This window comes from Haloarcula sp. HT12, from assembly GCF_055271655.1.
Genome location: NZ_JBUXKW010000003.1, coordinates 53963 through 109006, shown reverse-complemented (window position 1 = coordinate 109006; position 55044 = coordinate 53963). Strand labels below are relative to the sequence as shown.

The 55044-nt window shown below is 65.0% G+C and carries 58 protein-coding genes (2 of these 58 only partly in view); 27 read left to right on the top strand and 31 right to left on the bottom strand.

Translation table 11 applies throughout. The annotated features are described in order from the left end of the window. Positions 1 to 311, bottom strand: the beginning of a protein-coding gene (gene purD / locus ACY9XZ_RS10260) for a phosphoribosylamine--glycine ligase (RefSeq protein WP_463456950.1). It extends 1042 nt beyond the left edge of the window; only the first 311 of its 1353 coding nucleotides appear in the window; it begins with the start codon at positions 309 to 311; the stop codon falls past the left edge of the window. 152 nt (positions 312 to 463) lie between these two features. On the opposite strand from purD, the gene ACY9XZ_RS10255 reads away from it, so the two are divergent. Beyond that, positions 464 to 727: a hypothetical protein gene (locus tag ACY9XZ_RS10255; protein ID WP_463456949.1), complete on the top strand. Its 264-nt coding sequence runs from the start codon at positions 464 to 466 to the stop codon at positions 725 to 727. Positions 728 to 771: 44 nt separating this feature from the next. Beyond that, the gene (locus tag ACY9XZ_RS10250; RefSeq protein ID WP_463456948.1) at positions 772 to 2925 is read left to right on the top strand and encodes a thioredoxin domain-containing protein; all 2154 of its coding nucleotides are present in this window, start codon (positions 772 to 774) and stop codon (positions 2923 to 2925) included. 2 nt (positions 2926 to 2927) lie between these two features. Here ACY9XZ_RS10250 and ACY9XZ_RS10245 read toward each other — a convergent pair whose 3' ends face one another. The 3 genes from ACY9XZ_RS10245 to ACY9XZ_RS10235 all read right to left on the bottom strand — a co-directional run bounded on the left by ACY9XZ_RS10245 (position 2928) and on the right by ACY9XZ_RS10235 (position 7344). Next, positions 2928 to 3317: a thioredoxin family protein gene (locus tag ACY9XZ_RS10245; protein ID WP_463456947.1), complete on the bottom strand. Its 390-nt coding sequence runs from the start codon at positions 3315 to 3317 to the stop codon at positions 2928 to 2930. A gap of 110 nt (positions 3318 to 3427) precedes the next feature. Further along, positions 3428 to 5584 carry a beta-glucosidase gene (locus ACY9XZ_RS10240; protein ID WP_463456946.1) on the bottom strand — a complete coding sequence of 719 codons (2157 nt, stop codon included), beginning with the start codon at positions 5582 to 5584 and terminating at the stop codon, positions 3428 to 3430. A gap of 41 nt (positions 5585 to 5625) precedes the next feature. Then, positions 5626 to 7344 carry a histidine kinase N-terminal 7TM domain-containing protein gene (locus tag ACY9XZ_RS10235; protein ID WP_463456945.1) on the bottom strand — a complete coding sequence of 573 codons (1719 nt, stop codon included), beginning with the start codon at positions 7342 to 7344 and terminating at the stop codon, positions 5626 to 5628. Positions 7345 to 7371: 27 nt separating this feature from the next. On the opposite strand from ACY9XZ_RS10235, the gene ACY9XZ_RS10230 reads away from it, so the two are divergent. Then, positions 7372 to 7695: a DUF5827 family protein gene (locus ACY9XZ_RS10230; protein WP_463456944.1), complete on the top strand. Its 324-nt coding sequence runs from the start codon at positions 7372 to 7374 to the stop codon at positions 7693 to 7695. Beyond that, positions 7692 to 8516: an ATPase gene (locus ACY9XZ_RS10225; RefSeq protein WP_463456943.1), complete on the top strand. Its 825-nt coding sequence runs from the start codon at positions 7692 to 7694 to the stop codon at positions 8514 to 8516. The genes ACY9XZ_RS10230 and ACY9XZ_RS10225 overlap by 4 nt, the downstream gene beginning before the upstream one ends. 23 nt (positions 8517 to 8539) lie before the next feature. Here the strand turns inward: ACY9XZ_RS10225 and ACY9XZ_RS10220 are convergent, their stop codons facing one another. Then, complete coding sequence (locus ACY9XZ_RS10220) at positions 8540 to 9115, bottom strand: MBL fold metallo-hydrolase (RefSeq protein ID WP_463456942.1); 576 nt, start codon at positions 9113 to 9115, stop codon at positions 8540 to 8542. Positions 9116 to 9226: 111 nt separating this feature from the next. Between ACY9XZ_RS10220 and ACY9XZ_RS10215 the strand changes: the two genes are divergently transcribed. From ACY9XZ_RS10215 to ACY9XZ_RS10195, 5 genes are all read left to right on the top strand, one after another. After that, positions 9227 to 9811 (top strand): response regulator, encoded by a 585-nt coding sequence (locus ACY9XZ_RS10215; protein WP_463456941.1) that lies wholly within the window; start codon positions 9227 to 9229, stop codon positions 9809 to 9811. A gap of 10 nt (positions 9812 to 9821) precedes the next feature. Beyond that, positions 9822 to 10481 (top strand): RAD55 family ATPase, encoded by a 660-nt coding sequence (locus tag ACY9XZ_RS10210; RefSeq protein WP_463456940.1) that lies wholly within the window; start codon positions 9822 to 9824, stop codon positions 10479 to 10481. A 78-nt stretch (positions 10482 to 10559) separates the two neighbouring features. Next, positions 10560 to 11303, top strand: coding sequence for an FAD-dependent thymidylate synthase (gene thyX / locus ACY9XZ_RS10205; RefSeq protein WP_463456939.1), 744 nt, complete (start codon positions 10560 to 10562; stop codon positions 11301 to 11303). A gap of 197 nt (positions 11304 to 11500) precedes the next feature. Then, positions 11501 to 11674 carry a DUF7556 family protein gene (locus tag ACY9XZ_RS10200; RefSeq protein ID WP_463456938.1) on the top strand — a complete coding sequence of 58 codons (174 nt, stop codon included), beginning with the start codon at positions 11501 to 11503 and terminating at the stop codon, positions 11672 to 11674. Positions 11675 to 11809: 135 nt separating this feature from the next. Then, positions 11810 to 12214, top strand: coding sequence for a translation initiation factor IF-2 subunit beta (locus ACY9XZ_RS10195; RefSeq protein WP_463456937.1), 405 nt, complete (start codon positions 11810 to 11812; stop codon positions 12212 to 12214). Here the strand turns inward: ACY9XZ_RS10195 and ACY9XZ_RS10190 are convergent, their stop codons facing one another. The 6 genes from ACY9XZ_RS10190 to ACY9XZ_RS10165 form a co-directional block, all read right to left on the bottom strand. Next, positions 12215 to 12394 (bottom strand): DUF7836 family putative zinc-binding protein, encoded by a 180-nt coding sequence (locus tag ACY9XZ_RS10190; RefSeq protein ID WP_004515550.1) that lies wholly within the window; start codon positions 12392 to 12394, stop codon positions 12215 to 12217. It lies immediately after the preceding gene. A gap of 73 nt (positions 12395 to 12467) precedes the next feature. Then, complete coding sequence (locus tag ACY9XZ_RS10185; protein ID WP_463456936.1) at positions 12468 to 13439, bottom strand: transcription initiation factor IIB; 972 nt, start codon at positions 13437 to 13439, stop codon at positions 12468 to 12470. A gap of 479 nt (positions 13440 to 13918) precedes the next feature. After that, positions 13919 to 14221, bottom strand: coding sequence for a hypothetical protein (locus ACY9XZ_RS10180; protein WP_463456935.1), 303 nt, complete (start codon positions 14219 to 14221; stop codon positions 13919 to 13921). Between the two features lie 55 nt (positions 14222 to 14276). Continuing rightward, on the bottom strand, positions 14277 to 14552 hold the full coding sequence (locus ACY9XZ_RS10175) for a winged helix-turn-helix domain-containing protein (RefSeq protein WP_463456934.1): 276 nt from the start codon (positions 14550 to 14552) through the stop codon (positions 14277 to 14279). A gap of 204 nt (positions 14553 to 14756) precedes the next feature. Beyond that, positions 14757 to 15251, bottom strand: coding sequence for a fasciclin domain-containing protein (locus tag ACY9XZ_RS10170; protein WP_463456933.1), 495 nt, complete (start codon positions 15249 to 15251; stop codon positions 14757 to 14759). Positions 15252 to 15325: 74 nt separating this feature from the next. Then, positions 15326 to 15610: a DUF357 domain-containing protein gene (locus ACY9XZ_RS10165; protein WP_463456932.1), complete on the bottom strand. Its 285-nt coding sequence runs from the start codon at positions 15608 to 15610 to the stop codon at positions 15326 to 15328. 101 nt (positions 15611 to 15711) lie between these two features. On the opposite strand from ACY9XZ_RS10165, the gene ACY9XZ_RS10160 reads away from it, so the two are divergent. The 4 genes from ACY9XZ_RS10160 (at position 15712) to ACY9XZ_RS10145 (ending at position 20594) form a co-directional block, all read left to right on the top strand. Then, positions 15712 to 16761: an NAD(P)/FAD-dependent oxidoreductase gene (locus ACY9XZ_RS10160; protein WP_463456931.1), complete on the top strand. Its 1050-nt coding sequence runs from the start codon at positions 15712 to 15714 to the stop codon at positions 16759 to 16761. Between the two features lie 400 nt (positions 16762 to 17161). Beyond that, positions 17162 to 19081: an Ig-like domain-containing protein gene (locus ACY9XZ_RS10155; protein ID WP_463456930.1), complete on the top strand. Its 1920-nt coding sequence runs from the start codon at positions 17162 to 17164 to the stop codon at positions 19079 to 19081. A 63-nt stretch (positions 19082 to 19144) separates the two neighbouring features. After that, the gene (locus tag ACY9XZ_RS10150) at positions 19145 to 20248 is read left to right on the top strand and encodes a CARDB domain-containing protein (protein WP_463456929.1); all 1104 of its coding nucleotides are present in this window, start codon (positions 19145 to 19147) and stop codon (positions 20246 to 20248) included. A gap of 58 nt (positions 20249 to 20306) precedes the next feature. Beyond that, positions 20307 to 20594, top strand: coding sequence for a DUF7545 family protein (locus ACY9XZ_RS10145; RefSeq protein WP_463456928.1), 288 nt, complete (start codon positions 20307 to 20309; stop codon positions 20592 to 20594). 19 nt (positions 20595 to 20613) lie between these two features. Here the strand turns inward: ACY9XZ_RS10145 and ACY9XZ_RS10140 are convergent, their stop codons facing one another. Both ACY9XZ_RS10140 and ACY9XZ_RS10135 read right to left on the bottom strand, forming a co-directional pair. Further along, on the bottom strand, positions 20614 to 21273 hold the full coding sequence (locus ACY9XZ_RS10140; RefSeq protein WP_463457483.1) for a 2,5-diamino-6-(ribosylamino)-4(3H)-pyrimidinone 5'-phosphate reductase: 660 nt from the start codon (positions 21271 to 21273) through the stop codon (positions 20614 to 20616). A gap of 44 nt (positions 21274 to 21317) precedes the next feature. Beyond that, the gene (locus ACY9XZ_RS10135) at positions 21318 to 21776 is read right to left on the bottom strand and encodes a hypothetical protein (protein ID WP_463456927.1); all 459 of its coding nucleotides are present in this window, start codon (positions 21774 to 21776) and stop codon (positions 21318 to 21320) included. A gap of 241 nt (positions 21777 to 22017) precedes the next feature. Here ACY9XZ_RS10135 and ACY9XZ_RS10130 point away from each other — a divergent pair, with 241 nt between their 5' ends. The 3 genes from ACY9XZ_RS10130 (at position 22018) to ACY9XZ_RS10120 (ending at position 25835) form a co-directional block, all read left to right on the top strand. Beyond that, positions 22018 to 23298: a Single-stranded DNA binding protein gene (locus ACY9XZ_RS10130; RefSeq protein ID WP_463456926.1), complete on the top strand. Its 1281-nt coding sequence runs from the start codon at positions 22018 to 22020 to the stop codon at positions 23296 to 23298. Then, positions 23295 to 25019, top strand: coding sequence for an RPA family protein (locus tag ACY9XZ_RS10125; protein WP_463456925.1), 1725 nt, complete (start codon positions 23295 to 23297; stop codon positions 25017 to 25019). The genes ACY9XZ_RS10130 and ACY9XZ_RS10125 overlap by 4 nt, the downstream gene beginning before the upstream one ends. Positions 25020 to 25085: 66 nt before the next feature. Beyond that, the gene (locus tag ACY9XZ_RS10120) at positions 25086 to 25835 is read left to right on the top strand and encodes a metallophosphoesterase (RefSeq protein WP_463456924.1); all 750 of its coding nucleotides are present in this window, start codon (positions 25086 to 25088) and stop codon (positions 25833 to 25835) included. A 19-nt stretch (positions 25836 to 25854) separates the two neighbouring features. Here ACY9XZ_RS10120 and ACY9XZ_RS10115 read toward each other — a convergent pair whose 3' ends face one another. Continuing rightward, the gene (locus ACY9XZ_RS10115) at positions 25855 to 26703 is read right to left on the bottom strand and encodes a class 1 fructose-bisphosphatase (RefSeq protein WP_463456923.1); all 849 of its coding nucleotides are present in this window, start codon (positions 26701 to 26703) and stop codon (positions 25855 to 25857) included. 177 nt (positions 26704 to 26880) lie between these two features. Here ACY9XZ_RS10115 and ACY9XZ_RS10110 point away from each other — a divergent pair, with 177 nt between their 5' ends. Continuing rightward, positions 26881 to 29715, top strand: coding sequence for a DEAD/DEAH box helicase (locus ACY9XZ_RS10110; protein WP_463456922.1), 2835 nt, complete (start codon positions 26881 to 26883; stop codon positions 29713 to 29715). Between the two features lie 36 nt (positions 29716 to 29751). Here the strand turns inward: ACY9XZ_RS10110 and ACY9XZ_RS10105 are convergent, their stop codons facing one another. Continuing rightward, complete coding sequence (locus tag ACY9XZ_RS10105; protein ID WP_463456921.1) at positions 29752 to 30495, bottom strand: sporulation protein; 744 nt, start codon at positions 30493 to 30495, stop codon at positions 29752 to 29754. Positions 30496 to 30602: 107 nt separating this feature from the next. Between ACY9XZ_RS10105 and ACY9XZ_RS10100 the strand changes: the two genes are divergently transcribed. Further along, the gene (locus ACY9XZ_RS10100; RefSeq protein ID WP_463456920.1) at positions 30603 to 31211 is read left to right on the top strand and encodes a zinc ribbon domain-containing protein; all 609 of its coding nucleotides are present in this window, start codon (positions 30603 to 30605) and stop codon (positions 31209 to 31211) included. Between the two features lie 35 nt (positions 31212 to 31246). Next, the gene (locus ACY9XZ_RS10095; protein ID WP_463456919.1) at positions 31247 to 33004 is read left to right on the top strand and encodes a MutS-related protein; all 1758 of its coding nucleotides are present in this window, start codon (positions 31247 to 31249) and stop codon (positions 33002 to 33004) included. 2 nt (positions 33005 to 33006) lie between these two features. On the opposite strand, the gene ACY9XZ_RS10090 is transcribed toward ACY9XZ_RS10095, so the two are convergent. From ACY9XZ_RS10090 to ACY9XZ_RS10065, 6 genes are all read right to left on the bottom strand, one after another. After that, positions 33007 to 33468: an SRPBCC family protein gene (locus ACY9XZ_RS10090; protein ID WP_463456918.1), complete on the bottom strand. Its 462-nt coding sequence runs from the start codon at positions 33466 to 33468 to the stop codon at positions 33007 to 33009. Positions 33469 to 33750: 282 nt separating this feature from the next. Beyond that, positions 33751 to 34062 (bottom strand): hypothetical protein, encoded by a 312-nt coding sequence (locus ACY9XZ_RS10085; RefSeq protein ID WP_463457482.1) that lies wholly within the window; start codon positions 34060 to 34062, stop codon positions 33751 to 33753. A gap of 347 nt (positions 34063 to 34409) precedes the next feature. Next, positions 34410 to 34580, bottom strand: a complete 171-nt coding sequence (locus ACY9XZ_RS10080; protein ID WP_463456917.1) for a hypothetical protein — start codon at positions 34578 to 34580, stop codon at positions 34410 to 34412. Between the two features lie 214 nt (positions 34581 to 34794). Then, positions 34795 to 37176 (bottom strand): heavy metal translocating P-type ATPase, encoded by a 2382-nt coding sequence (locus ACY9XZ_RS10075; RefSeq protein WP_463456916.1) that lies wholly within the window; start codon positions 37174 to 37176, stop codon positions 34795 to 34797. Next, positions 37173 to 37946, bottom strand: a complete 774-nt coding sequence (locus tag ACY9XZ_RS10070; RefSeq protein WP_463456915.1) for a sulfite exporter TauE/SafE family protein — start codon at positions 37944 to 37946, stop codon at positions 37173 to 37175. Before ACY9XZ_RS10070 ends, ACY9XZ_RS10075 begins: the two co-directional genes overlap by 4 nt. A gap of 1 nt (position 37947) precedes the next feature. Further along, entirely contained in the window at positions 37948 to 38124 is a 177-nt protein-coding gene (locus ACY9XZ_RS10065) for a hypothetical protein (RefSeq protein ID WP_463456914.1), read from the bottom strand. Between the two features lie 166 nt (positions 38125 to 38290). Between ACY9XZ_RS10065 and ACY9XZ_RS10060 the strand changes: the two genes are divergently transcribed. Genes ACY9XZ_RS10060 through ACY9XZ_RS10045 form a run of 4 tightly spaced genes read left to right on the top strand, consistent with a single transcriptional unit; the run spans position 38291 to position 42360 of the window. Further along, positions 38291 to 39523, top strand: coding sequence for a halocyanin domain-containing protein (locus ACY9XZ_RS10060; protein ID WP_463457481.1), 1233 nt, complete (start codon positions 38291 to 38293; stop codon positions 39521 to 39523). Between the two features lie 4 nt (positions 39524 to 39527). Further along, the gene (locus ACY9XZ_RS10055) at positions 39528 to 40100 is read left to right on the top strand and encodes a cytochrome c oxidase subunit II (protein ID WP_463456913.1); all 573 of its coding nucleotides are present in this window, start codon (positions 39528 to 39530) and stop codon (positions 40098 to 40100) included. After that, positions 40100 to 41788 (top strand): b(o/a)3-type cytochrome-c oxidase subunit 1, encoded by a 1689-nt coding sequence (locus tag ACY9XZ_RS10050; RefSeq protein ID WP_463456912.1) that lies wholly within the window; start codon positions 40100 to 40102, stop codon positions 41786 to 41788. Before ACY9XZ_RS10055 ends, ACY9XZ_RS10050 begins: the two co-directional genes overlap by 1 nt. 23 nt (positions 41789 to 41811) lie before the next feature. Further along, complete coding sequence (locus ACY9XZ_RS10045) at positions 41812 to 42360, top strand: hypothetical protein (protein ID WP_463456911.1); 549 nt, start codon at positions 41812 to 41814, stop codon at positions 42358 to 42360. Positions 42361 to 42365: 5 nt separating this feature from the next. Here the strand turns inward: ACY9XZ_RS10045 and ACY9XZ_RS10040 are convergent, their stop codons facing one another. The 9 genes from ACY9XZ_RS10040 to ACY9XZ_RS10000 form a co-directional block, all read right to left on the bottom strand. Then, positions 42366 to 43622 carry a zinc ribbon domain-containing protein gene (locus ACY9XZ_RS10040; protein WP_463456910.1) on the bottom strand — a complete coding sequence of 419 codons (1257 nt, stop codon included), beginning with the start codon at positions 43620 to 43622 and terminating at the stop codon, positions 42366 to 42368. Between the two features lie 40 nt (positions 43623 to 43662). Continuing rightward, positions 43663 to 44793, bottom strand: coding sequence for a double zinc ribbon domain-containing protein (locus ACY9XZ_RS10035; protein WP_463456909.1), 1131 nt, complete (start codon positions 44791 to 44793; stop codon positions 43663 to 43665). Between the two features lie 60 nt (positions 44794 to 44853). Next, positions 44854 to 46053, bottom strand: a complete 1200-nt coding sequence (locus ACY9XZ_RS10030; RefSeq protein ID WP_463456908.1) for a PP2C family protein-serine/threonine phosphatase — start codon at positions 46051 to 46053, stop codon at positions 44854 to 44856. Next, entirely contained in the window at positions 46050 to 47288 is a 1239-nt protein-coding gene (locus ACY9XZ_RS10025) for a serine/threonine protein kinase (protein ID WP_463456907.1), read from the bottom strand. Before ACY9XZ_RS10025 ends, ACY9XZ_RS10030 begins: the two co-directional genes overlap by 4 nt. A gap of 56 nt (positions 47289 to 47344) precedes the next feature. Beyond that, positions 47345 to 48529, bottom strand: a complete 1185-nt coding sequence (locus ACY9XZ_RS10020; RefSeq protein WP_463456906.1) for a vWA domain-containing protein — start codon at positions 48527 to 48529, stop codon at positions 47345 to 47347. Positions 48530 to 48661: 132 nt separating this feature from the next. Continuing rightward, positions 48662 to 49264, bottom strand: a complete 603-nt coding sequence (locus ACY9XZ_RS10015) for a hypothetical protein (protein ID WP_463456905.1) — start codon at positions 49262 to 49264, stop codon at positions 48662 to 48664. Continuing rightward, positions 49254 to 50363, bottom strand: a complete 1110-nt coding sequence (locus ACY9XZ_RS10010; protein ID WP_463456904.1) for a DUF3179 domain-containing protein — start codon at positions 50361 to 50363, stop codon at positions 49254 to 49256. Before ACY9XZ_RS10010 ends, ACY9XZ_RS10015 begins: the two co-directional genes overlap by 11 nt. A 108-nt stretch (positions 50364 to 50471) precedes the next feature. After that, positions 50472 to 51110 carry an alpha/beta hydrolase gene (locus tag ACY9XZ_RS10005; protein ID WP_463456903.1) on the bottom strand — a complete coding sequence of 213 codons (639 nt, stop codon included), beginning with the start codon at positions 51108 to 51110 and terminating at the stop codon, positions 50472 to 50474. Between the two features lie 166 nt (positions 51111 to 51276). Continuing rightward, entirely contained in the window at positions 51277 to 52110 is an 834-nt protein-coding gene (locus ACY9XZ_RS10000) for a VOC family protein (protein WP_463456902.1), read from the bottom strand. Between the two features lie 285 nt (positions 52111 to 52395). Here ACY9XZ_RS10000 and ACY9XZ_RS09995 point away from each other — a divergent pair, with 285 nt between their 5' ends. Further along, positions 52396 to 52632, top strand: coding sequence for a UPF0058 family protein (locus tag ACY9XZ_RS09995; protein ID WP_137685002.1), 237 nt, complete (start codon positions 52396 to 52398; stop codon positions 52630 to 52632). 136 nt (positions 52633 to 52768) lie between these two features. On the opposite strand, the gene ACY9XZ_RS09990 is transcribed toward ACY9XZ_RS09995, so the two are convergent. Then, positions 52769 to 53242, bottom strand: coding sequence for a DUF555 domain-containing protein (locus tag ACY9XZ_RS09990; RefSeq protein ID WP_463456901.1), 474 nt, complete (start codon positions 53240 to 53242; stop codon positions 52769 to 52771). Between the two features lie 241 nt (positions 53243 to 53483). Between ACY9XZ_RS09990 and ACY9XZ_RS09985 the strand changes: the two genes are divergently transcribed. The 3 genes in view from ACY9XZ_RS09985 to ACY9XZ_RS09975 are tightly spaced (at most 46 nt apart) and all read left to right on the top strand, a layout consistent with a single transcriptional unit that may run on beyond the window. After that, positions 53484 to 54392 (top strand): DNA-3-methyladenine glycosylase family protein, encoded by a 909-nt coding sequence (locus ACY9XZ_RS09985; RefSeq protein WP_463456900.1) that lies wholly within the window; start codon positions 53484 to 53486, stop codon positions 54390 to 54392. A 6-nt stretch (positions 54393 to 54398) separates the two neighbouring features. Beyond that, positions 54399 to 54722: an acylphosphatase gene (locus ACY9XZ_RS09980; RefSeq protein WP_463456899.1), complete on the top strand. Its 324-nt coding sequence runs from the start codon at positions 54399 to 54401 to the stop codon at positions 54720 to 54722. 46 nt (positions 54723 to 54768) lie between these two features. Continuing rightward, positions 54769 to 55044: the beginning of an NAD(P)H-hydrate dehydratase gene (locus tag ACY9XZ_RS09975; protein WP_463456898.1), read on the top strand. The gene runs 1167 nt beyond the window's last position; 276 of the gene's 1443 nt are visible here — the first part of the coding sequence; it begins with the start codon at positions 54769 to 54771; its stop codon lies beyond the right edge, outside the window.

Here is a 55044-nt window from a genome sequence, read left to right as displayed (position 1 = left end):
GTCTCGATGCGGGCCTCCTGCTCCTGTGGCCCGAACGTGTAGACGCCGGCGTCGTCCAGGGCGTCGGCGACCCCAGCAGCGAGGGCCGCCTCGGGACCGATGACGGCCAGCGTGGCGTCGACCTCCCGAGCGTACGTCGTCACGGCCTTCGGGTTCGTCGTGTCGAGTGCCTCGAAGCCGTCGGCGAGGGCGACGATGCCCGGGTTCCGGTTCCCCGCACAGGCGTACAGCTCCCCAGGCGAGTCCGCGAGCGAGCGCGCAATCGCGTGTTCCCGGCCGCCGCCACCCACGAGCAGCACTGTCTCTGTCATACTCGAAGGCCGGATTGGCTCTCACCTAAGTATTGTCTTTTCGCCGGTTTTCACTGACTGCAACGGTCGTCTCCGTGCCGGGAAGTCACTCGTGGCGGGCCGCTGGAGGGATACCGAGAGCTACTTTTCCCCACCCCAGGACATACGGTTGCATGCCCTCTACCCGCCCGTTCATCGACCCCGCGACAGGAGAACTAAACACGGCCATGATTCTCTCCGAAGCCGTTCCGCTTGCGAAGCTCATCGGCGTGTTCGTCGCCGGGAGCCTCGTCCCCTACACTATCGTGTTCTTCGGTTCGGAAAGCTCCGTACTGGGTGCGTTGCTGGCCCTCATCGGCGATTTCATCCTCGCGGTGGGAGCCGGAATCGTCCTGCTGTATGTCGTCGCTCACGGTATCCAACTGTCGAGCGAGTAAGTCCCGTCGGGCCCCTTTTCACCGCGGCGCTCCCAGCCACGGGTATGAGCGACGCCACGGACCCGACATCTCGCAACCGACTCGACGAGGCGGAGAGCCCGTATCTCCGCCAGCACGCGGACAACCCCGTCAACTGGCAGCCCTGGGACGAGACGGCCCTGGAAGCCGCCAAGGAACGGGAGGTGCCGATCTTCCTCTCGATCGGCTACGCGGCGTGTCACTGGTGTCACGTCATGGAAGAGGAGAGCTTCGAGAACGAGGCCATCGCCGAGCAGCTCAACGAGCACTTCGTCCCGATAAAGGTCGACCGCGAGGAGCGCCCGGATCTCGATTCGGTGTACATGAGCATCTGCCAGCAGGTGACCGGCGGCGGTGGCTGGCCGCTGTCGGCCTGGCTCACGCCGGAGGGCGAGCCGTTCTACGTCGGGACGTACTTCCCGCCCGAGGAGAAGCGCGGCCAGCCGGGCTTTGGCGACCTGCTCCAGCGGCTCGCTGACTCCTGGTCGGACCCCGAACAGCGCGAGGAGATGGAGAACCGCGCCCGGCAGTGGACCGAGGCCATCGAGAGCGACCTCGAAGCGACGCCGGCCGATCCCGAAGACCCCGCCGAGGACATCATTCAGACCGCCGGAACTATCGCCCACCGCGGCGCGGACCGGCAGGACGGTGGCTGGGGCTCCGGCGGACCGAAGTTCCCCCAGAACGGACGGCTGCACGCGCTGTTGCGAGCCAATGCTGATGGCGGCCAGGAAGACTACCTGAACGTCGTCGAGGAGACGCTGGACGTGATGGCAGACCGGGGATTGTACGACCACGTCGGCGGCGGCTTCCACCGTTACGCGACGGACCAGCAATGGGCCGTCCCGCACTTCGAGAAGATGCTCTACGACAACGCGGAGATCCCGCGAGCCTTCCTCGCCGGTTATCAGGCCATCGGCTCGGAGCGCTACGCCTCCGTCGTCAGGGAGACCTTCGAGTTCGTCCAGCGCGAACTCCAGCACCCCGACGGCGGCTTTTTCAGCACGCTGGACGCCGAGAGTGCCCCTCCTAACGACCCCAACGGCGAGACGGAGGAAGGACTGTTCTATGTCTGGACGCCCGAGCAGGTCCACGAGGCCGTCGACGACAAGACCGACGCGGGGGTTTTCTGTGACTACTTCGGCGTCACGGAGCAAGGCAACTTCGAGGGGGGGACGGTGCTCGCCGTCCGGAAGCCGGTGTCAGTGCTGGCCGAGGAGTACGAGCAAAGCGAGGACGAAATCACGGCGAGCCTCCAGCGCGCCCTGAACGAGACGTTCGAGGCCCGCGAAGGGCGTCCGCGACCGGCCCGCGACGAGAAGATTCTGGCCGGCTGGAACGGCCTGATGATCCGGGCGCTGGCCGAGGGCGCTATCGTGCTGGACGACGCCTACGCCGACGTGGCCGCCGACGCCCTCTCGTTCGTCCGGAAGCACCTGTGGGACGACGAATCGAAGCGGCTCAGCCGCCGGTACAAGGACGGCGACGTGGCCATCGACGGGTATCTGGAGGACTATGCGTTCCTCGGCCGTGGTGCGCTAACGCTGTTCGAGGCGACCGGCGCCGTCGAGCACCTCGCGTTCGCGATGGACCTCGGACAGGCCATCACGGAGGCGTTCTGGGACGACGAGGCTGGGACGCTCTTTTTCACGCCGACCGGCGGTGAGTCACTGGTCGCGCGGCCCCAGGAACTCACTGACCAGTCGACCCCCTCCAGCACCGGCGTCGCGGTCGATCTCCTCCTGTCGCTGTCCCATTTCAGCGCCGACGACCGCTTCGAGACGGTCGCCGAGGGAGTCATCCGGACCCACGCCGACCGCGTCGCCTCGAACCCGCTCCAGCACGCCTCGCTCACGCTGGCGACGGACACCTACGAGCAGGGCGCGCTGGAACTGACGCTGGTCGGCGACCAGTCCGAGTACCCGAGCGAGTGGACTGAGACCCTCGCCGGACGCTACGTCCCACGGCGCCTGCTAGCCCATCGGCCGGCAGACGACACCGAGTTCGAGAAGTGGCTCGGCGCGCTGGGACTGGACGAGTCGCCGCCGATCTGGGCCGGCCGCGGCCAGGTCGACGACGAGCCGACGGTGTACGCCTGCCGGAACTTCGCTTGTTCGCCACCGAAACACGACCTCGGGGCGGCGTTAGACTGGGGCACAGCGACAGACGGATCGGCGTAAGCTCACGCCATCGCGTCTTCGATCCGGTCGGCCAGATACACAGCGATGGGGACCGGCTCTTCTTCGACAAAGCGGGCGATCTCTTCGCCGTCGTGTTCGACGACGACGGTCGGGATGAGTTCGATGTCGTACTCCTCGACCTGTGGCCCGGTCTTCGAACCGTCGTCTTCCTTCTCGACGGGGAAGTGGTGTACCTGGGCGTCCGGCACGCCGGCGGCTTTCAGGGCCGCACCGAAGTCGGGGAGTTGGGCCCGGCAGTCCTTGCACCAGTCACCGCCCCAGATCTTGTACTCGAACTCGTCAGCGTAGCGTGTGAGAACGTCGACAGTGTCGGAGTAGGCGTCTTCGACCCACACCGGATTCGGCTCCATTGTTTCGAGCGTCTGACTCATACCTGGCTATATGTATTCGGGGGGCTTGAAATCCCCGGCCGCGAATTTTCCGATGCAGACGCGTTTCGGCCGATAAATCGGCGTTTCAGTCGATATAACCGGTCGACAGACTATCGGTCGACCGCCACGGTCGTCCGGATGTCCCGCGATGACCGCCCGATTTCCACGGTGTAGGTCCCGGTGTCGACCGTCCAGCCGGAATCTCGGTCGTACCGCGAGAACGCGAGGTCATCGAGTGTCAGTTCAACCGTCCGGCGCTCGCCGGCGTCGAACTGCATGGCCGCGAACCCGGCGAGTTCGCGCTCCGGGCGGTCGACCCCTTCGACGGACGGCGGTCGGACGTAGGCCTGAACGACCTCCCGGCCCGGCCTGTCAGCGACGTTTTCGACGGTGACTGCGACAGTCTGCTCGCCTGTGGTCTCCGCGGAACCGTACTCGAAGGTGGCGTACGAGCCACCGTGGCCGAACGGATATGTCGGGTCCGTCTCGGCGTCGTCAAAGTGCCGGTAGCCGACGAACACGCCCTCGTCGTAGTGGACCCGGTCGTCGACGCCGGGGTAGCGGCGTTCGGCCTCCGCGGCCGGGTACTCGCTCTCGGGCGCGAACGTCACCGGGAGCCGGCCGCTCGGATCGCGGTCGCCGTAGAGGACGGCGGCCGCCGCGTCGCCGTCGGCCTGCCCGGGGTACCACTGTTCGAGGACCGCGGCCACGTCCTCGCGCCACGGGAGTTCCACAGGGCCGCCCGACCGGACGACGACCACGGTGTTCTCGTTGGCCGCGGCGACCGCCGAGACGAGTTCGTCCTGCTGGCCCGGCAGCGCCAGTGAATCGCGGTCGCGCGCCTCTGTCGTCGCGTCGCGGACGAACACGACGGCGACATCGGCGGACTCGGCGGTCGCGACGGCGGCGTCCAGCGACGGGTCCCGGTCGGCGGCGTCCCCAGCCCCGTCCTCGGTTTCGTCGTCCCTGTCGACGAACGGCAGGAGGTCGAACAGCGAGACGGATTCGACCCGTGGGATACCAAAGGCCGTCGTGACCGTTCCCTCGGCGCGGGCTTCTACTCCTTCGACCGGGGTGACCGAGTGAATCGGCGTCGTTTCCGAAGAGCCGCCGCCGCCCAGTTTCGGCTCGTCGACGTTCGGCCCGATGACGGCCACGTCCGCCTCGTCGTCCAGCGGGAGGACGCCGTCGTTGTCGAGCAGCACCGTTCCGCGGGCCGCAACATCCGCGGCGATGTCCCGGTGTCGCTGGCTGTCGAGTTCGCCCGCGTCGCCGTGCTCACCCCCGTTTTCCGCGGTCGCCTCGTCGCCGTCCAGCTGCCCGAAGCGGTCCATCTGGCCGAGAATCCGACGGACCATGTCGTCCAGTCGCTCGGCCGGAACCTCGCCGCTGTCGATGGCCTCGGCCAGCGGTTCGCCGAACAGGCCCGCACGCGTCGCGTCCGGGATGCCGTCGGGCCACTCGAAGGAATCGCCATCGCCGGAATCGTCGGCAGCGGCGTCCTCGGCTCCGGGGGCCGCCACCCCGGGCATCTCCATATCCAGCCCCGCGTTCGCCGCGCCGACGGTGCTCTCCAGCCCGTACCAGTCCGAGACGACGTAGCCGTCGAACCCCCACTCGCCCTTGAGCACGTCGCCGACGAGGCGCTCGTGGTCGCTCATGTGCGTGCCGTTGACCCGGTTGTACGCCGTCATCACCGATCCGACGCCGGCGTCGACGGCCGCGCGGAACGGCGGGAGATACAGCTCCCGGAGCGTCCGCTCGTCCACTTCGGCGCTGACGGTCGTGCGGTGTGTCTCCTGGTTGTTGGCGACGAAGTGTTTCGCCGTCGCGACGACGTCCGCGGACTGGATACCGTCGATGAGGCCGGCACCGACAGCGCCGGCGTGAACGGGGTCCTCGGAGAGGTACTCGAAGTTGCGGCCACACTGCGGGACTCTGATGATGTTCACACCGGGCGCGAGCAGCGCGTCCTGTCCGAGCGCCGTCGCCTCGCGTCCCATCGCCGCCCCCTGCCGCCGTGCCAGGTCAGGGTCGAACGTCGCCGCGGTCGCAATCGACGCCGGAAACGCGGTCGCACGCCGCCCCTCGGCGCGGATTCCCAGCGGCCCGTCGACGAGACGAAACGGCGGAATCCCGGCCTCCTCGACGCCAGAGATGTATCCCGTCGCTGTGCCCTTCGGGTCAGCTGCGCCACGAACGAGCGCAAGTTTCTGTGTGCGGGACAGCCGGGCGAGCAACGCTCCAATGTGGTCGTCGTCAGCCATACCGAAGTTCACGGTCGGGCGGGCCTTAGACTGTCGACTGATCAGGACGCTGTCTCGGACGGCCTCGCCGACTGCGTTTCGAGCCCGGAAATAACGAGCTTCGCGCCGCCCGAGTGGCTTTCCGTCATCTCGACGCCCCAGCCGTGGGACTCGACGACGTGCTGGACGATGGCCAGTCCGAGGCCGGTCCCCGAGTCCGAGCTGGTAACGCCGTGCGTGAATATCTCCTCCCGTTTCTCGGGTGCCACGCCGGGGCCGTCGTCGCTGACCGTGAATCCGTCCGGGGTGGCATCGACGCGTATCGTCACGCCTGAGCCGCCACGCTCCGCGCTGTCGTCGGCCCCCTGCCGACTGCCCGTGGAGCCGTGCTCCACGGCGTTCCGAAACACGTTCTCGAACAGCTGGAGGAGTTGGTCGCGGTCGCCCAGAAGCTCGCGGTCGCCGTCGATCTGCAGCGTCGCCGCACCGGTGTCGACATGGCCCCAGGCCGCCTGCGCCAGCGTCGAAAGCTGTAGCTCGACCCGGTCGGTCGTCTTCTCGTCGCGGGCGAAGGCGAGCACCTCGTCGATAAGGCTACTCATCCGGTCGTGAGCTTCCTCGACACGGTCGAATTCTTCCGGGTCGTTCCGTTCCCGTGCCAGCGCCAGTCGGCCCGAGGCCACGTTCAGCGGGTTCCGCAAGTCATGCGAGAGGACGGCGGCGAACTGGTCGAGCTGTTGGTTCCGGCGTTCCAGTTCCCGCTCGCGCTCTTTCTGTTCGGTTATCTCGTGGACGAGAAACACGCGTCCGACCAGCGCGTCGCGGGAGTCATACAGCGGGGTGAGTTGGACATCGAAAAACCGGTCGCGCTGCTCGATGACAGCCTGCGTTTCTTCGGTGTCGTCGTTCAGGCCGCGGTACTTTTCGAGGAGGCCAGGCGACGTTTCGAGCGCGTCGTCGACGGACTGCCCGACGATGATTTCGTCCCCGAGCAGTCGGCGGCCGGCGTCGTTGGCCTCGATTATCGTATCGTTCGTATCGACGACGAAGACGGCGCTGTTGAGCGATTCGACGACTTCCCGGTAGGCGACCGGGGAGATGTCCAGCAGCCGCTCTTTGAAAAATGCCCACGAGAGGACGATACCGGTCCCGCCGACCAGCAAGGGAGTGAGCGCGATTTCGGTGTCCGCGAACGTACTTACGACGCTGCCGAACCACGGGAGGAAGACGGAGAGCAAGACGGCGTACACCTGCTTCTTGTACAGGCTCCCGGAGACAAGCGCGTAGTGGATAATGATGACGCTCGAAACCGCAATGAGCGCGTACGAGTAAACCAGATGGCCCCAGAAAACCGGTCCGAGATCGAGATGCCAGCCGTACATGCCCACATCCGCGGGACCGGAGACGCGGTATATCAGGCCATCGGGGCCAGCGAGGAGCACGGTAAAGAACACTACAGGCTCGATAGTCAGGAGCGCGTACGTCCGGGCCCCGAGGAACCGCTCCTTACCAGTGTAGGCAAGCGCGAACACGAACAGGCCGCCCACGGAGAGAACCACGCCAACGAAGACGGTGTGGGCCCAGACGAGAGCTAGCTCACTGCCTCGGGCGAGGATGCCGACCGCGACAGAGGTGGTCCAGATCACGAGGCCGGCGAGCAGAACAGAGAGCGCGGTCCCGCCAGTGTAGTCGCGCCGACCCCACGCGTACGCCGACAGCGCCCCGATGACGACGGCCACGACAAGCAGGAGAAAGGCGTACCCGACGAGCAGCGTGGCCATTGCCGTATAATCCGGCCCGGCGAGTAAATGGGTTCCGACCAGTTCGAGGGATTTACCCCCTCGCTCGGCATACCGCCGGGTATGCCTGTCGACAGAAGCGAGTTCGACGAGATCCTGTCGTTCGAACTCCACGAACCCGGTGACATCCTCGACCCCGACAAACTGTACACCATCCCGGAAATCGCTCGCCTCCTGCAGGGCCTCCCGGCGGACGCCGAACTCAGCGAGGCCAACGAGTCGGTGTTCATCGACTGGGCCATCCCGTGGATGATCTTCAACCAGGACGATCTGGTGATAGCCGACCCGCAGGACGACGACGTCGTCGGGCTGTACGGTCTCGCTGAGTCATGAAACTGCTCGTCGCCGGCAGCGACCGCGTCGACGCTGGCAAGACCACGTTCAGTGTCGGCCTGCTCGAGCGGACCAGCGCCCAGGGATTCAAACCCAGAGCGGGCAACAACTACTGGTTCGACCACGACGACTACGGGCGGGCGACCAGCGAGGGGCGGCTGTACGGCAAGGACGCAAAGCGCCTCGCCGCTGCGGCTCCGGGCGACGTGGCTCCGGAAGAGATCAATCCCATCCATCGGCTGTGGCACCCCTCGCCGGGGGCCGAGGCGGGACTGCTCGGGAAGGAGAATCAGCAGTTCGTCGTCGACCGGGTCGGCCGCCCGAGTTCCGAAACCGGCGTCGAGTACGTCGTCAACGGGACCGTCGATCTGCCCGACACTGTCGCCGAGCGGCTCCCGGTTTCCGACGCGCCCCGGGTCACGTCGATCCCGGATTTCAACGACCTGATGCGGGTGATGCACGTCGAAGCACTCGACTCGCTCGCCGCTGACATCGAGTCGACGGACCGGGCGGTCGTCGAGTCCTACGGCGACGTGGCCCGGCCGCTGTCGGGTATCGAACCGGACGCCGTGGCCGTCGTCGAACCGGGCCGAGCGCGCATCTACGACGGCGATCGATACAGCAAGGCCTGTCAGATCGCCACCGGCGGTCCCGGTGACGGGCAACTGGAGGAACGGGTGCCGAACGTCGTCGATCTCATCGAGCAGGCCGCCGCAGTGCGCCTGCCCGCTCTCGACAGCGAGCAGCGCAGTGACCCGGCGGCTGTGGCCGATGCGTACGACCACGCCTACGACGCCTTACTGGCCTGTGCGTTCGACTGAAAACTGTGCGCTTGGCCGCGCCCTCAGAACTTCGCGGCCTGCAGGGCCAGTTCGATGTCCTGGTACGGTGCGTCGGTGACACTCGGCCCGTGGCCGGTGTGCATCTCTTCTAGATCCTCGTCGACGACATCCAAGACGTGGCCGATGCTGTCGACGAGCAGGTCGCGGTCGCCTTCTTCGAGGTCAGTCCGCCCGAAACTCCCGTTAGCGAAAACGAGATCACCGGCGAACAGGACGCCCGCGGCCTCCGAGTAGAAGCAGAGATGGTCGTTCTTGTGGCCCGGCGTGTGCAGCGCCCGGTAATCGTGATCGCCCAACTGTATCGTCTCGTCGTCGGCGATAGCGTGCTCGACGCCGTCCTGATCGGTGTCGTAGCCGTACACCGGCACGTCGAAAGCGTCGACGACGCTGTCGAGGTTCTCGACGTGGTCGTAGTGCGTGTGGGTGACGGCGACAGCGTCGATATCGTCGACGTGTTCTTCGACGGCCGACACCACGTCGAACTCGTTGCCGACATCGACCAGCACGGTTCGGTCCCCGGTGACGAGGAACACGTTACTCGTGAAGGCCTGTTGCCCACGGGCGAGATTTCGGATCATTACCCGCCCATTGGCCGTCGTCCCGGATGTGGGTATCGTTCTGTCACGGCCGCAATCGCGCACCCACAGGGCTATGTATATGGATATGCAAACGAGGGATAGTAGAACATTATGTCAGATTCGGACCTACCTGTGGTGCTTATCGTCGAAGACGAACCAGATGTTGCCGAGACGTACAAACTGTGGCTGCAACAGGAGTACGAGGTCCGCATGGCACAGAACGGCGACGAGGGCCTGGAGCAACTGGACGCGGACGTCGACGTGGTGCTGCTCGACCGGATGATGCCGGGGCTGTCCGGCGACGAAGTACTGGAGCGCATCCGTGAGCGGGACCTGGGCTGTCGGGTGGCGATGGTCACCGCGGTCGAGCCGGACTTCGATATCCTGGAGATGGGCTTTGACGCCTACCTCTCGAAGCCCATCCGGAGCGAACAGCTCCACGAGACGGTCGACAATCTGCTCGACCGCTCGGAGTACGACTCGCTGCTACAGGAGTACTACGCGCTCGTCGAGAAGCAGGCGACGCTCGAAGCGACGAAATCGAGCGCGGAACTGGCGGAAAGCGACCAATATGACGAACTGAGCCAGAACATCGCGGAGATGCGAGACGACCTCTCGGAGACACTCGGTGGCATCGAAGACGACTCCGATTTCATCGCAACACTTCGCGGACTGAGCGACGATGAAGACAACTGAGCGACAAACAATGTATGATCTCACCTCAGTACTAGAGTTCGATGCGCTCAGTGAGGTCCGGCCAGGGTCCAGCATCCTGATCTCCGGGCCAGCAATGAGCGGGAAGGAACGGCTCGCATACGACGTGCTCGCCGACGGCCTTCGCAAGGGGGACGGCGCGGTGGTCGTGACGACCGGCGACGGCGCGGGCAGTGTCGTCGAGGAGTTCCGGTCGCTCGTTCCCGACCTCGACGACACGCAGCTCGGTGTCATCGACTGTCGTGGCGAGGGTGGTACAGACGAGGACGTAATCGGCAACGCTCACGCCCATCACGTCTCCTCGCCCGGGGACCTCACGGGCATCGGGATCGGCATCACGAAAGCACTGGAGGGACTGCACAACGCCGGCAACGAACAGGGCCGTCTGGCCCTCGTGTCGCTGTCGACGATGCTGACCTACACGGACAAAAAGACCGTATTCAAGTTCTGCCACGTGCTGTCCTCACGGCTGGACTCGGCGGGCTACATCGGCGTGTTCACTATCGATTCGGGAGCCCACGACAACCAGACGCTGCAGGTCATCAAGCAGGCCTTCGACGGAATGATCGACGTGCGCGACGCCGAGGGCGGCGGCCGCGAGGCCCGCGTGCTTGGGCTGGCCGGCGAGCCGACCGACTGGCAGGACATCTGATCACGCAGCCACAAGTAGTCCGAACGCTGTGCCGGCTCGGGAAGGAAGTATTTTGCCGCTCCGGGCCACCCACCCGATATGGACGTAAAGCTGCTCGAAGCGACAGACGACCCCGAGGATCTCATCTGCAAGGCAGCACGCAACGACTACAGCGACACCTCCGTCGGCAGCCAGTCGTTCGAAGCGACGATGGCTGAAGTCGAGGGGGACACCATTGACGATAAGAAGGAGACACTCATCGGGCATCTGCTCGACCACGGCCACTTCGGCCCCTTCGAACACGCGCAGGCGACCTTCGCGGTCGAAGGCGTCTCCCGCTCCTGTATGGCCCAGATCACCCGTCACCGCCACGTCTCCTTCGACGTGCAGTCGATGCGGTACGTCTCATTCGACGACATCGACCCCGAAGCCGTCCGCGAGGGTGAGCTAGTCGTGACACCGCCGTCGGCGACGGACCCGGACTGGGTCGGGCGGAACCAGCAGAAAGCGAGCGTCTCCGAGGCGGAGTTCGAGAAGCGAACGGAGATATTCAAAGACACTATCGAGCAGGCCGTCGAGTCCTACCAGGAACTGCTTGAGCTCGGAATGCCGCCGGAGGACGCTCGGTTCGTACTCCCAATCGGTACCAAAGTGAACATCGTGATGTCGATGAACGCACGGATGCTGATGCACGTCGCGGACATGCGAGCCGCGGCGGACGCACAGTGGGAGATCCGGGAGATGACCGAGGAGATGCTCGACCTGGCCGCGGACTGGTGTCCCAAGACCTTCGATTACTACGAGCGCGAGATGAAGGGACGCAAGAACCGGCTCGCACCCTGACACATCCGCCACGTCTCGCAGCGGTTCGGAATGGCCGTCTCTGGCCGTTCGCCCCGATGGTTGTTGAATCGGCACTGATACTCACAACGGAAATAACAAGACAGGCGTCGTTTCGTCAGGTACACAACCGCTACCGAAATATCAAAAGACGAAACGAGTACGACACATTCATTACAGCACATCCTAAATGAACAATCGTGTCTTACGAGGTTGAACGTCCCACCCGTCGGTCGGGAACTGCGTCTGATGTGATGTGTGCTGTCGACGACGTCGACGGCCAGCAGCGGTTCGTCGTCGCCGATATTGCCCACGACGACACCTGGATCTCGATGGTAGCGGACGAGACCTGTACACTTACCGCCTGGCGGTAGCGGACGACCGCCGGCTGATACGGATTGTCATAGATTATTTCCGGGTAGTGCCGACCCTGGGGTCGATACGGACCGGCAAATCGCCCCGACGATCCGTATGAAAAGTTTTTGTCGACTGCTCCGTGACGTAGGAGTATGGAATACGACGACATGCTTGACCGAGCGATGGAAGAGACACCCGAGATCGACGGCACAAGCGAACGCTTCGAGGTGCCGGATCCGGACGTGCGACAGGAGGGTAACGTCACCGTCTACGAGAACTTCCAGTCGACGTGTTCCCGGCTCGGACGCGAGGACGACCACGTGATGAAGTTCCTCCAGAACGACCTCGGGACGAGCGGTCACATCGACGAGAGCGGGCGGGCGCGCCTGACCGGCGAGTTCGACGCCGGCCGTATCGAGGCGTCTATCGACGACTACGTCGAGGAGTTCGTGCTCTGCTCGGAGTGTGGCCTGCCGGACACGCAGCTAGAACGGGAACAGGGGGCGCTGCTGCTCCGCTGTGAGGCGTGTGGCGCACGCTCGGCGACGAGCGAGTAGTTACTGCAGCCCTTTCAGCGTCTGCAGGTCGTTTTCCGTGCGGGTGAAAACGGCGAGCCGGTGGCTCGCGTGACAGTTCGGACAGTGAAACGTGGTGTCGTGTCGCGGCAAGTCTGTCGGCGTCGACTCCCAGTCTTTCTTACACTCAGGACAGAGCAATCGCACGTACGCTTCCTCCATGTATGTTACTCACACACATGGCCAATGATAAAAAGCCTTGGCGTCTCCCCATCGGTCTGCCTGCATCCGGACGTCAGGCCGGAAGGTCGTCGGCTTCGAGGAGTTCTTTGTACCGGTTTCGGATCGTCACTTCGGAGATGTCAGCCACGTCGCTGACCTGGCTCTGGGTGACCTTCTCGTTTGTCAGCAACGCGGCGGCGTAGACGGCCGCGGCGGCGATGCCGACCGGCGACTTGCCGGAGAGCATGCCCGACTGGCGTGCGCCCTCGACGAGGTCACGGGCCTGTCGCTGCGTTTCCTCGCTGAGATCGAGGTCGGAGATGAACCGCGGGAGGTAGTGTTCCGGGTCCGCCGGCTGGACTTCGAGGCTGAGCTCCCGGACGATGTACCGGTAGGTCCGTGTGAGCTCCATCTTCTCGACGCGGGAGACGCGGGCCATCTCGTCGAGCGACCGGGGGTTCCCGGCCATGCGAGCGGCCGCGTACAGCGCGGAGGTCGCGACGCCCTCGATGGACCGGCCCGGGAGCAGGTCGTCACCGAGCGCGCGGCGGTAGATGACGCTGGCCGTCTCGCGGACGTTCTGGGGAAGCCCCAGTGCGGAGGCCATCCGGTCGATTTCGCCCAGCGCCTGCTTGAGATTGCGCTCCTTGGAGTCGCGGGTGCGGAACCGCTCGTTCCAGGTCCGGAGCCGCTGCATCTTCTGGCGCTGCTCGCTGGAGAGCGAGCGCCCGTAGGCGTCCTTGTTCTGCCACCCGATGTTCGTCGAGAGGCCCTTGTCGTGCATCATGTTCGTCGTCGGCGCGCCGACGCGGGACTTGCGGTCCTTCTCGGCGGAGTTGAACGCCCGCCATTCCGGCCCGTGGTCGATCTCGTCCTCTTCGACGACCAGACCACAGTCCTCACAGACGGTTTCGCCGTGTTCGGTGTCCGTAACGACGTTACCGCTACATTCCGGACAGGTCTCTACAGCCTCTTGTTCGCTCGACTGTTCGGTTATCTGCTCGTCTCGTTCTCGCGTGCTCGTTCGCGTTGTTGATTCACTCATGATTGGGAGTTCCGTTCTGCCGGGTGCAGAAATTTTAAGACCGTTTGGGGAAACTGTCTTACCCTATAGTTAGTCCGTAAAGTATATAAATCTTTCGCCGATTTTCCACTGGAATCGCCAGACAGCGCTGTGATAAGAGATGGCATGCCTCGAAGTTCCGCTATATAACCTTGGTGGTCGTCGCCACCCTTCGTGCGCAACGCATATATGGGGGATTGCAGCGCCGTGTGACTCCGTTGATGCGCCGACGAACGACCAGCCCTCGCCTCGATACGACCGCTCTGGAGCGGCCGGGAACGTCGAGTGTGTCCCGGAGTTACCGGGTCAGCGGGAGTCACCGTATGGTTCCGCACATCGTGGGGGAGTGATGAGATATAAAAAACGATGTTACCAGTCGAGACAATTTGCCTTCAATTACCTACCAGATACGTACATCGGCGCGATGACAGCTCCTGTTCGAGGGGTATCGCGGTGACCGCTCAATCGAGTGAAATCCACGCCAAAAATACCAGCCCGCCGAGTTCCAGTACGGCGACGAGCGTCATCGCGCGGCCGGCAACAGGGGCGGCGCTTCGCAACAACACGGCGACCTGCGGGTCGAGCACGTAGTAGTAGACGGACAGACAGTTCTCCGCGAGCAACAGGAGCCCGAAGACAGTCAGTCCGAGCGCGTGTTTCGAACGCACCGCCAGGTAGTTCCGGGCCCAGACCGACAGCAGCACGAGCAACACGACGACGTTGAGCGCAGAGGCCACACTCGCCGCGGTCATCCAGACTGCCATCTGTGCCCCCCTATGCCGGCCCGTTGTAAGATTCCGTTGCCGTTTTCAGCCATTGTCACTCTATCTCCGCGATGATTTCCTCGATGGTGTCCCAGTACTGTTCGGTCCTGTCCGTCAGCGTGTAGACGGAGCCGTAGTCGCCGCCGGTGTTGTCGATCACACCGTTGTCCATCAGCACGTCGAGGTGATGGCGAACCGTCTTGTAGTCGAGGTCGAGGTCCTCCGCCAGTTGGTTGGCGTTCCGGGGCCGCTGCTTGAGGGCCGTGAGGATACGGGCTCTGTTCGGCCCCCCGCGGGTCCCGGAGAGAACGTACCAGAGGACACCCTCCATCAATCCCTCAGACTCTCCGGGCGTACGTATATCCACTGGCCGATAGCATGATAACTGCCTACGAACGCAACTGCGGTAGCTATCCGTCAGCGGAGAGCATTGGGGACCCGAGTCGACCCGGCCGCGGTCGGACAAGGTACTCTTCGGAGGGCGGCAGTTCTGGCCGGCCGTCACGCACGAACGCAGGGTGTGGTGTGCGCCGGGTTAGGGCAGCAACACGCCGTCGATGGCGTGGACGAAGCCGTTGGAGGCCTCGATATCCGTGGTGACGATGTCGGCCTGATCGCCGTTGAGGTCGGTCCCGGCTACGTCGATTTTCGCCCCGTTGAGTGTCGGGAGCTCTGCCGAGGTAGTGATTGATTCCGCGTCGCGACGACCCGGTATCACGTGATACGTGAGGACGTTGAGGAGGAACTCGTCGTCGACCTCGTCGACGTTGTCGACAGTGATTCCTGCAGCGTTGAACGCATCATCAGTCGGCGCAAACACCGTCAACTGTCGGTTCCCGCTCAGCGTATCGACAAGCCCCGCTTCCTGCACTGCGGCCACCAGCACGTCGAATCCATCGGCGTCGATGGCGACGTCGACAATCGTGTCGCCCTTACTCGGCGGCTTGGCACTCGCGGCACCGACGCCACCGACCGCGACTGCTGTTCCGGCACCGATACTCCGCAGGACACTGCGTCTGGTCTCTTTCATGGAAACCCAGCAGATTCGGAGGACTGTTGACACTTAACCGATTGCCGAACTGAGACCCAAATTAGGCCATAGTTTCAGACAGTGAACAGGTGCCCCTCGGTCGGCACGTCGAAGAGGCCGATGCGTGCGCCCGCGTCCAGCCACGCGTGCCCGTAGGAGAACGACGCCAGGGCGTTGACCGGATCGTCGTCGGCCCTGAAGTGACGCCCGTCCTCCAAGTACGACGCCGCCATCTCCTCACATTCCAGGGCGGCGTCGTGCATCGGCGTCCCGTCTGGCGGTGCGATCGTTGCCGCGTCGAGCGCCTCCGCGAGCAGTCCCTCGTAGCGATCTGTCTTCTCTTCGAGGTCGGCGGCCATACCCCCAGCCAGCGCCGGCAGCGGCCTAAGCGTGTCGTCCCGGTGCGAGTTCGGCGCACGACAACACAAGCTAAATACGGGCCGATAGTCTAATTTGACCAATGACCGAATCCGTCGAACACCGACGACTCATCGTCGCTGGCACGGGCGCAGCGGGACTGACAGCGGCCATCTACGCTGCCAGAAGCAACAACGACCCACTCGTTCTGGAAGGCGACGAACCGGGCGGGCAGCTCACGCTGACCAGCGAGGTCGAGAACTTCCCCGGCTTCCCGGAGGGGCTCTCCGGACCGGACCTCATCAACAACATGAAAGAGCAGGCCGAACGGTTCGGGACGGAAATCGAACACGGTATCGTCGCCGAAATCGACGACAGCGAGCGGCCGTTCCGCGTGGAACTGTCAAACGGCGACGTCTACACCTGCGACGCCTTCATCGCCGCCTCCGGGGCCAGCGCCCGGACGCTGGGCGTGCCCGGCGAGGACGACCTGATGGGCTACGGCGTCTCGACGTGTGCGACCTGCGACGGCGCGTTCTTCCGCGACGAGGACATGCTCGTCGTCGGCGGCGGCGACGCGGCCATGGAGGAGGCCCACTTCCTCACGAAGTTCGCCGACACCGTCTACATCGCACACCGCCGCGAGGAGTTCCGCGCGGAGGATTACTGGATCGACCGCGTCCAGAAGAAGGTCGAGGCGGGCGAGATCGAGATCATGCGAAACACCGAGTTGCTGGAGATCCACGGCTCCCCCGAAGAGGGCGTCGACCACGTCACGCTCGCACGGAACGAGGAGGGCTATCCCAGCGAGAACCTCGACGACCCCGACACCGAGACGTTCGACTTCGACGTGGGCGCCGTCTTCATGGCCATCGGCCACACGCCCAACACCGGCTACCTCGAAGACACCGGTGTCGAACTCGACGACACCGGCTACATCGTCGCGAAGGGGGGCAAAGGCGGCGGGCAGACCGCCACCGACGTCGACGGCATCTTCGGGGCGGGCGACGTGGTCGACTACCATTACCAGCAGGCCGTAACCGCCGCCGGGATGGGCTGTAAAGCCGCCATCGACGCCGACGAGTACCTCGAATCCGAGGCCGAGGCCGCCGCAGAGGCGGAGTCCGAGGCCGCTGCGGAAGCCGACGACTGACGGCCACCGGACACACCGAAACACCCGCCACTGAGGAGTCACCTTTTGGAGACACGCTCGGGAGCCACCGCAACGACGACTGTTCAGTACCACTGCCAAGCAGCGGGGTTCGAACTGTCGAATCACCGACTCGGCTGTAGAGGCAAAAAGTCGTTTTGGTTATTTAGAATGATAATATCAGCCCAAGGTATTAGTCACATACCTCAGAAAGTGCACTTAGACAAGCCAGCAATCCGGAAGGGGCGGTGTGCGGTGACGAAAATCTCATCGAGGGTCCCGGTGCTGTAAGCCGAGAAAACTGAGGGTTTAGTTGTATTGACTGCGCACACGCGGTCCAGTAGCCGCAACACCTTCCCACAGGTGAAACGCCCACCATTCAGAACTGGCGAATGTAATAAATATGACTGGTTCCACGGCACGCACACGAACACGGGCGATTGGATTATCAGTACTGTTACTGGTCGCAGTGTTTGCGACGACCGTCACGTTCTCCGCGACCGTCAGCGCGGCGGTCAACAGTTCGACGTTCGAAGTCACTGACGACCCGGTGACACCGGACGGCGAGATTACGGTGGAAGGGAACGTCGACTCCACAGGCGATGTCACGTTCCTCATCCAGGACCCGGCAGACGACGATATCGCCACGGTGACGAAGTCGGTATCAGAAGATTTCTCGGTCACTCTCGATCTGAGTACGATGGACTTCGGCGACGGACTCGACGCCGGGGAGGCGACGATCTCCGCTGACAAGGGATCCGGCTTCACATCCGCCGAGGCATCCACTACGTTCACCGTCGACAACGAGTATCCCACGGCCAACATCGACTCGCCCTCCGATGGAGCGAACCTGACCAGTGCCGAGACGATTACAGGAAGCGCTAGCGACGACAACAGCATCGAGAGCGTGGAGATATCGATTAAGAACGACGATGGCGAGTACTACGACGGCTCCGACTGGCAGGAGTCAGAACAGTGGGTCAGCGTCTCCGGAACGGCTGACTGGAGTTATGATACGACTGATAACGGCATCAGCGAGGACGACTCCTACACCGCGACGGTTCGTGTGACGGACGCAGCGGGACAGACCCGGTCGTACTCTGCGGGCCCACCGACGCCGAACGGGAACACGCTGCAGGTTGATTACACGGTTGACACGACGGAGCCGGACGTGTCCAACGTCGTCGTGACTGAGAAAAACGGCGACGATACTGTCAAAGTCGGAGATACCGTCGAAGTATCGGCTGACGTAACTGATAACGAGGCCGGCGTCGAGACGGTGACCGTCGACGCTTCACCCCTTGGTGGCGACGAATCGCTGACGCTGTCGCACGCATCCGGTGACACCTACTACGACTCCTTCACGGTCTCGGACCCCCCAGAGAGCGACGGCGACGTTTCGCTGACTCTGACCGCGACTGATGGCTTCGGCACGACGGCGACCGCAACCGACTCGGTGACACTGGAAACCGAAATCGCGTCTGTCGACACTCTCACCGTTCAGCAGGACTTCGTCGGCGTAGTCGAGGACACGAACACGTCGGTACGGGTGACGGCATCGGGCGTCCGTGACGCACAGGGGAACCTCATCGCCAGTGGCGATGCGAACACCGAGAACGCTGACATCAAAATCGCCGATACGACGTACACAGTCGATGTAGACGACGGCGCTATCGACGGCCGGATTGATCCGACGAAAATCGCGGACGACGCGTCGACTGGCGAAACCACCGTCGAGGTAGTCCAGGCCGACAGCAGTTCGGACACGGATACGCTGACGCTGGTTCACGAAGCCAACGGGCTGGACGAAGGATATCAGGTCGAAGGCACCCCGATGGACGCGGAGGACGTCGTCTTCCAGGACGTCAGTGATGTGACCACGTACGATCCCACCGCTGACAACTCGAAGTGGGTCTCGCCGGCAGAGAAGCAGGCAGGCGAGGGGTACTACGTCTACGGTGAGTCGTCGAGTGCACGCGTGGGCTACACGTACAGCCAGACCGGCCAGTTACGCTCAGGATACCTACACGAAGGGTACAACCTCGTCGCCGCAACGCCAGACATGAACACGGAGTCAGCGGTCGACGTGACTGATGACCTCGGCGACGGCGTCAGTGTCGGCAGCGACGTCACGGTGTACGTCCGCGATGAGAGTGTGGACCTCACGGACCCATCCGGTGACGCTGACACATCGGCGTTTACCGAAGTCACGGATGGCACGAAGGATGTCAGCGAGTACGAGGGATACTTCGTCTACGTGGAGTCCGGAGCAGAGATCCGAACGGTCGAGGAAGCCGGGTACGACCCGAGCGAAGGGAGCTAAGCAGCCAGAAATGCAAACGAACGCAATGCTCTCGTCGCTGGCCAGTTGCTGGTGGACTTCGCTATGACGCTCGGGTGGGGACGGTTCGACCCACGACGAGGGGCCGCCATCGCCCTTTTCGTGGGGTTCGCAGTTGCTACCGGAGCCAGTGTCGGACTCTCGTTCGCTCAGACAGCCGCGCCAAACGCGTACTACGGGACCGTGGAATCTAACACCGGAACGCAAGCGCCGGAGGGAACGACCATCGTGGCTGTCGCGAACGGCGAAGTACAGGACTCGATAACAGTCGAGACTGCTGGCGAGTACGGCGGTTCAGAGCCTACTGCGGACAAATTACGGGTCAGTAGCGATATTGATTCAACAGTCACGTTCCACGTCGACAGCGCGGACGGTCCAGAGGCCGCGGAGACCGATCCCGATCCGGAGGGTGAGGTCGAGCAACTGGACCTTACGTTCCCGGGTGGGACGTTCGGCGGGGCCACACCGACGCCGACACCGACAGAGACGGAAACGCCAACCGAGACGGCGACCGCAACTGCCACAGCAACTGAAACCGCTACGTCGACAGAAACGGCCACTGATACCCCGACGGAAACCGCTGTCGAGACACAGACAGCGGCTCCAACACAGACCGACGCCACTGGAGAGACGACAGCATCCGATCCAGCGCTAACAGCGGATTCGTCCGCTGACGCTACCGAATCAGCAGGCACCCAAGCAACGTCGAGCACGGATACGGAGTCCACAACCGTGACAGCCACTGGTGGGCGTAGCCAGGGCGACCGCTTTCGCGTCACGGACGCCGAACTGAACAGGACAGAGGCACCGCCCGGAGGGACCGTAGCCGTCAACGCAACCGTCAGAAACGACGGGAATAACACTGTGAGCCGACTAGTAGCGCTCTCAGTCGACGGAACCCCGGTTCAGGAGCAGAACATCACGCTGCAGAGTGGTGCCACAGAACAGATCGAGTTTCTGTACCGTCCGAACCAGACCGGCGAGTTCACCCTTACAGTCGGTTTCACCACGGCTGGAACGCTCACCGTCGGCGAAAGCGGCGGTCTGGTTCCGTGGAGACTGCTCAAAACGGTCGCCCTTTACCTCGGTGCGACGGTCGCTGTAATCTATGGCGTTTTGAAGGGGCTCGCGATTTACTTGGGGTACTGAATCCCACTGTCGGCCCCACATCCACAGACCCTTTAGGATAGCCCCCGGAGTCGATAGCATGGCAACTGACACTGTCACGCTGACTATCGACGACGGCGAGGAGACCGACGAACTCACAGTCCCGAGCGAACTCGTCGACATCCTCCGAGAGTCACCGGACGAGACGGACCCGCAGGTCGTCGGAGACATCGCGATGTTCGGCATGACCCAGCGGATTCACAGCGCCGTCCACCACGCCCAGGGCGAACCGGACGAACAGATCGTCGCGCTCGAAGAAGAGACGAGCAAGCTGTTCGAGGAGCGCTTCGGCCAGTCCTTCGCCGAGCTAACGGGCCACGACCACTAATTTCCGGCTGACTCAGTTTCTAGAACTGCCAGTGGAGTACGACGCCGTCGTCGACCCGTTCGACGTCGGCCAGCTCCGGCTCCGGGAAGTCCTCGACGAAGCCGTCGCCGTCGGCCAGCGTCGGCGCGTCCCGGCCGCCGATGACCTTCGGGCCGATGTAGATGAACAGCTCGTCGACCAGCGCCTCCTCTAGCAGGCCGAAGATGAGTTCGCCGCCGCCCTCGACCATCAGTTGGTCGATACCGTCGCCTTCCAGCTTCGCCAGGGTCGTCGTCAGATCGACCTTGTCCTGCCCGGCGGCGATGACGTACGCGCCGGCGTCTTCCATCTCCTCGATGAAGTCCGGTGGCGCGGCTTCGCTGACCAGCAGATAGGTCTGGGCGCGGCCGTCCAACACGGTGGCGTCCGGCGGCGTCCGGATGCGAGAATCGGCGACGACGCGGGCGGGGTTTTCCGGGTCGCCGCGGTCGACCCGGGCGGCGCGGCGGTCAGCGTCGTCGACGGTCAGCGAGGGGTCGTCGGCGAGGATCGTGCCGACGCCGACCATCACGGCGTCGCTGTCGGCTCGGAGCTGGTCGACGCGGTCGAAGTCGTCCGGCCCGGAGATAGCGATCTGTTCGCGGCGGCGGGAGGAGAGCTTCCCGTCGACACTCATCGCGGCGTTGACGACGACGTGCATACTCATTCGTACCGGTGACCGGTCAAACGGCTTTTGGGTTACGGTCAGGAAGGGTTCGTCTCGGGGCGCTTCGAGAGCTTGCGGACGTCGAGTTTCTTCACGGTGCCGTCAGCGGTTTTCAGCTTCAGTACCGTCTTTTTCAGCACCAGTTCGTCGACGTCGAGCGTTGTTTCGGTGGTCCAGCCCCGAAGCCGGACCATGCCTTCCTCGTCGATTTCGAGGAACGTGCGGGGCTTGCGCTGAGAGCCCATCGTCCACTCCTCGTCGCCCACGGAGAGTTCCTGCCCGCCGCTTTTCGCCCAGCGGAACACGCAGGCGAACTGCTCGCGGGGTTCGTCGCCGCGGTCGTGATCGACGCGGGTCCACTGCTCGAAGTCGACGCCGAAATGGGCGGCCCACAGCTCCAGGTACTCGAAATCGAACTTCTTCGTGCCGTCGTTGTTCCGACCGCTCCGCCAGATGACGTGGGCCTCCGAGGGCTTCGATCCGAACATACTGCCCATAGTCAGATCACCGGTAGACCACCTGTATTATTATATTCGATACTACCGTCCCTGGGTAGCCGACCGAGGTCAGAAACAGACGTTATTTCGGTTTGAGACGTTCCGACGGTGTCAGCGCCCATATTCTGAGGGACTACAGTATCATAAATAAGAATTGTGGGCGATCCTGTCAGGGTGTGGCCGGTCGTGTTACACGGCTGGCCGAAAACGCTTTTGAGTGCTCCCACCGAACCCTCGGTCGATGTCTCTCGAAGACCATGCCGAGGAGCTCGCCTCCGACCTCGGTGTTGACAAAGAGGAGGTCACACGCGACCTGGAAAACCTCGTGAACTACTCCGTCCCGATGGACGAGGCCAAGCAGAGCCTCAGGCGGAAGTACGGCGATGGCGGCTCGGGCGGCGACGGCACGCCGTCGAGCAAGGCCATCAGCGAGGTCTCGACCGACGACTCGAACGTGACAGTCACCGCCGTGGTACTCACGTCCGGCCGTCGGTCCATCCAGTACAACGGGGAACAGCACGTCATCCGCGAGGGCGAACTCGCCGACGAGACGGGGAAGATATCCTACACGGCCTGGGACGGCTTCTCGGGCGACCTCCAGCCCGGCCAGACGGTCCGGTTGGGCAACGCCGGCGTCCGCGAGTGGGACGGTAAACCGGAGCTCAATCTGGGCGACAGCACCGACCCCGAGGTCGTCGACGAAACGCTCGACATCGACTACGATGTCGGTGGCCGCGCCACGCTGCAGGACCTCGCGCCGGGCGACCGCGGCATCACCGTCGAGGTGCGAGTAATGGAGTGCGAACAGAAGGTCATCGACGGCCGCGACGGCGAGACGACGATTCTCAGCGGCGTCCTCGGCGACGAGAGCGGCCGGCTCCCCTTCACCGACTGGGAGCCGCACGAGGAAATCGAGGAGGGCGCGTCCGTGCGCCTCGAAGAGACGTTCGTCCGCGAGTTCCGCGGCGCACCCTCGGTGAACGTCTCCGAGTTCTCAGCGGTGACCGCGCTGGACCGTACGGTCGAGGTGGCCGAAGACGCGCCCCGGCTGTCGATCCGCGAGGCCGTCGAGAGCGGCGGCCTGTTCGACGTGGAACTGGCCGGCAACGTCATCGAAGTCCGGGACGGCTCCGGCCTCATCGAGCGCTGTCCGGAGTGTGGCCGCGTCATCCAGAACGGCCAGTGCCGCTCCCACGGCGCTGTCGAGGGCGAGGACGACCTGCGGACGAAGGCCATCCTCGACGACGGCACCGACACCGTCACCGCGGTGCTCGACGACGAACTCACTGCCAGGGTGTACGGCGGCGACCTCGACGACGCCCGCGAGCACGCCCGCGACGCGATGGACAAAGAAGTGGTCGCAGAGCGCATCAGCGACCGCATCGTCGGCCGCGAGTACGTCGTCCGCGGGTCGCTGTCGGTTGATGAGTACGGTGCGAACCTCACCACCTCGACCTTCGTCGAGGCCGACGACGACCCGGCGGCGCGTGCGCAGGCCCTGCTACAGGAGGCAGACATATGAGCGAATCCGGAGACAGCGGCCCCGGCCGCCGGGAGGTCGCCCATCGGCTGTTCGCCGCGGAGTTCGACGACGCCGACTTCTCCTATTCCGAGTCCGACGAGGAGCGAGCGCCGAACTACGTCGTCACGCCGACCGGCGCGCGGGTCAACCGCCTGTTCCTCGTCGGCGTCCTCACCGAACTCGAACAGGTTAACGACGACGTGTTGCGCGCCCGGGTCGTGGACCCGACCGGCCCGTTCGTCATCTACGCCGGCCAGTACCAGCCCGACGAGCTGGCCTTCCTCGAAGCCGCCGACCCGCCGATGTTCGTCGCCGTCACGGGCAAGGCCCGCACGTTCCAGCCCGACGACAGCGACCGGGTGTTCACTTCGGTCCGGCCCGAGAGTATCAGCGAGGTCGACGCGGACACGCGAGACCGCTGGGTCGTTCAGGCCGCCGAGCAGACCGTCTCGCGCATCGGCCGCATGGCCAGCGCGAAACAGGCCGGCCTGGCCGGCGACGAACTCAGGCTCGCGCTGCTCGATCAGGGTATCGACGAGAGCGCCGCGGCCGGCATCACGCTCGCGCTGGACCACTACGGCACGACCGGCGACTACCTCGATGCGCTCCGAACGACGGCGCTAGACGCCGCCCGCGTCGTCGCCGGCGACACCGACGAAGCGGAGGGGCTGTCGCTGTCACCGGGCGACGGGACCGACGACCCGATTCCGCTACTCGCCTCCCTCGACCTCGACACTGACGTGTCCACGCCTGAGACGACGACGGACGAGGCAGGCGGGGACACGCCGGCTGGGGAGCCGGCAACGGAGTCGGAAGTCGGCGAGCCGTCGACGGAGACAGCGGCTGACGAGCCGGTGGCCGAGCCGACAGGGAGCGACGCGGCCACAGACGAACCGGGGGCAGAGCCGGCGACCGAGAACACTGCCACCGACGAGACGGCGGCCGTGTCAGAGTCGCCGTCGGATGCGGAGTCCACGACGGTCGACGCCGAGACGGAATCCCCGACGACGACCGAACCGGAGCCGTCGTCCGACCTCGGTGATGATGTGAGTAGCGAGACGCCGGGAGCGGGCGACACCGCGGCCGACACCACCGAGCCAGAGCCAACTACGTCGACGGCCACGGACAGCGACACGGCGACGGACGCGGACGACGACCTCGGCGAGTTCGATCCGGAGTTCGAACTAGACGAGGACGAGCGCGAGGAGATCGAACAGGAGTACGGCACCGACTTCCAGACGGGCACGGAAGTCGACGAACCCGGCGAGGCCGGCATCGAGACGCCGGATCCCGACGAAGAACTGGCCGCCGAGGCGGACGCGAGCACATCGGTCGACAGCGAGCCGGAGTCCGAATCCGCCTCCGAGCCCGAGTCAGAGCCGGAGCCGGAGCCGGAATCCGACGAAGCGACCGAAACAGCGCCGTCGGCTGATGGAGACACGTCGGAGGACGCGGCGGAAGCGACCGCAGAGCCGGCGGCCGAAAGCGACGGGGCGGACGACGCCGACGCGGAGCCAGCCGAGGACGTGGACCTCGAAGACGCCGTCATGGAGGTCATGGAGGAACTCGACGACGGCAGCGGGGCCGACCGCGAGGAGCTGCAGGCGGCGGTCGTCGACCGTTACGGGGCCGACGCCGATGCGGTCGACGACGCGATTCAGGACGCCCTGATGGGCGGTCGGTGTTACGAGCCCGACGACGGCAAGCTCACGCCGATATAGGACGGCGGTACCAGAGCCGCACCGTCACCGCGGCGCTTTTCTCGCCCGACGGCCAACGGTACAGCGATGCGTGTCGAACCGCTCCCCGGCGTGCCAGCGGCCACAGTCGATACTGACGGGGAGCGACTGCTGGCGGTGGCCGACTACCACGCCGGCATCGAAGCGGGGCTCAGATACGAGGGCGTCGAGCTGCAGTCGGCCGCGGCGGATCGTCGAGAGCGACTGCTGGCGTGTCTGCGCCGCGCCCGTGCCGACCGGCTGGTGGTCGTCGGCGACCTGGGCCACGCCATCGGCGACCCCTTCGAAGACGAGCGGGCAGAACTCCACGCACTGTTCGAGGCAGTGGATGTGCCCGTGACGTTGGTGAAAGGGAACCACGACGGCGGCCTGGAGCCGGTTCTCTCGGAACTCGACGCCCAGGTCGAGGTGACGCCGGGACACGGGACCCGCATCGGTTCGGTCGGGTTCGCCCACGGCCACACCTGGCCAGCGCCGGACGTGCTCGGGGGCGACGTTCTCTGTGTCGGCCACGAACACCCAGTGGTCCGGCTTGAGGACAGCGTCGGCGGGACACAGAAGGAGCGGGCCTGGCTCCGCGGCTCGCTGGTGACTACCCCCTTCTCGGAACAGTTCGACCAGCCAGTCGAGAACGCGCCCGATATCGTCGTCTTCCCGGCGTTTAACGACCGATCCGGTGGCACCTGGGTCAACGTCGACGGTCAGGAGTTCCTGGCCCCGTTCCTGCCTGAGGGAATGGCCGATGTTGAGGCGTTCCTGCTCGATGGGACGCGGTTGGGAGCCTACCAGCAGGTCTGATCGGGGTATCTGGACCTGTTTACGGTTCTGAAAGTTCCGCTTCGAGTTCGTCGACCAGTTCGGTGTTGCCGAGGAACGTCTGTGTTCGGTCGTGGATGCCGTCCGGTTCGACATCGAGTAAGGACTGCGAGCCGTCGCTGGAGGCCCCGCCGGCTGCCTCCACGAGGTACGCGAGCGGCGCTGATTCGAAGTGAACGCGGAGTTTGCCGTCAGGATACGCCGTCGTCGCGGGATAGCCGAACAGCCCGCCGTATTCGAGCACCTGTGCCAGGTCGGCGACGGTCGCGCCGCCGTAGCGGAGCTTCAGGTCCTGCTCGAACGATTGGGCGATGGCGTTGAACGCGTCACTTCGCTCGCCGGTCTTGCCCGCCAGGCCGACCACTGTCGCCTCCGCTGGCAGTTCGAACTGGCCCCAGCGCTCGCTGTGGCCGTCCCGGAGGAGGTGCTCCTGGACGACGTCGCGGTCGGAGCGGGCGATGGTCAGCGTCGTGTAGGGGCCGTACAGGACCATCAGCGATGCGACCATCTTCCGACCCGGAGCGGGCAGTTCGGCGTCGTAGATGCCGATGATCGTCCCCACGGAGTTGTTCGAGGCGAGGTTCGAGGAGCCATCGAGCGGATCGATGGCGATGCTGTACCCCTCGCCGCAGTCGATCACCTCGCTGCGCTCCTCGCTCGCGTACGCGCCGATACCGTCGATGTACGCCAGCGCGTCGAAAAACAGGTCATCCGCCCACACGTCGCCGCCGACCTGTTGTTCCCCGCTCGGGTTCTCGCCGGCCGATCTGTTGGCGTAGTTCGCCAGGTTGCCGCTGACGTAATGCGCCGTATCTTTCACCGCCCGTTCGATCTCATCGAGCGTGTTCACGGGCCATCACCGATCGAAGTTACACAGACGTCAATCATGGTTCGACATATCTCTGGGCAACAACATAAGGCTGTACCCGTCGCACCCCTGCAACGCGCACAGTCCCCTGGGTACCGACGGCGTACGAGAGGCGCTGACACAACGTGTTTAACCCGATGTAGTCGCTAGAGAGGCGCGATGACTGACGGGGTCGCTCGCGGCGATGATGCCTTCACTGCGCTCGGACCGGCCGTCCGTAGTGCGCTCTCCGAGCGTGGCTTCACGACGCCGACCGACCCCCAGCGGAAGGCGATCCCGACCCTCGCCGCCGGGCGGGACGCGCTGGTGGTCGCCCCCACCGGAACCGGGAAGACGGAGACGGCGATGTTACCGGTCTTCGACGCGCTGGCCGAATCTGAGGACCGCTTTGGCATCGGCGCGCTGTACATCACGCCGCTCCGAGCGCTCAACCGCGACATGCGCCAGCGGCTGGACTGGTGGGGGGAGACGCTCGGCCTCGAAGTGGACGTCCGCCACGGCGATACGACGGACTACCAGCGCCAGAAGCAGGCCAACGACCCGCCGGACGTGCTCGTGACCACGCCGGAGACGCTGCAGGCGATGCTCACCGGGTCGAAGCTCCGGACGGCGCTGGAGGATGTCGAACATATCGTCATCGACGAGGTCCACGAGCTCGCCGCGGCCAAGCGGGGCGCACAGCTAACGGTCGGGCTCGAACGGCTCCGTGAACTGTCCGGGCAGTTCCAGCGCATCGGGCTCTCGGCGACCGTCGGCGATCCCCACGAGGTCGGCCGGTTTCTCACCGGCGGGCGGTCGTGTGCCATCGTGGAGGTGGACATCGGAAGCCGGCTGGACATCGAGGTTGTTCGGCCCCAGATTACCGACCGCGACGAGGAACTGTCGAGCACGCTCGTCACCGACGCCGGCACGGCCAGCCATGTCCGTTACATCGCGGATCTCATCGACGACCACGAATCGGTCCTGCTGTTCGTCAACACCCGCCAGACCGCGGAGGCGCTGGGATCGCGGTTCAAGGAACTGGGGACCGACCTGGGCGTCCACCACGGTTCGCTGTCGAAGGAAGCGCGAATCGACGTGGAGGACCGATTCAAGGCCGGCGACCTCGACGCCCTGCTGTGTACCTCCTCGATGGAGCTGGGCATCGACGTGGGCCACGTCGACCACGTCGTCCAGTACGGCAGCCCCCGGCAGGTGTCCCGCCTCGTCCAGCGGGTCGGCCGCGCCGGCCACCGGCGAGATCTCGTCTCTTCGGGCACGGTCGTGACGACGGACACCGACGACACGCTGGAGGCGCTGGCGATAGCGAGACAGGCCGAAGCCGGCGACGTCGAACCGGCGGAGATCCACGACGGAAGCCTCGACACCGTCGCCAATCAGATCGCCGGGCTGGTGATGGACACCGGTGAAATCCGGGCGATGCGGGCCTTCGAGATACTGACCCGGGCGTACCCGTTCCGGGACCTCGAAGAGGCCCAGTTCAAGCAGGTCGTCGAGGAGCTCGCGGCGAACAACGTCATCTGGCTCGACGAGGACCGAGACACCCTCGAAAAACGCCGCGGGACCTGGCAGTACTTCTATCAGAACCTCTCCATGATTCCCGACGAGGCCACCTACGACGTGGAGGACGTGGCCTCAGGCCAGCAGGTCGGGACCTTAGACGAGAAGTTCGTCGTCAACTTCGCCACGCCCGGCGAGGTGTTCGTCCAGCGCGGTGAGATGTGGCGCATCACGAACATCGACGAGGAGGAGGAAGTCGTGACCGTTTCGCCCATCGAGGATCCTGCCGGCGAAGTTCCCTCGTGGGTCGGCCAGGAAATTCCGGTCCCAAGAGCCGTCGCCGCGGAAGTCGGCGAACTGCGCCGCGTGGCTGGTCGGCAGTTGCAGGACGGCGCTGAAACGGATGCCGTCGCCAGAGACATCGCGACCCGCTACGCCGCCGGCCCGGAGACCGTCGCCGACGGCCTTTCACAGGTCGAGAAACACGAGGGACCGATCCCCGACGACACGACCGTCGTGGTGGAGTTCCACGGCCGGGAGGTCATCGTCAACGCCTGCTACGGCCACAAGATCAACGAGACGCTTGGACGGGTCTTATCGGCCCTACTTGGCCAGCGAGCCGGCGAGTCCGTGGCGATGGACGTCGACCCCTACCGGATTACGCTGGAAGTTCCCCGACGTATCACCGCCGGCGATGTCATCGAAGTCATCGAGGACACCGACCCCGACCACCTCCCGGCCCTGATCGAACTCAGCCTCAAGAACGCTGACGCGCTGAAGTTCAAACTCGCACAGGTCGCGACGAAGTTCGGCTCGCTCAAGCGCTGGCGCGGCCGCGGGTCGACGGATTTCGGCCGCGACCGACTGCTGGCAGCCCTGGAAGACACGCCGATGTACGACGAAGCGCTGCGAGAGGTGCGTCACGAGGACCTCGCCATCGATGCGACGGCCGACCTCCTCCGAGACATCCAGCGCGGCGACGTGGCGCTGGAAACGGTGGGCGAGCACACGCCGATTGGAACCGGCGGAAGCTCCTCCGGGCGTGAACTCCTCTCGCCGGAGAACGCCGACGCGAGCGTCATCAAAACCGTCAAGGAGCGCATCCAGAGCGACCGCGTCATCCTCATGTGTCTGCACTGCCAGGAGTGGGACCGGAAACAGCAGGTCGAGCGCGTACGCGACCAGCCGTCGTGTCCGCAGTGTGGCTCCACCCGCATCGCCGCGCTCAACCCCTGGGCCGAGGAAGTCGTCTCGGCCGTCCGAACCGACGACAAGGACGAGGAGCAGGAGAAGATGACCGAGCGCGCCTACCGCTCGGGGTCGCTGGTCCAGAGCCACGGAAAGCGGGCGGTGGTCGCGCTGGCCGCCCGCGGCGTCGGGCCGCACAACGCCGCCCGCATCATCAATCGCTTGCGCGAGGACGAAGACGAGTTCTACCGGGATATCCTCCGGCAAGAGCGGGAGTACGCGCGCACGCAGTCGTTCTGGGGCTGAGGGCTGGCGGGTGGGCAGCAGGCACGCGACAGCGCCCTAACTCAGGTCCCGAATCGCCGCCGCGAGTCGTGGTTCGATAGCCCCGGAGTTGGGCTCCGGCGCTTCGACGGTGAGTTTCGTGTGTCGTTCGTCGGCATCGGTCACCGCGGAGAGCAGTCCGGTGCTGCGGTCGACCTCCAGATACAGTGTGAGCCGGTCGTCGTCGAACACCGGGACGATTTCGATTTCGTCGACCGTGCCGAAGAACTCGCCGCGCTGGGGCCGGAACTCGAACTCCTGAGCGAAATCAGCCGAGATCGTGAACAGGCTCCCGGCCGTCGCCTGGCAGGCCGACGAATGCAGCGCAAAGCCCAGCGATTCCAGCGCGTCGAACACCGCCTGCGTGCGATGTGTCGGTTCGACCTCGATGTAATCCTCGTCGCCGGGATCGACTGCCAGCGAGATGTCGAGGCCGGTCTCGATTTCCACGGCCGTCGAGCGCGTGGTCACCGGCGTCTCCCGGGGAACCTCGATTGTGGTCTCGAAGCGACGCTCCTCGTCGGCCGCGATGGTGAACGGTTCGGTGAGTTGCCACTGGTCGATGATGGCGTCCTTGTACCCCTCGTCGGACTTGTACTCAGTCTCCAGAGCGAAGTATACCGCATCGACCTCCTGCTCGGTCGTCCCTCCCTTGACGCGGACCTCAGCCTGTATCGATTCGCCGGCTCTAACGGTGTCTCTGGGGAGGATCGTGTCTACCGTGGCCGACCCGATACCGATTCTGGAGAGCACCTCTTTCATCGCTGTTGTGAAATTCGCCCGTCATGTGGTATAAGCTTCGGGGAGAGGGAGTCGAAATAATATCCGATTGCCGGGTAACTCAAGCCCCTTCACACGCAACGGGAGATATGACCGAGTGGCGCGAGGCGTCGGATCCCGTTTGTCCGGAGTGTGGCGAGCCGCTGGAGCCGACAGCGATGGCCTGCCCCCACTGCGAGGCGTCCCTGCTCACTGACGAACAGGCCGAGATGCTGGACGAGCGCCTCACCGACACGCTGGAGTCGATGGACCGGGGCGCGCCGACGTGGGCCGTGGCCCTGACTGGGCTCTCGCTCGGCGTCGCTATCGCGCCCCTCGTGCTGTATGCCGTCGTCATCGTCGTTGGGGACCTCTCACTCGGCGTGGCCGTCGGCATCCTGCTTTCCGGGTGGCTCGGCCCGGCGGCGTATCTCTCGCGGCTGCGCAACCCTAGCGAGGTGCTGGCCCGCGGGCTATACCTCGTCGTGGCCGGCGTCGCTGTCGTCGTTCTCGCTGTGGGGTACGAGGTACTCCTGTCGGACGGGCCGTCCGTCGTCTCCGAGCAGACGGCGCTCGTGTCGCTCGTCCTCGCAATTCCGGCCGTCCTCGGAGTGCTTATCGCACGGCGGGCGGCCCGCCGGGCTGACCGGCAAGCCCGCGGGGAGCCGGGGTCGTTACACGAGCGGTTCGATATCGACGACGACGAGCCCGGTAACTGAAAACGCCTAAGCGGGCCGCCCGCCTCCACCCGTCCATGCGACTGGAGGAGTACTGGGGCATCGGCCCGAAGACGTCCGAACTGCTCACCGAGGAGCTGGGCGTCGAGCGGGCCATCGAGGCCATCGAGTCGGCGGATACGCGTGCGCTAACTACGGCCGGCCTCTCCCGGGGGCGCGCGACGCGCATCCTCCGGCGGGCGACCGGGGCCGAGTCGATGGATCTGCTCGCCACCAGGGACACCCGCGACGTGTACAAGGAACTGCTCGACCTCGCCGAGGAGTACGCGGTCACCGAGGACGCGGCCGACAGCATCCGGGTGCTGACGCCGCTGCCGACCCGCGAGGCGATGGACGAGCGGCTGGACGACGTGCTCGAAGCGCGGGACACCTGGGCCGACCTCGCCGAAGACGATCAGCGGGCCGTCCTCGATGCGTTCGACGCCTACGACGCCGACGGAGGCGAGCTGGCCGCGGTCGACGTGGCGCTCGCGCTTCGTGACACCGGCATCGAACGCGGCGTGTTCGAACCGTTAGCGGCCCTCGACGGCGAGTCGCTGTCCGCCGGCCGGGCGGCACTCGCCGGCCTCGCTGGCGACGGGGAATCGGTCGGCGAGGGAGCCGACGAGGAACTCGACCGCCTGCGCGACCAACTGGGACAGATCGAGGACCTCGCCGCCACCTCGATGGAGGTCGTCGAGGCTGTTCAGGAAGGCGCGCGCCGACCCGACGAGTTCCAGGACGCGCTGGTTCGGCACGTTACGGGCGAGACGGGCATCGACGCCGCCCGCGTCCGCGACGCGATGCCCCGCGAGGCGACCGACGCGCGGGACTTCGTTGACGTGGCGCTCCGGGAACTCCGGAGCGGGCTCCGTAGCGACGTCCAGGAGCGCGAGGGAGCCGTCGCCGACCGGCTAGAAGACGACCTCGCGGACGCACGCGAGGACATCGACACCGCTGTCGCGGCGGTGGACGACATCGCGTTTTCGGTGTCGCTTGCCCGCTTCGCCATCGCGTTCGACCTGACGCGGCCGACGTTCGTCGAGGACCGCAAGACCATCGCGGTCAAGCGAGCCCGGAACCTCACAATCGCAGATGTGGAGAGCGTCCAGCCGATCACCTACGCTATCGGCGACCACACGCTGGAGTTGGATCGGGCGAACCAGCCACCGACTGGCGACCGGGTGGCCGTCCTGACCGGCGCGAACTCCGGCGGGAAGACGACCCTGCTGGAGACGCTGTGTCAGGTGCAACTGCTGGCCCAGATGGGGCTGCCGGTCCCCGCCAAGGCCGCCGAAGTGGGCATCGTCGACACCGTCGTGTTCCACCGCCGGCACGCCTCCTTCAACGCCGGCGTCCTCGAATCGACGCTGCGCTCGGTCGTGCCGCCGCTGACCGAGAGCGATCGGACGCTGATGCTCGTCGACGAGTTCGAGGCCATCACCGAACCCGGCTCCGCCGCCGACCTGCTGCACGGGCTGGTGACGCTGACCGTCGACCGTGACGCCCTGGGCGTGTTCGTCACCCACCTCGCGGACGACCTCGAACCGCTGCCCACCGAAGCCCGTGTCGACGGCATCTTCGCCGAGGGACTGAACCAGGACCTCGACCTGCAGGTCGACTACCAGCCCCGGTTTGGCACCGTCGGCAAGTCCACCCCGGAGTTCATCGTCTCCCGCCTCGTCGCCAACGCGAGCGACCCCGTCGAGCGCAACGGCTTCGAGACGCTCGCCACGGCCGTCGGGGAGGAAGCGGTCCAGCGGACGCTCTCGGATGCGCTCTGGACCGACGAGTAGCGTTACGCCGTGCCGGCGGTGGCCTGCACGTTGCCTTCGACCGCCTCGGCGACGTTGTCAAGCAACTGTCGGACCTCCCGCCGATTGTACCACCTGATGAGCGGCGCGAGAAGGAACTCCGGGAGCGGCCCCGGGACCTCGTAGTCGGCCGCGTAGGTGAGCCGCGTCCCATCGTCCTCCGGCTCGAACCGCCAGGCGATCCGGCCGGCTAGGTCACCGCTCATTTCGTACACGATACGGTCGGGGGGCTCGTACGTCGATGCGCGGACCTCGCCGGTGAACGTGACCCCGAACATCGTGTACTCGTAGGCGGCACGGTTCCCGCCGTTTGGTAGCCGCTCGATGCGCTCGGCGCGGGTCAGACTCGGCGTGACGGCCGCCTGGTTCGACGGTTCGTCCATGAACGCGAACACCGTCTCGACGGGGGCTTCGAGCCAGCGGTCGTCGGACGTGTGTACCGTCATGCGGACTGCTTCGCGCTCCAATCCCTTACAGGCTCGGCCACACAGTGACAGCAGGCCAGTCCGGGATCGGGAGCCACTGCGACCGGTGCCGGCGACTACAGCCGCCGGGTGCGGCGTGACTGTGCTCGATTCTTTGAGTCGCGTCGCCGTCTGTCGATGACAGCGGCGAGGTAAATCCTGTGCATAGGTGTGACTTCCCGGCAGGAGTCGAACCTGCGCCGGGCGGGGACCCGGTTCCGGCTGTTATTTTCGGAAAGGCAGGGCCGAGTTGAAGGGCTGCGCTTACGCGTCACCGGTCACGTCGACGCGGTTGACCGCCATCACGCCGAACCCCGCTTGCAGGAGTTCGGTGCGGCCGTCGGCGGTGTTCCGGTCGTCTTCGACCCGCAGCGTCAGCGACACGTCGGCGTCGACCCGGATGTCGGTCCAGGTCGGCCGGACGCTCGTCACGCGGTCGACAGCCACGTCTTCGACGCCGTCGACGGCCGCGAGGACGCCGGCGACACCGGCCTCGAGGGTCTCGGATCCGCCACGCGGGACGCGCAGTGATACGTCGGCCGATACCTCGGTCGGGGGAGTCGCCTGTAGCGACATAACGCCGACGGCCGGGGTCGAACCGGGCCCGGAGGGCACTCGCCGGTCGAGTCGCGTCGGTCGGGGACTGCGCGGGTGGCGGGCGCGTACGTCCGGCCCGGGGGGCCGGTACAGGATTCCCACACCGAATCGATGGGGAACCCGACGGCTGAGCGGTGGAATGGCTACTCGACACAGTAGGGGGGTGAGCGGCGACATGCCGACAGGCCACACTGGACGGTGTGGACCTGTCAGACGGGAGCGGCCGAGTTGGACAGAGTCCCACCGCTCGACGGTGAGACGGGTCGAATCGCCGCCGCAGTGCAGCGTCCGTGAGTGGGACGCCGGTCCCACGGCGGCGAACCGGTCTACGGTGCCACGAACGGAATCGTCACCGAGCGGGTGTCCGCGGCGGCCCGTTCCCGGATAAGGGGTGCGTACTCGACCGTAGCGTCGAAGCTACGTTCGATAGCCGACCGCCCGCTGTACAGCCAGCGAGCGAACGACGTCGGCGCGGGAACGGGGATTGCGTAGGTCATGGGTCACCACGTCGGTGAATGCGACGTATCTGAACCCTGAACCGGTGATATATTAAATCTGTTTCAGACATGATACCAAATGACAGACAGGTGCGGCGGTCGACAGGGCCGTAGCAATCGACACCACGGCCTCATAGTGATTGTTGCGACTGTTTGCCGCTCCGACCGCACGCTATCGTGCGGTCGATGTGGTACCGACTCGCAATAATCACTATCAGTCGGCCGCTGCTGGTTGCTGTGGCGTGGTTGGGTTCCCGGTGTCTGTCTCACTGTGTGACGCGGTGCCCGCCAGCGTCCGCGTGGAGTTCCCCACGACGAGCAGGCTGCTGGCCGTCATCGCCAGGGCCGCAAACAGCGGGTTCAGAACGCCGAGCAGCGCCAGCGGGAGCGCCACGGCGTTGTAACAGAAGGCCCACGCGAGGTTCTGGCGGACTCGGGTGCGGGTCGCGGCCGTCACCGCGAACACGTCCGGGACGGCGCGCAGGTCGTCCGTCGTCACGACCGCATCGGCCGCGTCGGCGGCCAGTGACGTGCCCGACGCCATGGCGATCCCCACGTCAGCAGCCGCGAGCGCCGGGGCGTCGTTGCTCCCGTCGCCGACCATCGCGACGGTCCCGCGGGACTGGAGTCGTTCGACGACCTCTGCTTTCGCTTCGGGCGGAACCCCAGCGAACACCTCGTCGACACCCTCATGGCGCTCGAACGGCGTGGCGGCTTCGGGGCGGTCGCCGGTGATGACGACGACCTCGCGGTCACGGGCGAGCGTCGAGACGACCGACTCCCAGCCCGAGCGAAGCCTGTCTCCCGTGATCAGCAGGTCCCGTGCTTCACCCTCCCAGCCGACGAGTGTCGGGATGCGCCCGTTCGCGGTGGCACGCTCACACCGGGTCCGGAGGTCGGCGGGCACGTCGAACCCAAGCTCGTCGAACAGGGCTTGCGTCCCGACAGCAACGTGGTCACCGTCGACTGTCGCGCTGACGCCCTGGCCCGGGTGTTGCTCGAATCCCGAGACGGCCGCGTCGGGGACCGACACGGCGTCCGTCACTGCCTCGGCGACGGGGTGGTCCGCGAACTGTTCGACCGCGGCCGCCCGGGCCATCGCCCGGTCGTCGGCCCGCTCCAGCAGTTCCATCTCGCCGGTCGTCAGCGTGCCCGTCTTGTCGAAGGCCACCACGTCCACGTCGGTGGCCGTCTCGAACACCGCGTCGCCGGTGACGACGGTCCCGCCGTCCAGCGCCCGACGGATGCCCGCCGCCGTCGCCAGTGGCGTCGCCAGTCCCAGCGCACAGGGACAGGAGACCACAAGTACCGCTAGCCCGGTCAGCATCGCGTCCGTCGGCGTCGCGCCGGCGGCGAGGTGCGCGCCGGTGGCGATCACGGCCAGAACGACCACCAGCGGGACGAAGACGGCGGCGATGCGGTCGACCAGCCGCTGGACGCCGCCGCGCGTGCTCTGGACCTCCCACAGCAGGTTCGTGAGCCGGTCGACGGTGCTCTCGGCGTCCGGCCCGACGCGCACGACGACGCCGCCCTGCGTGACCAGCGACCCCCCGATGACCTCGTCGCCGTCCGTCTTCCGAACGGCCAGCGATTCGCCGGTGACGAGCGACTCGTCGACGGCGGCGGTCCCCTCGACGACGGTCCCGTCGACGGGAACTCGCTCGCCGGAGCGGACGACGACTTCGTCACCGGCCGATAGCGCCCCCACGTCGACGTCCTCGTGACCACCGTCGGTGCGTCGCCGGGCGCTATCGGCTCGCTGTGTCGTGAACTCCGTGAGCCGGTCCAGCGCGGCCCGCCGGACCCGGTCCTGGTAGTAGTCGCCGACCGAGACGGCCATGACGATGACCGTCGCCACGTCGAAGTACACCTCCGTGTGTCCCAAGATGACGGCGACGACGCTGTATAAGAAGGCGGTCCCGGCGGCCATCGCCACCAGCAGATCCATGTTCGGCCGGCCGGCCCGGAGGCTGACGTAGGCCCCGCGAAGCAGCGGCCACCCGGTGTAGCCGACCACGACGCCGGTCATCACGGCCATGTTCCACAGCAAATAGTCCCCCGCTTGCCCGCTCGGGTCAAACAGCAACAGCGACGGGTCGACGCCGAGGTAGGCGGGGTAGAGAAAGAGCACGTACCACAGCATCGTCATCATCCCGAAGAAGCCACCGACGATGAGACGCCCCTCCAGTTCGTACTCGTCGTCGGTCTCCGTGGCCTGCAAACTGGCGTCGTAGCCGGTGCCGGCCACCGCATCACTGAGGTCCGACTCGGAGAGGGTGTCGGCATCGTAGGTGAGTTTCATCGTCCCCGTCGGGTAACTGGCGGCCGCGGCAGCGACGCCGTCGTGGTTCGTGGCCCGCGCTTCCAGAAACGTCTCGCAGGTCGCACAGTGCATTCCCTCGACGGAGAGGAACGCCGTCTCGCCCCCGGCGTCGTCCGGGTCGGGTCCGGTGTCGGCCGCGTCGCGGGTCTCCGTCGCCGGGTCGTCGAGCGTTCGGGCGACTTCCAGACAGCCCCGACAGCAGAACGTCCCCTCGACGGCGTCGTCAGTGACGGGCGTGTCGACCGGCAGGTCACAGAGCGTGCAGTGGGTCATGTCCAGGGCATCGGCAGGGGTGGTTTCGGGATGGCGATGCCGAACGCCGCCAGCCCGTTCGACAGCGGGACGAGCGCGAGCGCGATGAAAACCACACCGAGTGCCCGGTGCAGCGTCGCGCGGTGGCCCGGCGATAGCGTGCCGAAGGCGGTCCCGTAGGCGAACACCAGCGGAAACGTCCCGAGGCCGAGCGCGGCCAGCGAGAGCCCGCCGGTGAGCGCGGAACCGGTCGCGAACGCGTACAGGAACGCCGGGTAGAGCAGCGGGCAGGGGAGCAGCCCGTGCATCGCGCCCAGCGCGACCATTCCCGGCCCATCGACCCAGCGGTCGACCCGCTCGACCAGCGACGCGGAGAGGCGCTGGAACAGGGTCCCCACAAGCGGGAGCGACCGGGCCACATCGACGGCCTGCCCACGCGAGAGATACCCCAGGCCGACAGCGATGATCGCGATGCCGACGAAAACCCCTACGGTTCCCCGGACGGCAGTCCCGAGGCGTGCCAGTCCGGCGACGTCGTACAGAACGCCGCCGACAGCGCCCAGCACCGTTCCCACGAGCGCATAACTCAGCGTTCGGCCGGCGTTGAACAACGCGTGTTGGCGTATCTCGTGGCCGGACACCGGCCCACCGTCGTCGAGTCTGTCGGCGTAGGTGGTGACTAACGGTCCGCACATCCCGAGGCAGTGGACGCTGCCGACGAGTCCCAGCCCGACGAACGCCGCGAGGCCGGCCGTCTCACCGGAACTCAGCCCCGCCGTCCCGAACTGCATATCAGACAGTGCTCGACTCGGTCGGTTTTGTCATCCAGAACAGGCTGCCGGCGATGATGACGACGCTGATCAGCGAGAGCGCGACGATGGAGCGTCCGGTTCCCTGCATGTAGTACGCGACCGGCGCGAGCCCAAGCAGCACCAGCAACGTTACGAGCCGCGGACTTGACGCAGACATATCCGACCGTACGTTAGAGGGGTTATAAAAATAGCTGGGTCGTTCCTGCCGGCTGAAAACACCATCAGGGGTTTTTTAGGTAATCTGTTATCCTCCCAGATATGGTACGGCACGAAGCTAGATGCAGTCAGCTGCCAGGTTCGCACGTCTCGATGGGGGTGCGGCGATGGCGCTGAGTCGGCGACAGTTCGTCGGTGCCGCAGCCGGGACAGCGGCGTTGGCCGCGACCGGTACGGCGACAGCACAGGAGGAACCGGACTACGGCGGCTGGTTCGACGACGTCTCGAACTACGACGGGACCGTCGACCAGCGGGGACAGGACACCGTTACGATCACCGTCGGCGCACAGGGCAACAACGGCGCGTTCGCCTTCGACCCGCCGGCGGTGATGGTCAGTCCGGGAACGGAGGTTGTCTGGGAATGGAACGGTGAGGGCGGCGGCCACAACGTCGTTTCTGATGGTGACGGCCCGCTCGACTCCGGTGACCCGGTCAGCGAGGCCGGAACGACCTACAGCTACACCTTCGAGTCGGAGGGGATGTTCAAGTACGTCTGTACACCCCACGAATCGCTCGGGATGAAAGGCGCGGTCGTCGTCCGATCCGGCGGCGGTAGCTCCGGTGACGGTGGCTCCGGCGGCCAACAGCAGCAAGGCCCGCCGGAAAACCCGGATTACGGCGGCTGGTTCGACGACGTCTCGAACTACGACGGGACGACGGTCGACAGAACCGACGCCGATAGTGTCGAGATAACGGTCGGCGCTCAGGGGAACAACGGCGCGTTCGCCTTCGATCCGCCGGCTGTCCGGGTGACACCAGGGACTGAAGTGACGTGGTCCTGGACCGGCGAAGGCGGGGGCCACAACGTCGTCTCGGACGGCGATGGCCCGCTCGACTCGGGCGACCCGGTCAGCGAAGCTGGAACCACCTACAGCCATACTTTCGAAGAGATGGGCGTGTACAAATACGTCTGTACGCCCCACGAGTCGCTCGGCATGAAGGGTGCCGTCGTCGTCGGCGGCCCGCTTGATGGCAGCGGTGGCGGCAGTGGCGGAAACGGACAGGAGGGCGGCGGTATCGAACTCTCCGGCCCGCAGTGGCTCCTTTCGGGCTCGGTCCTGCTGGCGTTCTTCTCGCCGCTGTTGTTCGCGGTCGCGATGCGACGCCGCCAGAACGGGCGGCCGCCACAGACGAGCGGAGGTGGCGAGCTACAGCGAGCGACCGGACCGGAACCGGTCGAAGAGGCGGCTGAAACGGAACCGGCTGTCGAACTGGGTCACGACGAGTACGATCCGAAGGGGACGGCGGCGCTGGTCGCGTTCTACTTCGTACTGATCGGCCTGCTGTGGGTGTTCATGTACTTCGTCGAGTTCCTCGGCCGTGTCTCGATAATCGGGTGATACCATGCAGGTTCATAGATTCGAAAAAGTCTGGCTCGGTGCAGCGATACTACTCATCGTCGGTTTCATCGCGACCATCGCCTACGGCTCGGTCGGCGTTGGCGTCGGGATGGTTGACGATGCGGGCGGACAGATAAGCGCAGAAGCGGTACAGAACGGCAACACCGGGACTCAGTTCGACGATCCCGGTGTCGTCAAGGAGAGCGACGACCAGTACGTCGTGTACGTCGTCGCCCGACAGTTCCAGTTCGTGCCCGGGACCGGGGACACGCCGATCCGTGTGCCCGCAGGGGCGAACATCACGTTCAAAGTAACCAGTGCGGACGTGACGCACGGGTTCTCCGTGGTCGAGACCAACATCAACACGATGGTCATTCCGGGCCAGGTCTCCGAAGTCTCGGCCCGGTTCAACGAGCCCGGCAGCTACGGACTCGTCTGTCACGAGTACTGCGGTGCGGCCCATCACACGATGGGCGGTTCCGTGGAAGTCGTCCCGCCGGAGGAGTACGATATGCAGCAAGAGAACATCGAGCAACCCGAAGATGACGCACAGGCACAACAGGAGGCGGATAACTGATGGTGTTCGTCGACTCCTACCCGAAAACGTCGAAGCTGATCCGTAGCGAGTTCCTCGTCTCGTTTATCGCCCTCGGAATCGGTGCGTTGTTCGGCGTCATTCAGGCGCTTCATCGGACCGGCGTGTTCCGGGGCTTCGTCAGCTCGGCCGATTACTACACGATTCTGACGGGCCACGGCGTCCTGCTGGCGCTCGTGTTTACCACGTTCTTCATCGCGGGACTGTTCACGTGGGCTGTCGCTAACAGTCTCGAACGCGAGCTGCCACAGCGCATCGCCTGGTCGGCCTTCTGGATAATGCTCACGGGGACAGTGCTTGCAGCCGTGTCCATCATCGGCGGTATCGTCGGTTCGCCGTCGATACTGGGCCACGATCTCGAAGCGGACGTGCTGTTTACCTTCTATGCCCCGATGAAGGCGCATCCGGCGTTCTACATCGGCGCTGCGCTCATCATCGTCGGCTCGTGGGTCGCCGGCCTCGCGTACTTCAAGTCCCTGTGGGACTGGCGCTCGGAGAACCCCGGTGAGCGCATTCCCCTGCAGACGTTCATGGTCCTGACGACGATGCTGATGTGGTACGTCTCCACTATCGGCGTCGCCGTCGAGGTCGTCGCCTTCCTCATTCCGTGGTCGCTGGGCCTCATCCAGAACGTCGACCCGCTGCTGACGCGGACGCTGTTCTGGTACTTCGGCCACCCGGTCGTGTACTTCTGGCTCATGCCGGCGTATCTCGTCTGGTACACGATTCTGCCGAAGCTGGCCGGTGGGCGGCTGTTCAGTGACCCGCTTGCTCGCGTGGTCTTCGTCGCCTTCCTGCTGCTTTCGACCCCGGTCGGGTTCCACCACCAGTACACTGACCCCGGCATCCCCTCGGGCTACAAGTTCATTGCGATGACGAACACGATGTTCCTGCTGTTGCCCTCGCTGTTGACCGCGTTCACCGTTGTCGCCTCGGTTGAACACGGCGCTCGCCAGCGGGGTGCAAAAGGCTACCTCTCCTGGCTCCGGGAGCTGCCCTGGGGCAAACCGGCCTTCGCCGGCTGTATGCTCGCCGGCCTGATGTTCGCAGCGGGAGGCTTCTCCGGCATGATCAACGCCGGGATGAACATCAACTACCTCATCCACAACACCATCTGGGTGCCCGGCCACTTCCACCTCACCGTCGGGACCGCGTTCGCGCTGACAGCGATGGCCATCAGCTACTGGCTGGTCCCGCAGATCACGGGGAAGAAACTGCAACAGCGCACCCTCGCTGTGCTCCAGCCGTACGTCTGGTTCGTGGGCATGGCAGTGATGTCGAACGCCATGCACCGCGCCGGCCTCGCCGGCATTCCGCGGCGGACCGCCGAACCAACGTACGACGAGTTCGCGTTCGAGGGCGTCGCCGGAACGGTCGGCGAGATGCGCCTCCAGATCGCGATCGGTGGGTTCCTGCTCTTTGTCGGCGCGGCGATGTTCCTCATCGTCATGGCCGACACCCTGCTCTCTCGGCGCGGCGGAACGCTGTCGGTCAACGGGACGATTCCGGAGCCCCTGTCCGGCGCGGAACACAGCCCACGCGTCCTTGACAACTACAAGCTCTGGACGGCGATCGCCCTGCTGCTCATCGTCATCGCCTACGGACCGCCACTGGCCAGTATGGTCGCCGACGGACTGCTCGCGCCCGGTAGTCCGCCGATTCCGGTCTAACATCACTTCACTACTCTCTCATCATGTTGGACGACGTCGACGGTCCGGAGCAGAAAACGCTGCTACGACTCCTCATCATCGTCGGGATCGGCTTGCCGATTCTCATCGAAGTCGTCACCTTCGGGAGTATGATGGGGCATCACTTGATCGGAGACACCAGGGGAGAGGCTGTCCCTGAAACGCCGACCGCGGAGCAGGCCGGTGCCGGCGTCGGCGATCCGATTCTCGAATCCGCGGCGGTCTCAGCCCGTATCGAGGCAGCGTCTGTCGTCACCGCGGACGAGGGGTGGCGGTTCTCCCTCACGGTGAATGTGACGAATACCGGGTCAGACCCCGCGGCAGTTCGTCTCGACAGCGTCACCACCCGCAACGGAGAGACGGTCGAGGGGGCAGGGAGCACCGGAAAGCTGACCGCCGACCAGTCTGCTGACGTGACCAAGTCGTGGCTGCTTCCCCCGGGCGAACGACCGGACACCGTCTCTGTAACGGTGTTCCAGTATCCGGACGGGGAGTCAGCACAGTCGACACAATACACCGTTGAGATCGGTGACATCCCCGTTTCGAACCGCTAGCCACCTCACCCGTCGACGGGGACACCACAGGACGGGCAGGTGTCAGCGTCGGGCGGGAGCGACTCGCCACACTCGCTACAGTACGACTGGCCGGCATCGCGGCTATCCGGTGTGAAGACGGCCGTGTCGTCCATCCATGCCTCCTCGGTCGCCGAAGGGGTATCGTCCGTCCCGGCAATCTCCGGTTCTGTACCGCTGTCTCTGGCCGCCGTCGCTGATCCGGCATCCTCGTCAGATGGCCGTTCGTTGTCCTGCGCCGATTCGCGGGCAGGTGGTTGCGCCTGTGGCATCTCGTCGGGCGAGAACACTCGCGTCCCGGTGTGTCCCGATGGCTCCGCGTCGCTGTCATCAGCCACGGTGTCGGTCTCGCCCGTAGTCTGTTCCGGGGAATCCGATTCAGCATCCACATTGCGGTCAGGGGCTGGAGTCTCGTCTCCGTTTCGCGGCCCGCCGACCGGTGGCATGATCGGGAACCGCTGGTCCGGGCGGCGCTGTGGGTTCGCAAGCGGCGCGCGGCTCCTGACGACGGCCCCGGCGAGCAGTTGGAGGGAGAGGTACACGCTTGCCAGCACGCCGGGAATGGCGATGAAGAGGGGCGTCGCCTGGGACGGCTGTACGCCCGTCAGTTGCAGTGCCGCCTCGACAACGGGACCGACGCCAGCCCGGGTCAGCCACGGGGACAGCGCCGCCAGCGCACCGGGCGCTGTGGCTGCCTGCACGAGCCAGCCGGCACCCAGCGAGAATGCGCTCACGAACACCAGCAGCGACAGGAGCGGCGGCAACGAAAACGTGTACACGCGGTGTCCGTAGGCGACGGTCCGGGCGACCAGATGGACTGTCCCGAACAGTGCTACCACGGTGAGCGGACGCCGCTGTCCGAATGTGATACTGAGAAATAGACAGCCGAGGAGCACACTACCAGGAACGACCAGCAGCAGGCTCGGGTGATCCAATCGATACGCATCGGTGAGGTTGCCGTAGCTGTTCCGAAGCCGTCGGTTGAGGAGGACCACGGTAGCCAGCGACGGAACGGCGAGCCAGACAACGGCGGCGAGAACAGTGTGCAGGGAGACAGCACCCACACCGGGTGTCGTGAAAACAGTACGTTCGAGCCCTGTGAGCGTTTCCAACAGCAATCCAGTTGCGAGCACCCAGCCGCCGTAGGCGACCCATGCCAGACACGTGCCGGCGAACAGCCAGGTTTCGGCTCGCAGTAGTGCGGCGGACTCGCGGAATTCCGCCCCCAGTCGACCACGCTCCATTGGCCTGATGTTTCCCGACCGACCGCTTAATTATGGGTGGTTACGCCGCCCGGATCGTCATCGTGGCGACGCCCGACAGTTCGAGTTCATCGCCCGGTTGGATCGGTTTCCGGTCGCCTTTCTGCAGCGGCGTCTCGTTCAGCCGCGTCGGGTTGTCCCCGAGGTCGACCAGATAGTACCCCTCCGGTTTTCGGTCGAACCTGACGTGTTCGCGGTGGATCCGAACCGCTTCGTCTTCCGGTCGCCCGGCGTCCAGGAGCGCCGCCCGGATCTCCCGACCGATGCGGTCCCCGTCTTCGACGGTGATATCACGCCCCTCGACCGATAGAACGAGTTTGTCCGGTACCGTCGCGTCGTCGGAAGACTGTGACGCGAGCGTATCGACAGCGTTGTCCGCGGCCGCTGTCTCGTCCACTGCCGACGTATCGGACGCCGTGTCAGTGGGCGACGTGTCGGCTGTCGAATCGGTGGTCGTCGTGGCAGTATCACCGCGGTGGGCGTCTAAGTTCTCCCCGCAGTTGACACAGAAGCTGGCGTCGTCATCGACAGCGGTGTCACAGGACGGGCACGCCTCGAGCGACCCGTCGGCCCCCGGCGTAATGTCCTGTACGTCGGCACCGCAGTCGACGCAGAAATTCGCGTCGGCGTCGAGTTCCCGGTCACAGTCCGGACAGATAATCGTCGCTTCGTCGTCCGTTTCCGGGCTTTCGTCGGACGCTTCAGCGAGCGGATCGGAGTCTCCGGATTGATCCGGTTTATCGTCGGCTCCGTCGGCCCCTCCTGCGTTCGGCCCGGCCTGGTTGTCGTCCTCAGTGTCGTCTTCGGTGTCCCGACCCGTAGCCGTCTCCGAATCCACGTCTCCGGTCTCGGCTGCCCCAGTGCCCGAAGCCCCGTTCTCTGCTGTTTCGTCGCCACCACTATCGTCGACGTTGTGTCCAGCCACAGTGTCGGCATCGTCGCCAGCCCCCACCGACCGGGTCGCCTCGTTCGTGCCTTCCGCAATCAGGTCAGCGTCCTCCGGCACCCCGTCGTCGGTGTCGGAATCAGCGGCGGTGTCGTCAGTGTGTTGCCACTCACCACAGTCCGGGTTTGTGCACCACCCGCCGGCGACTGTCGGATCGAAGTCCTCGTCGCATATGGGGCATTTTACCGTGCGGTCGGATTCAGGCATGGATTTCGTTAGATACTACAGAGCCGAGAAATAAAATACTTGTCCCACGAAACTTTCTCTCTACTCGTCTGTCATAATAACCGTGTCACGCTCGGAAATATCGAGATCTGGGTCGATATCCCGAACCGGCATTCCGCCGCTCTCCGGTGTTTTCGGGAGCGCGCTGTCAGCGAACAGGAGGACGGAGATGTTGTCCTTCCCACCGCGGTCGTTTGCCAGCGACACGAACTCCCGACTCGCCGCATCAAGCGACGGCGCATCGAGGACCACGTCCCGGATCTCGTCGTCGGTGACGACCGCCTCGCGGATGCGGTCGGCCACCGCGTCGGCGCGGTCCGCGTCGACGTACTCCTCGTACAGGTCCGGCGCGTCGGTCTGTGCATCGATGAGTCCGTCACTGGTCACCAGCACCGTATCTTCCGCGTACAGTCTGACCGTCCGTGTGTCAACCTCGACGGTCGCCTCGTCGGGGCCCTCGTAGCCGGACCCGCCCAGGGCGCGCGTGATTTCGTTCCCGTTCGGATGGACGTGTGCCTCGACAGGATCGATTTCGTCGCTGTCGACCCACTCCTGAACCACAGCGTGGTCCTTTGTCAGCGGCGAAACCGTCTCACGAGCACTGTTGACGACGTAGGCCCGGCTATCGCCGACCCAACCATAATGCAGCTTCCCGTCGGCGTAAATCCCCGCAACGACCGTCGTGTACGATTGGGTCCCGGCCTCGTCGGCGTACCGGATGATCTCGCGATGGGCCGCCGTAATCGCCTCGGCAACGGCGGCTTCGAGTTCTCGCTCGCCGGGCGGGTCGGACAGCACGTCACGGGCCACATCGACATCGAAGCCACCGGGATAGCTCCGGGCCGTTCGGATCGCCACGGGCGCGAGGTGTTCGGCCACGGTGGTCGTCGCGATGTACGACGCGATGTCGCCGGCGTCGTGTCCGCCGGCACCATCGGCGACCACGAACACGCCGGCCGAGCGGTTCATCGGTCGGCTGTTGCCACCGATGTCGGACGTGTCCGCGTCGCCGGTGTCGGACGCGTCCGTACCGTCATCGGTGTCCGCGGCCCCCGCAGTATCGGAACTCCCGTCCGCTGTTTCGTCATCGCCTGCCGTGTCTGGATGCGGCGACTGCGGCCTGTTCTGTCCCCGGTAGCCATCGCGATGCCCCTCCTCGAACACCGTCATCGAGACGCTGTCCTCGTTGATGCCCTGTCCTCGCTTCCTGTCGCCGATGTCGTAGTTCGTGCTGTATCTCATGACTCCTCCGGATGGAACTCGAACGTGACCCCGTAGGTCGGATGGACCAGCGACACCAGATCGCCGTCCGTGAGTTTCACCGACTCCGGCGGGACGTTTCCGTGCCTGTCTGTCGGGTCCTCGCCTTCGGATCGCAGGCGGTCGCGTCCGGGCGCGGAGAGGACCCGCTGCCAGCCGGCCCCTTTCTGGACGAAGGTGCCGTTGAGACTCCGGTCGTGGAGGGACCAGTCGCCGCCCTCGATGTCGAACTGCACCTGCACTGAGGAGATGTACTCCCCCTGTGGGTCCTCGATTGTTATCGACGCCGGGGGACCGCTCGCACCCTGTCGCCCGATAGTGTCGCCCGGTTCGACGGTGAACTGCCTATCCGCCTGGATATACGTCACCGACGCCGTCGCGGGCGGCGTGGGGTCTCGCCGTTCGAGGACCTCCTTGAGGACCGTCGCGTTCCGGTACCGGTCGCGGTAATGTGTCTGCGTGGCTCGTTCGACGATTTCCGCCAGATAGTCGTCACAGTCGGCCCCGAACGCCTGGGGGTTCACGCCGTCTTTCTTCGGGACGCTGCCCTTGAGCAGGAACAGGAGTATCTTCCCGATGGAGTACACGTCCGACCAGGGGCCCTGACGTACATCGGTCCGGCTAGCCTCGGCGACTTCGCGGGGCTTGAACGGCCCGAGAATCGTCGTTCCCGTGTTCCCGGAGGCGGGGTCACCGCTGGTGTCGAACCCCGTCGCCGTGTTGAAATCGATGAGCGTGGGCGTGATATCGGGCGTGAGCATCACGTTCTCCGGTTTCAGGTCCCGGTAGACGATCTCGTTCTCGTGGAGAAACCCCATCGCGTCACAGAGGTCGATGCCGATCTGGCGGACCTGCTCAGTATCGTCGATTGGCCCATGTTGGCCGATGACCTCGTCGAGTTCGATCCCGTCGACGATCAGCTGGACCACCAGGAACGGGACGTCGCGCTCCGTGACCTGGTCGTAGTAGTCCATCACGTTCTCGTGGCCGCCGGCCCGGCGGATGCGCTCGAGCGAGCCGACTTCCTTTTTGAAGTACTCCTCGATGATGTCGGGGTCGTTCTGGGACTCGGTGTAGTTGGGGTATTTGACTGCGACCGCCTCGCCCGACTCGGTGTCTCGCGCACGAAACGCCTTCGCGAACCCGCCTTTGCCGAGGAACTCTTCGAGTTCGTACCGGCCGGCGATGACGTCACCGCTCTCAGGTTCCCAGGCCATGCGTCAGTCGTTGCTCCAGCCTGTGAGGACCCCACCGACATTGCGGGCCGTTGCAGTCACTTCTGGATACCCTCGTCAGTGACGATCTTCGTCGCCTTGTTCTGCTCCTCGCGCCCGCCTTCCATCACGATCTGCGTCTCCCGCTCCGCGGTCCGGACGGCCTCGGTGTCCTCGCCGTGGATCCGCGTCATCCGTTCCAGTTGGGTCTGTGCCTCGGCGACGTTGCCCTTCCCGAGTTCCGTTTTGATGACCGTCTGGCGGTGGTCCACATCGACCTGTTCGTTGTGTTCGGCCAGTTTCGCCTCGTCGTCGGTGTAGTCGACAGTGATTGATTCCCGAGTCGTCTCACCGGCGGCGTTCAACGTGACATCGGCCAGGGACACTGAGTCCTGGGGGTCGTTGGCCGGTGCGTGGATCTTCAGCACGACTCGCTGGGTCTCCCGGTCGAGCAGGTCGGGCAGCGGCACAACGGCCGTGTTGTCCTCCCAGTCGGGAGTCACGGACTGGGTCTGTGGGAGCGAGCGGTACACCTCGCTGACCTCGACGCCGTCGGCCACGTCGAGTTCGAGGCGGGCGTCGGGAGCGACGACCGTGCCGGCCTCCTCGACCGCGTCGCCGAAGAACGACTCGATGTCACCCGCGGCCGCCAGATGGGTCCACTCGCCGCGGGCGACGGTACCGAGCGTCCGAATGGTCTCTTCGCGGTAGTCGCTCCCGATGCCAGCCGCCTTGATTCGGATGCCCTCACTGTCGATTTCGCGTGCCAGCGCGCCGAACGCTTCGGGGTCGTGAGAGTTGTCTTTCCCGTCAGAGAGGAGCAGGACCCGTCGAGCCGTGCTGTCGTCGCTCGGCAAGCCCTGCAGCGATGCCTTCGCCTCCAGCAGGCCGCTGTACATATCCGTGCCCCCACCGGCGGAGATGTCAGCAACCGCCTCTACCGCCGTTTCGCGCGAAATAGCCCCCCAGCGCGTCGGCGGAAGCACCGTCGTGACCTCGTTGTCGAAGGCGATGATCGAGATGTAGTCGTCCTCGTCGAGCAGTCCGAACACCCACTCCGCGCCCGCGCGTGCCTGCTCGATGTCGTCACCGGCCATCGACCCGCTGGCGTCGATACAGAGGGCGATCTGTCGCGTGGGTTGTTCCTCCAACCGGCCGGGCTCGACGTCGATCTCAGCGGTCAGTTTCGCCCCGCCCGTCGGCACGTAGGGTCGGTTGACCTCGCTCACGACAGTAGCGGTCATACTGGTAGATGGGTCGTAGGAAGTAATTATATGTTTCCCCCGAATCGAGGGAAAAAAGTACCAGTCCCAGAATCGTCCGGTAGCTCGCAGCTACGCTCCGATCTCAGCAGTAGGAACTGGCTACTTCCCCGATCACGCTGGCTCGACCCGGCTGCCGACCCACAGAAGCGCGCCGAGCAGTGCCACGACAGTGATGGGAAGCAGCCACTGGAACACCGAGAGGATCCCAGCACTCGCCTGGACCCCGACGACGAGCAGGATAGTGGGACCACAGCAGGCGAATCCGGAGAGCAGTCCCGGCAAGCCCGCCACGGTCCCCGCGCCCGGACTGAGGCGGCAGGCCGACGGACCGCGCCACACGACGACGGAGACGGCGAGATTGAGTCCGACCAGTACGGCCAGGAGGCCTCCGAGAAGCATGTTCAGCGGCGCGACAAGCAGTTCCACGGGGCCGGCGACGATCAGCGCGACCGGTTCCCACTGGAACGGGCCGACCTGCCGAAACGCGCGGGTGAGCGGATCCTTGACCACTGACATCGTAAACCCCGGCCGGCCGAGGCCGAGATGTCTGAGGCCGACGAGATACAACAGGAAGTAGACCAGTCCCGTCCCACCCAGCGTCACCCGTCCATCGCGGCGAGTAAGTGCACCACGAACTGCGATGCTCGTGTTCCGGAGCAGGCCTTCGGCTCTTGCAGCCGGGCCGACCTCGTCCGTTGGACTGTCAGTCGACATACCCACTCCCCGGATAGAAGCCGGCCCAGGCGAACCACATCGCGTCGAAGGCCAGCGAGCGGTCGAGCGGAAGGGAATCGGCAGCGTATCTCTCCCCGTCGACCGTATAGCCGTCATCCGTCGCCTCAACCGTCACCGACTCCGGATTCAGGTACACATAGCCCGTTGCGAGGTCGCTGTCGGCGACGGCGACGTACTGCGTGTCGTCAATGCAACCGGTTAGCACGCGCTGACTGAGCAGCGTCTCCTTGTCGAACGCTATCGCCCCCGTCTCGGACCGGGTCCCGATAACGACGGCCTTCGGGTGAGCGCGGCTGTCACCTTGCAGCGGCTCGAACAGCGTCCGGCTACTCGAATAATAGCCGCGTTTCTCGTTGTACTGGCCGTACGGGTCGACGCCGTAGCGCCGCGAGAAACCGGTGTCTTCGGTCAAAACTGTCGTCTCCGGATAGGCCCTGGACCAGCGGTCCCACGTAGTCCAGATGACCCGGAACTCCTGTAACGACTCGCCAGTTAGTGGGCCTTTAATCGCCGTAGCCAGCATCTGTGGCCACCAGCTATCGGTGCCCCGGTCGTACATCGTCAGATTTGAGTTCACCAGTCGACCGGAGACGCCAAACTCCACCGGGCCACGTTCGAACCCCTGAGCAGTGCCCGTCAGCGGGCAGTACGTGACGGCGACGGGGTCGCCGGCGACGGTGTCGTTGACGATCTCGTGGTGGACGAGGATGTACTGCGGATACGCTTTCGCTTCCCCGTCGCGGACCACACCGAACACCGGGTCGTCCGGGTCGAGCGTCTCAGGCGGCGTGTCGGCGAACGTCGGCTCGTCGATGGCCGGAATCCCGTCTTTGGAAACGCCGCCGCTCACAATGTTGTCTTCGAGCGTCTCGGTCTCGTAAGCCAGATACGGCCGGCTGTCGGATATCGGCGGTTCTGGCCCGTCGTTCCGGTCGGTCACCGTCGATGCCGTGCCGGTTCCCGTACCGGATGTCGAACCGGCACCGGAATTCGAACCGTCGTCTCCCACACAGCCCGCGCTGCCGAGAGTGACACCGGCTCCGAGCGTCGCGAGAAGGTGCCGGCGGGAGAGGTCCATAACATGTGTGAGTTTCCCAACCACTAAACCTCGCGGTGAGGGGGCGGTAACTCCCTGAGCGGCCGCTCAGCAGGACACGCCCGTAGCCGAGCTACCTGGCCGGACCCCTTAGCTGACGAGGTCAGCGACCAGTGACGAGACGTACTCCAGTTCGTCCTCGTTCACGCCGTGGCCCATCCCCTCGTAGAGGCGTTTCTCCACGTCCCCGTTCAGTTGCTCGAAGACCGAGGCGGTAACGTCGACGCGCTCCTGCGGGATGTGCGGGTCGACGTCGCTACAGCCCAGGAACACCGGCGTCTCCTCGACGTCGCCCTCGTACTCGCTTTCGTCGATGGTTTCCCCGATGAGGCCACCGCTGAGGGCTACGAGGCCGCCGTAGCGCTGCGGATTGCGGGCGACGAACTCGCTCGCGAGGCAGGCTCCCTGAGAGAAGCCCAGAACGAGCACGTGGTCGGTCGGAATCCCGGCTTCCTCGGCCTCGGTGATGGCGTCCGCGATAGCCTGCAGCCCCGATGTCCGGCCGGGTTCGTTCTGGTCGACCGGTGAGAGGAAGGAGTTGGGGTACCAGGTGTTGCGCGCGGCCTGCGGAGCGAGCAGTGCCAGCCCGTCCGCCTGGAACTCCGCCCCCATCTGGATGATACTCCTGGCAGTCGCACCCCGCCCGTGGACCAGCACCGCTGCCGCGCTCGCTTCCGACAGCGAAGTTCCCGCGGTCACGAGCTGTTGGTCCTGATGGGGACCGCTCATCGCGTCCCCTCCGGCTGTCGGCCCTGTCCGGTCAAGCCCGCTCGGTCGGTCCCAGTTCGCGTTCGTCCGGCTTCGGAAGCCAGCCGACGTGTCGTGTGCATACCACAGGTAGCGCACGGAGACACTTGACTGGACACATCAGTCAGTGGATCGAAACGTCCCGTGGTCAGGTTCGCAGTCGGAGTTCGATGTCGTCGCCGTCGCGCACCGTGAGACCAGTAGGGGTTTCGGAGACGGTGTAGTCGGTCCGATTGAGGCGCTTTCGCGTTGCATCGAGGGTCGCCTCGTCGGGGAGCCGAATCTCGAACCACGCCAATCCCTGGCCGTGGTGTGGTTCGGATCGCCCCTGCCAGACGTTGGCACCGATGTGATGGTGGTATTCTCCGGCCGCCAGAAACACCGCGCCGTCGTACATCGCCCTGACCCGCAGTCCGAGCGCATCAGCGTAGAACGACTGGGCTGTCTCCACCGACGAGACCTCCAGATGGATGTGTCCAATATCGGACTCAGCGGGCATCGACTGTTCGCCAGCCCCGGCGGCCGCAACCGCCTGAGTATCGAGGGGCTCCGTCACCATTTCGACGTGACCTGACGGTGTCTCCTTCCACGACGCCCGCGGAAAGTCCCGGTAGATCTCAACGCCGTTACCGGCCGGGTCCGACAGGTACAGTGCCTCGCTGACGCCGTGGTCTGACGCGCCGGCGAGTGTCCATTCGGAGTCGATACGGCGGAGTACATCGCCCAGCGCCGCCCGCGACGGAACGCGAAACGCGACGTGATACAGCCCAGTCCCCGCAGGACCTCTGGCCGGTGCATCCGACTGCTGGATCAGGACGAGAAGCTCCTGTCCACCCGCACCGAGTAGTGTCCGGTCCGCGTCCGAGTCCAGGACGTCCAGCCCGACAATATCACGGTAGAAATCGACAACCGGTGGTAGGTCATCGACAGTCAGGGCTACCCGACCGATCTCAGTTTCCGATGGGAGAGTCGCTTGGGCCATACTGATGGTAGGCGTAGCCACCCCATAATCGTGGTTGTCAGCCGCCGTCGTCAGCAATGAGATCGAATCGGCAGTCTGTCGCCCCGGCCGGTCTATCAGCGTGGCGTAACTCCAAGTTGGCTTGCGGGACCCCCTCCGGAGGCATGGTAAAATATAGTTTAAAATATATACAATGTATTTCACTGCGTGAAATAATCATAAACTATTACGTAGTAAAGGCAGGGTCGTGTGTTAACCTTCATCAGAGTAGTACTATAACCTTCCAGTTGTTACCTTGGGTTGACTATGAAAAAGCAGGAGCTCATTCACCTTCACGGCCTGCTTGCACAGGTACAGAACCACTACGAAGCCGAATCCGGGACGGAAGTGGACCACGACGAATACGAGGAACTCGGTGTCAAGCCGACATCGATCCACAAATCGAAAACAGACCACAAGGCGGCTGTCTTTGCGATTGCTGACGGTATTGCGTCCGAAATGTCTGACGAAGCCAAAGAGCCTGTTTCTGCCGCCGCGGACTAACGGTTGTCCGTAGTATCTCTGCAGTCGTCCCGTACAGCGATGCCATTAGGGGCTGTATAACGACTGTCGGATTGGTGTCAGAATCGCCATACGTCAGGGGAGAGAATGGTTCCGGTCGGCCGCTCGGTGAGGGTAGTTACTCGTCGATTAATTCCTCGAACTCGGGTAACACGTCGTCAGATTCGTCTTCGGACCCGCCCGACGGCGGATCGTCGGCCTCGGCTGTGGATTCCGTAGATGAAGACTCGTCTTCAGTTGTCTCGTCGGATTCCTCCGGAATCTCTTCGATTTCGAGCACGTCAAGCGGGATGTTCTCAAGCCGCTGCCCGATCTCCTTGCGAGCGATTCGGGCGGCGTGTTCGTCCCGTTCGACGTTGAACACGGTCATTTCCAGTTCGAGTGCGACGAGACTCTCATCGGCAGCGAGAAACGCAGGTTCCAGTGTCTCACCGCAGTGTGGGCAGTGCCGGTCCCCCATGTTGATCTCGACGTAGTTGAGGTCGGGATTCAGCATCTCTCCCGTCTTCGAGATGGCGATGCGAACTGCCTCATCCGCAGACGCCACGTCGTACACTGGGACTGCGGCCTCGACGACAACTCGGCAATTCATGCTAGAATGTTCGTTTTCCAATATAATGAAGGTTAGCCCTGAAACAGTGTGTATGTAAATCCCCATATAACGGGGTTTAGGGCGGTGGAAAACACTATCCAGCGGGACGCGGGCAAGCGCCGCAAAACGTCACGACGACAAAAAACAGTGACAGGTGGGACCGGCTAAGTGGACTGGTCCGCCGGGGCGACGCGGACGGAACTCGTAACGCCATTACCTCCGAACCCGTACGTACAGGACAATGGAACGGGGCGTCATTGATGTCGAGTCGCTGGCCGGCGGTATCGACTTGCAGGCAACTGTCGAGAGCGGGCAGTCCTACCTCTGGGACCGAGCGGACGGCGAGATGTACCAGCGTGACGGGGCGACCGGTAGCGACGCGTGGTACTGGACCACGATCCGCCACAGCGAGTCGCCAGCGGTCATCCGCGTCCGCCAGCAGGACGGCGTCCTCGAATGGGAGTCCTCCATCGACGCCGAAGCGGACCTCAAACGTCTCCTCCGACTTGCGGACGATCTCTCCGTGATTCGGGAGACGGCCCCGGACGACGACGTGGTCCAGTCGGCCTACGACGCGTTCTGGGGGATGCGACTGGTTCAGGACCCGCCGTTCGGGTCCCTCATTTCGTTCATCTGTTCGGCACAGATGCGCGTCGCCCGGATCCACAGTATGCAACAGGCGCTCCGTAGTGCGTTCGGCGAGGAAATCGAGTTCGACGGCCGAACGTACAACGCCTATCCGACGCCGTCGGCGCTGGCCGACACGACCGAACAACGGCTCCGGGAGCTCGGGTTGGGGTATCGCGCGCCGTACGTCCAGCGCACGGCGGAGATGATCGCCACCGGCGAGGCCGACCCGGAGGACGCCGTCGGCCTCGACTACGAGGACGCCAGGGAGTCGCTCACTCGCTTCGTCGGCGTCGGGGACAAGGTCGCGGACTGTGTGTTACTGTTCTCGCTTGGCTATCTCGAAGCGGTCCCGCTAGACACCTGGATCCGCTCGACCATCGAAGAGTACTACCCGGACTGTGAGCGGGGCAACTACACCGATACGTCACGGGCCATCCGGGCCGCGCTCGGCGGGGAGTACGCCGGCTACGCACAGACGTACCTGTTCCATTACCTCCGAACCGGCAGCGACGAGAACTGAGGCGGCGTGGCGGCAGCCGACAGTATAACGGAGCATGACGGTAAACCACCGGATATGGCTCGCACGCGAGCACACGTATTCGTCTCCGGCCGCGTTCAGGGCGTCTACTACAGAGCGACCACGCGGGAGCGCGCACAGGACCAGGGTGTCGACGGATGGGTCCGCAACCTCGACGACGGCCGCGTCGAGGCGGTGTTCGAAGGCCCGGAAGCCGACGTGGACGCGATGATCGATTTCTGCCACGACGGGAGCGAACGGGCGGACGTGACCGACGTGGAAGTCGAGTACGAGGACCCCGAGGGTATCGACGGCTTCGAGGTCCGCTGGTAGGCCGCCGTCCCGTAGAGTTACTTCACTGGCGGGCGAACCCGCGGGTATGCTCACCGGCTCCGAAATGGGAGTGGTCGACGAGAACGCCGCCGCCCTCGGCGTCCCGCGCAAGCAGTTGATGGAGTCCTCCGGTCACGCGGTCGCACGGGCGGTCCGTACCATCGCTGCCCCCGGCGATCAGGTCACCATCGTCGCCGGGCGGGGAAACAACGGCGGGGACGCGCTCGTCACCGTCCGCTTTCTCGATGACTACGACCTCCGCGTGCTCTTGCTGGGCCGCCCGGACGCCATCTCGACGACGATTGCCCGGGAGAACTGGGAT

Bases quoted from the DNA above. Each gene is read 5' to 3' on its own strand.
- ACY9XZ_RS10045 (WP_463456911.1), top strand. From the start codon at position 41,812: ATGTTGGACGACGTCGACGGTCCGGAGCAGAAAACGCTGCTACGACTC.
- ACY9XZ_RS10050 (WP_463456912.1), top strand. From the start codon at position 40,100: ATGGTGTTCGTCGACTCCTACCCGAAAACGTCGAAGCTGATCCGTAGC.
- ACY9XZ_RS10235 (WP_463456945.1), bottom strand. From the start codon at position 7,344: ATGGCCACGCTGCTCGTCGGGTACGCCTTTCTCCTGCTTGTCGTGGCC.
- ACY9XZ_RS10165 (WP_463456932.1), bottom strand. From the start codon at position 15,610: ATGGCCGCCGACCTCGAAGAGAAGACAGATCGCTACGAGGGACTGCTC.
- ACY9XZ_RS10210 (WP_463456940.1), top strand. From the start codon at position 9,822: ATGTATGATCTCACCTCAGTACTAGAGTTCGATGCGCTCAGTGAGGTC.
- ACY9XZ_RS10030 (WP_463456908.1), bottom strand. From the start codon at position 46,053: ATGAGATACAGCACGAACTACGACATCGGCGACAGGAAGCGAGGACAG.
- ACY9XZ_RS10140 (WP_463457483.1), bottom strand. From the start codon at position 21,273: ATGCACGTCGTCGTCAACGCCGCGATGAGTGTCGACGGGAAGCTCTCC.
- ACY9XZ_RS10155 (WP_463456930.1), top strand. From the start codon at position 17,162: ATGACTGGTTCCACGGCACGCACACGAACACGGGCGATTGGATTATCA.
- ACY9XZ_RS10070 (WP_463456915.1), bottom strand. From the start codon at position 37,946: ATGCAGTTCGGGACGGCGGGGCTGAGTTCCGGTGAGACGGCCGGCCTC.
- ACY9XZ_RS10185 (WP_463456936.1), bottom strand. From the start codon at position 13,439: ATGAGTGAATCAACAACGCGAACGAGCACGCGAGAACGAGACGAGCAG.
- ACY9XZ_RS10145 (WP_463456928.1), top strand. From the start codon at position 20,307: ATGGCAACTGACACTGTCACGCTGACTATCGACGACGGCGAGGAGACC.
- ACY9XZ_RS10105 (WP_463456921.1), bottom strand. From the start codon at position 30,495: ATGAAAGAGGTGCTCTCCAGAATCGGTATCGGGTCGGCCACGGTAGAC.
- ACY9XZ_RS10010 (WP_463456904.1), bottom strand. From the start codon at position 50,363: ATGGACCTCTCCCGCCGGCACCTTCTCGCGACGCTCGGAGCCGGTGTC.
- ACY9XZ_RS10060 (WP_463457481.1), top strand. From the start codon at position 38,291: ATGGCGCTGAGTCGGCGACAGTTCGTCGGTGCCGCAGCCGGGACAGCG.
- ACY9XZ_RS10215 (WP_463456941.1), top strand. From the start codon at position 9,227: ATGTCAGATTCGGACCTACCTGTGGTGCTTATCGTCGAAGACGAACCA.
- ACY9XZ_RS10240 (WP_463456946.1), bottom strand. From the start codon at position 5,584: ATGGCTGACGACGACCACATTGGAGCGTTGCTCGCCCGGCTGTCCCGC.
- ACY9XZ_RS10015 (WP_463456905.1), bottom strand. From the start codon at position 49,264: ATGTCGACTGACAGTCCAACGGACGAGGTCGGCCCGGCTGCAAGAGCC.
- ACY9XZ_RS10055 (WP_463456913.1), top strand. From the start codon at position 39,528: ATGCAGGTTCATAGATTCGAAAAAGTCTGGCTCGGTGCAGCGATACTA.
- ACY9XZ_RS10160 (WP_463456931.1), top strand. From the start codon at position 15,712: ATGACCGAATCCGTCGAACACCGACGACTCATCGTCGCTGGCACGGGC.
- ACY9XZ_RS10180 (WP_463456935.1), bottom strand. From the start codon at position 14,221: ATGGCAGTCTGGATGACCGCGGCGAGTGTGGCCTCTGCGCTCAACGTC.
- ACY9XZ_RS10175 (WP_463456934.1), bottom strand. From the start codon at position 14,552: ATGGAGGGTGTCCTCTGGTACGTTCTCTCCGGGACCCGCGGGGGGCCG.
- ACY9XZ_RS10150 (WP_463456929.1), top strand. From the start codon at position 19,145: ATGACGCTCGGGTGGGGACGGTTCGACCCACGACGAGGGGCCGCCATC.
- ACY9XZ_RS10245 (WP_463456947.1), bottom strand. From the start codon at position 3,317: ATGAGTCAGACGCTCGAAACAATGGAGCCGAATCCGGTGTGGGTCGAA.
- ACY9XZ_RS10120 (WP_463456924.1), top strand. From the start codon at position 25,086: ATGCGTGTCGAACCGCTCCCCGGCGTGCCAGCGGCCACAGTCGATACT.
- ACY9XZ_RS10085 (WP_463457482.1), bottom strand. From the start codon at position 34,062: ATGTCGCTACAGGCGACTCCCCCGACCGAGGTATCGGCCGACGTATCA.
- ACY9XZ_RS10095 (WP_463456919.1), top strand. From the start codon at position 31,247: ATGCGACTGGAGGAGTACTGGGGCATCGGCCCGAAGACGTCCGAACTG.
- ACY9XZ_RS10020 (WP_463456906.1), bottom strand. From the start codon at position 48,529: ATGACCGCTACTGTCGTGAGCGAGGTCAACCGACCCTACGTGCCGACG.
- ACY9XZ_RS10080 (WP_463456917.1), bottom strand. From the start codon at position 34,580: ATGACCTACGCAATCCCCGTTCCCGCGCCGACGTCGTTCGCTCGCTGG.
- ACY9XZ_RS10225 (WP_463456943.1), top strand. From the start codon at position 7,692: ATGAAACTGCTCGTCGCCGGCAGCGACCGCGTCGACGCTGGCAAGACC.
- ACY9XZ_RS09995 (WP_137685002.1), top strand. From the start codon at position 52,396: ATGAAAAAGCAGGAGCTCATTCACCTTCACGGCCTGCTTGCACAGGTA.
- ACY9XZ_RS10065 (WP_463456914.1), bottom strand. From the start codon at position 38,124: ATGTCTGCGTCAAGTCCGCGGCTCGTAACGTTGCTGGTGCTGCTTGGG.
- ACY9XZ_RS10195 (WP_463456937.1), top strand. From the start codon at position 11,810: ATGGAATACGACGACATGCTTGACCGAGCGATGGAAGAGACACCCGAG.
- ACY9XZ_RS10035 (WP_463456909.1), bottom strand. From the start codon at position 44,793: ATGCCTGAATCCGACCGCACGGTAAAATGCCCCATATGCGACGAGGAC.
- ACY9XZ_RS09990 (WP_463456901.1), bottom strand. From the start codon at position 53,242: ATGAATTGCCGAGTTGTCGTCGAGGCCGCAGTCCCAGTGTACGACGTG.
- ACY9XZ_RS10255 (WP_463456949.1), top strand. From the start codon at position 464: ATGCCCTCTACCCGCCCGTTCATCGACCCCGCGACAGGAGAACTAAAC.
- ACY9XZ_RS10090 (WP_463456918.1), bottom strand. From the start codon at position 33,468: ATGACGGTACACACGTCCGACGACCGCTGGCTCGAAGCCCCCGTCGAG.
- ACY9XZ_RS10005 (WP_463456903.1), bottom strand. From the start codon at position 51,110: ATGAGCGGTCCCCATCAGGACCAACAGCTCGTGACCGCGGGAACTTCG.
- thyX (WP_463456939.1), top strand. From the start codon at position 10,560: ATGGACGTAAAGCTGCTCGAAGCGACAGACGACCCCGAGGATCTCATC.
- ACY9XZ_RS10190 (WP_004515550.1), bottom strand. From the start codon at position 12,394: ATGGAGGAAGCGTACGTGCGATTGCTCTGTCCTGAGTGTAAGAAAGAC.
- ACY9XZ_RS10110 (WP_463456922.1), top strand. From the start codon at position 26,881: ATGACTGACGGGGTCGCTCGCGGCGATGATGCCTTCACTGCGCTCGGA.
- ACY9XZ_RS10170 (WP_463456933.1), bottom strand. From the start codon at position 15,251: ATGAAAGAGACCAGACGCAGTGTCCTGCGGAGTATCGGTGCCGGAACA.
- ACY9XZ_RS10040 (WP_463456910.1), bottom strand. From the start codon at position 43,622: ATGGAGCGTGGTCGACTGGGGGCGGAATTCCGCGAGTCCGCCGCACTA.
- ACY9XZ_RS10230 (WP_463456944.1), top strand. From the start codon at position 7,372: ATGGGTTCCGACCAGTTCGAGGGATTTACCCCCTCGCTCGGCATACCG.
- ACY9XZ_RS10135 (WP_463456927.1), bottom strand. From the start codon at position 21,776: ATGGGCAGTATGTTCGGATCGAAGCCCTCGGAGGCCCACGTCATCTGG.
- ACY9XZ_RS10025 (WP_463456907.1), bottom strand. From the start codon at position 47,288: ATGGCCTGGGAACCTGAGAGCGGTGACGTCATCGCCGGCCGGTACGAA.
- ACY9XZ_RS09985 (WP_463456900.1), top strand. From the start codon at position 53,484: ATGGAACGGGGCGTCATTGATGTCGAGTCGCTGGCCGGCGGTATCGAC.
- ACY9XZ_RS10075 (WP_463456916.1), bottom strand. From the start codon at position 37,176: ATGACCCACTGCACGCTCTGTGACCTGCCGGTCGACACGCCCGTCACT.
- ACY9XZ_RS10000 (WP_463456902.1), bottom strand. From the start codon at position 52,110: ATGGCCCAAGCGACTCTCCCATCGGAAACTGAGATCGGTCGGGTAGCC.
- ACY9XZ_RS10125 (WP_463456925.1), top strand. From the start codon at position 23,295: ATGAGCGAATCCGGAGACAGCGGCCCCGGCCGCCGGGAGGTCGCCCAT.
- ACY9XZ_RS10250 (WP_463456948.1), top strand. From the start codon at position 772: ATGAGCGACGCCACGGACCCGACATCTCGCAACCGACTCGACGAGGCG.
- ACY9XZ_RS10130 (WP_463456926.1), top strand. From the start codon at position 22,018: ATGTCTCTCGAAGACCATGCCGAGGAGCTCGCCTCCGACCTCGGTGTT.
- ACY9XZ_RS10220 (WP_463456942.1), bottom strand. From the start codon at position 9,115: ATGATCCGAAATCTCGCCCGTGGGCAACAGGCCTTCACGAGTAACGTG.
- ACY9XZ_RS10100 (WP_463456920.1), top strand. From the start codon at position 30,603: ATGACCGAGTGGCGCGAGGCGTCGGATCCCGTTTGTCCGGAGTGTGGC.